At 44.9% G+C, this 57,671-nt stretch carries 51 protein-coding genes and 2 pseudogenes (2 of these 53 running past the window's edge); 20 read left to right on the top strand and 33 right to left on the bottom strand.

Going from position 1 to position 57,671, the window contains the following annotated elements:
- The 3 genes in view from RJD38_RS15945 to RJD38_RS15935 are tightly spaced (at most 13 nt apart) and all read right to left on the bottom strand, a layout consistent with a single transcriptional unit that may run on beyond the window.
- Window positions 1-1,034, bottom strand: partial view of a diguanylate cyclase domain-containing protein gene (locus tag RJD38_RS15945; protein ID WP_065546550.1) — the 5' portion only. It extends 910 nt beyond the left edge of the window; only the first 1,034 of its 1,944 coding nucleotides appear in the window; it begins with the start codon at window positions 1,032-1,034; its stop codon lies beyond the left edge, outside the window.
- Between the two features lie 2 nt (window positions 1,035-1,036).
- Window positions 1,037-1,570, bottom strand: a complete 534-nt coding sequence (locus RJD38_RS15940; RefSeq protein WP_005599787.1) for a YfiR family protein — start codon at window positions 1,568-1,570, stop codon at window positions 1,037-1,039.
- 13 nt (window positions 1,571-1,583) lie between these two features.
- Entirely contained in the window at window positions 1,584-2,885 is a 1,302-nt protein-coding gene (locus tag RJD38_RS15935) for a TonB-dependent receptor plug domain-containing protein (protein ID WP_231893175.1), read from the bottom strand.
- A gap of 205 nt (window positions 2,886-3,090) precedes the next feature.
- Here RJD38_RS15935 and RJD38_RS15930 point away from each other — a divergent pair, with 205 nt between their 5' ends.
- Window positions 3,091-4,299 carry an IS4 family transposase gene (locus RJD38_RS15930; RefSeq protein ID WP_032073033.1) on the top strand — a complete coding sequence of 403 codons (1,209 nt, stop codon included), beginning with the start codon at window positions 3,091-3,093 and terminating at the stop codon, window positions 4,297-4,299.
- An 8-nt stretch (window positions 4,300-4,307) separates the two neighbouring features.
- Here the strand turns inward: RJD38_RS15930 and RJD38_RS15925 are convergent.
- Together RJD38_RS15925 and RJD38_RS15920 are read right to left on the bottom strand one after the other, a co-directional pair.
- Window positions 4,308-5,057: pseudogene (locus RJD38_RS15925) on the bottom strand (TonB-dependent receptor plug domain-containing protein); the annotation flags it as partial.
- Between the two features lie 182 nt (window positions 5,058-5,239).
- Window positions 5,240-6,109 (bottom strand): AraC family transcriptional regulator, encoded by an 870-nt coding sequence (locus RJD38_RS15920; protein ID WP_065546833.1) that lies wholly within the window; start codon window positions 6,107-6,109, stop codon window positions 5,240-5,242.
- Window positions 6,110-6,306: 197 nt separating this feature from the next.
- On the opposite strand from RJD38_RS15920, the gene RJD38_RS15915 reads away from it, so the two are divergent.
- Complete coding sequence (locus RJD38_RS15915) at window positions 6,307-7,458, top strand: PLP-dependent aminotransferase family protein (protein WP_065546549.1); 1,152 nt, start codon at window positions 6,307-6,309, stop codon at window positions 7,456-7,458.
- Between the two features lie 69 nt (window positions 7,459-7,527).
- Here the strand turns inward: RJD38_RS15915 and RJD38_RS15910 are convergent, their stop codons facing one another.
- The 7 genes from RJD38_RS15910 to RJD38_RS15880 all read right to left on the bottom strand — a co-directional run bounded on the left by RJD38_RS15910 (window position 7,528) and on the right by RJD38_RS15880 (window position 13,653).
- On the bottom strand, window positions 7,528-8,091 hold the full coding sequence (locus tag RJD38_RS15910; RefSeq protein WP_005599795.1) for a cytochrome b/b6 domain-containing protein: 564 nt from the start codon (window positions 8,089-8,091) through the stop codon (window positions 7,528-7,530).
- 245 nt (window positions 8,092-8,336) lie between these two features.
- Window positions 8,337-8,999 carry an HAD family hydrolase gene (locus tag RJD38_RS15905; RefSeq protein ID WP_065546548.1) on the bottom strand — a complete coding sequence of 221 codons (663 nt, stop codon included), beginning with the start codon at window positions 8,997-8,999 and terminating at the stop codon, window positions 8,337-8,339.
- A gap of 2 nt (window positions 9,000-9,001) precedes the next feature.
- Entirely contained in the window at window positions 9,002-10,021 is a 1,020-nt protein-coding gene (locus tag RJD38_RS15900) for an ABC transporter ATP-binding protein (protein WP_009385528.1), read from the bottom strand.
- Complete coding sequence (locus RJD38_RS15895; protein WP_065546547.1) at window positions 10,021-10,806, bottom strand: ABC transporter permease; 786 nt, start codon at window positions 10,804-10,806, stop codon at window positions 10,021-10,023. Before RJD38_RS15895 ends, RJD38_RS15900 begins: the two co-directional genes overlap by 1 nt.
- Window positions 10,793-11,704 (bottom strand): ABC transporter permease, encoded by a 912-nt coding sequence (locus RJD38_RS15890; protein ID WP_065546546.1) that lies wholly within the window; start codon window positions 11,702-11,704, stop codon window positions 10,793-10,795. The genes RJD38_RS15895 and RJD38_RS15890 overlap by 14 nt, the downstream gene beginning before the upstream one ends.
- Window positions 11,701-12,525, bottom strand: coding sequence for an alkaline phosphatase family protein (locus tag RJD38_RS15885; protein ID WP_065546545.1), 825 nt, complete (start codon window positions 12,523-12,525; stop codon window positions 11,701-11,703). The genes RJD38_RS15890 and RJD38_RS15885 overlap by 4 nt, the downstream gene beginning before the upstream one ends.
- 51 nt (window positions 12,526-12,576) lie before the next feature.
- Entirely contained in the window at window positions 12,577-13,653 is a 1,077-nt protein-coding gene (locus tag RJD38_RS15880; RefSeq protein WP_065546544.1) for an ABC transporter substrate-binding protein, read from the bottom strand.
- A 237-nt stretch (window positions 13,654-13,890) separates the two neighbouring features.
- On the opposite strand from RJD38_RS15880, the gene RJD38_RS15875 reads away from it, so the two are divergent.
- Window positions 13,891-14,607 carry a UTRA domain-containing protein gene (locus RJD38_RS15875; protein WP_065546543.1) on the top strand — a complete coding sequence of 239 codons (717 nt, stop codon included), beginning with the start codon at window positions 13,891-13,893 and terminating at the stop codon, window positions 14,605-14,607.
- A 172-nt stretch (window positions 14,608-14,779) separates the two neighbouring features.
- Window positions 14,780-15,199: a DUF3010 family protein gene (locus RJD38_RS15870; protein WP_005599812.1), complete on the top strand. Its 420-nt coding sequence runs from the start codon at window positions 14,780-14,782 to the stop codon at window positions 15,197-15,199.
- Window positions 15,200-15,322: 123 nt separating this feature from the next.
- Here the strand turns inward: RJD38_RS15870 and RJD38_RS15865 are convergent, their stop codons facing one another.
- From RJD38_RS15865 to RJD38_RS15855, 3 genes are all read right to left on the bottom strand, one after another.
- Window positions 15,323-15,601: a hypothetical protein gene (locus tag RJD38_RS15865; protein ID WP_005599814.1), complete on the bottom strand. Its 279-nt coding sequence runs from the start codon at window positions 15,599-15,601 to the stop codon at window positions 15,323-15,325.
- Window position 15,602: 1 nt separating this feature from the next.
- Window positions 15,603-17,027: a reductive dehalogenase gene (locus tag RJD38_RS15860; RefSeq protein ID WP_005599817.1), complete on the bottom strand. Its 1,425-nt coding sequence runs from the start codon at window positions 17,025-17,027 to the stop codon at window positions 15,603-15,605.
- Window positions 17,028-17,097: 70 nt separating this feature from the next.
- Window positions 17,098-18,015 carry a LysR family transcriptional regulator gene (locus tag RJD38_RS15855; protein ID WP_065546542.1) on the bottom strand — a complete coding sequence of 306 codons (918 nt, stop codon included), beginning with the start codon at window positions 18,013-18,015 and terminating at the stop codon, window positions 17,098-17,100.
- Between the two features lie 234 nt (window positions 18,016-18,249).
- On the opposite strand from RJD38_RS15855, the gene RJD38_RS15850 reads away from it, so the two are divergent.
- The 3 genes from RJD38_RS15850 to RJD38_RS15840 all read left to right on the top strand — a co-directional run bounded on the left by RJD38_RS15850 (window position 18,250) and on the right by RJD38_RS15840 (window position 20,734).
- Window positions 18,250-19,512, top strand: coding sequence for an FMN-binding protein (locus RJD38_RS15850; RefSeq protein ID WP_231893174.1), 1,263 nt, complete (start codon window positions 18,250-18,252; stop codon window positions 19,510-19,512).
- On the top strand, window positions 19,512-19,691 hold the full coding sequence (locus RJD38_RS15845; protein WP_065546541.1) for a hypothetical protein: 180 nt from the start codon (window positions 19,512-19,514) through the stop codon (window positions 19,689-19,691). The genes RJD38_RS15850 and RJD38_RS15845 overlap by 1 nt, the downstream gene beginning before the upstream one ends.
- Window positions 19,692-19,975: 284 nt before the next feature.
- Window positions 19,976-20,734, top strand: coding sequence for a phospholipase A (locus RJD38_RS15840; RefSeq protein WP_065546540.1), 759 nt, complete (start codon window positions 19,976-19,978; stop codon window positions 20,732-20,734).
- A 103-nt stretch (window positions 20,735-20,837) separates the two neighbouring features.
- Here RJD38_RS15840 and RJD38_RS15835 read toward each other — a convergent pair whose 3' ends face one another.
- A complete protein-coding gene (locus RJD38_RS15835) occupies window positions 20,838-22,328 on the bottom strand; it encodes an MDR family MFS transporter (RefSeq protein ID WP_231893217.1) in 1,491 nt (496 codons plus the stop codon).
- Between the two features lie 52 nt (window positions 22,329-22,380).
- Window positions 22,381-23,418, bottom strand: coding sequence for an HlyD family secretion protein (locus tag RJD38_RS15830; protein ID WP_005599829.1), 1,038 nt, complete (start codon window positions 23,416-23,418; stop codon window positions 22,381-22,383).
- 1,035 nt (window positions 23,419-24,453) lie between these two features.
- Between RJD38_RS15830 and RJD38_RS15825 the strand changes: the two genes are divergently transcribed.
- The gene (locus RJD38_RS15825) at window positions 24,454-25,380 is read left to right on the top strand and encodes a DMT family transporter (protein ID WP_065546539.1); all 927 of its coding nucleotides are present in this window, start codon (window positions 24,454-24,456) and stop codon (window positions 25,378-25,380) included.
- A gap of 86 nt (window positions 25,381-25,466) precedes the next feature.
- Here RJD38_RS15825 and RJD38_RS15820 read toward each other — a convergent pair whose 3' ends face one another.
- From RJD38_RS15820 to RJD38_RS15785, 8 genes are all read right to left on the bottom strand, one after another.
- Window positions 25,467-26,336 carry a helix-turn-helix transcriptional regulator gene (locus RJD38_RS15820; protein WP_065546538.1) on the bottom strand — a complete coding sequence of 290 codons (870 nt, stop codon included), beginning with the start codon at window positions 26,334-26,336 and terminating at the stop codon, window positions 25,467-25,469.
- Window positions 26,337-26,426: 90 nt separating this feature from the next.
- Window positions 26,427-26,645 carry a hypothetical protein gene (locus RJD38_RS15815; RefSeq protein ID WP_005599837.1) on the bottom strand — a complete coding sequence of 73 codons (219 nt, stop codon included), beginning with the start codon at window positions 26,643-26,645 and terminating at the stop codon, window positions 26,427-26,429.
- A gap of 2 nt (window positions 26,646-26,647) precedes the next feature.
- Window positions 26,648-27,895 (bottom strand): 4Fe-4S binding protein, encoded by a 1,248-nt coding sequence (locus RJD38_RS15810; protein WP_231893173.1) that lies wholly within the window; start codon window positions 27,893-27,895, stop codon window positions 26,648-26,650.
- Between the two features lie 75 nt (window positions 27,896-27,970).
- A complete protein-coding gene (locus tag RJD38_RS15805) occupies window positions 27,971-28,282 on the bottom strand; it encodes a hypothetical protein (protein WP_005599841.1) in 312 nt (103 codons plus the stop codon).
- Window positions 28,282-29,796, bottom strand: coding sequence for a 4Fe-4S dicluster domain-containing protein (locus tag RJD38_RS15800; RefSeq protein WP_009385514.1), 1,515 nt, complete (start codon window positions 29,794-29,796; stop codon window positions 28,282-28,284). The genes RJD38_RS15805 and RJD38_RS15800 overlap by 1 nt, the downstream gene beginning before the upstream one ends.
- Before the next feature lie 19 nt (window positions 29,797-29,815).
- A complete protein-coding gene (locus tag RJD38_RS15795; RefSeq protein WP_065431410.1) occupies window positions 29,816-30,922 on the bottom strand; it encodes a tetratricopeptide repeat protein in 1,107 nt (368 codons plus the stop codon).
- Window positions 30,923-31,175: 253 nt separating this feature from the next.
- Complete coding sequence (locus tag RJD38_RS15790) at window positions 31,176-32,051, bottom strand: AraC family transcriptional regulator (protein ID WP_065546536.1); 876 nt, start codon at window positions 32,049-32,051, stop codon at window positions 31,176-31,178.
- A gap of 66 nt (window positions 32,052-32,117) precedes the next feature.
- Window positions 32,118-32,711, bottom strand: a complete 594-nt coding sequence (locus tag RJD38_RS15785; RefSeq protein WP_005599865.1) for a LysE family translocator — start codon at window positions 32,709-32,711, stop codon at window positions 32,118-32,120.
- A 324-nt stretch (window positions 32,712-33,035) separates the two neighbouring features.
- On the opposite strand from RJD38_RS15785, the gene RJD38_RS15780 reads away from it, so the two are divergent.
- The 7 genes from RJD38_RS15780 to RJD38_RS15750 all read left to right on the top strand — a co-directional run bounded on the left by RJD38_RS15780 (window position 33,036) and on the right by RJD38_RS15750 (window position 40,918).
- Window positions 33,036-34,640 (top strand): ABC-F family ATPase, encoded by a 1,605-nt coding sequence (locus tag RJD38_RS15780; protein WP_083163799.1) that lies wholly within the window; start codon window positions 33,036-33,038, stop codon window positions 34,638-34,640.
- A 155-nt stretch (window positions 34,641-34,795) separates the two neighbouring features.
- Window positions 34,796-35,224, top strand: a complete 429-nt coding sequence (locus RJD38_RS15775) for a VF530 family DNA-binding protein (RefSeq protein WP_038219336.1) — start codon at window positions 34,796-34,798, stop codon at window positions 35,222-35,224.
- A 394-nt stretch (window positions 35,225-35,618) separates the two neighbouring features.
- Window positions 35,619-36,845, top strand: a complete 1,227-nt coding sequence (gltS, locus tag RJD38_RS15770; protein WP_065546535.1) for a sodium/glutamate symporter — start codon at window positions 35,619-35,621, stop codon at window positions 36,843-36,845.
- Between the two features lie 345 nt (window positions 36,846-37,190).
- Window positions 37,191-38,927, top strand: a complete 1,737-nt coding sequence (locus RJD38_RS15765) for a diguanylate cyclase (protein ID WP_065546534.1) — start codon at window positions 37,191-37,193, stop codon at window positions 38,925-38,927.
- Window positions 38,928-39,101: 174 nt separating this feature from the next.
- Complete coding sequence (locus RJD38_RS15760) at window positions 39,102-39,473, top strand: DUF2750 domain-containing protein (RefSeq protein WP_005599875.1); 372 nt, start codon at window positions 39,102-39,104, stop codon at window positions 39,471-39,473.
- Window positions 39,474-39,782: 309 nt separating this feature from the next.
- Window positions 39,783-40,307 carry an RNA methyltransferase gene (locus tag RJD38_RS15755; RefSeq protein ID WP_005599877.1) on the top strand — a complete coding sequence of 175 codons (525 nt, stop codon included), beginning with the start codon at window positions 39,783-39,785 and terminating at the stop codon, window positions 40,305-40,307.
- A 236-nt stretch (window positions 40,308-40,543) separates the two neighbouring features.
- Window positions 40,544-40,918 (top strand): hypothetical protein, encoded by a 375-nt coding sequence (locus RJD38_RS15750; protein ID WP_005599879.1) that lies wholly within the window; start codon window positions 40,544-40,546, stop codon window positions 40,916-40,918.
- Window positions 40,919-41,106: 188 nt separating this feature from the next.
- Here the strand turns inward: RJD38_RS15750 and RJD38_RS15745 are convergent, their stop codons facing one another.
- The 3 genes from RJD38_RS15745 to speG form a co-directional block, all read right to left on the bottom strand.
- On the bottom strand, window positions 41,107-43,104 hold the full coding sequence (locus RJD38_RS15745; protein ID WP_065546533.1) for a leucine-rich repeat domain-containing protein: 1,998 nt from the start codon (window positions 43,102-43,104) through the stop codon (window positions 41,107-41,109).
- 160 nt (window positions 43,105-43,264) lie between these two features.
- The gene (locus RJD38_RS15740; RefSeq protein ID WP_065546532.1) at window positions 43,265-43,933 is read right to left on the bottom strand and encodes a hypothetical protein; all 669 of its coding nucleotides are present in this window, start codon (window positions 43,931-43,933) and stop codon (window positions 43,265-43,267) included.
- A 249-nt stretch (window positions 43,934-44,182) separates the two neighbouring features.
- On the bottom strand, window positions 44,183-44,710 hold the full coding sequence (gene speG, locus RJD38_RS15735; protein WP_005599882.1) for a spermidine N1-acetyltransferase: 528 nt from the start codon (window positions 44,708-44,710) through the stop codon (window positions 44,183-44,185).
- 263 nt (window positions 44,711-44,973) lie between these two features.
- Between speG and RJD38_RS15730 the strand changes: the two genes are divergently transcribed.
- The gene (locus tag RJD38_RS15730; RefSeq protein WP_065546531.1) at window positions 44,974-46,410 is read left to right on the top strand and encodes a coniferyl aldehyde dehydrogenase; all 1,437 of its coding nucleotides are present in this window, start codon (window positions 44,974-44,976) and stop codon (window positions 46,408-46,410) included.
- A 92-nt stretch (window positions 46,411-46,502) separates the two neighbouring features.
- Here RJD38_RS15730 and secF read toward each other — a convergent pair whose 3' ends face one another.
- The 5 genes from secF to RJD38_RS15705 form a co-directional block, all read right to left on the bottom strand.
- Complete coding sequence (gene secF, locus RJD38_RS15725; protein WP_005599884.1) at window positions 46,503-47,399, bottom strand: protein translocase subunit SecF; 897 nt, start codon at window positions 47,397-47,399, stop codon at window positions 46,503-46,505.
- A gap of 2 nt (window positions 47,400-47,401) precedes the next feature.
- Window positions 47,402-49,216 carry a protein translocase subunit SecD gene (gene secD / locus RJD38_RS15720; RefSeq protein ID WP_065546530.1) on the bottom strand — a complete coding sequence of 605 codons (1,815 nt, stop codon included), beginning with the start codon at window positions 49,214-49,216 and terminating at the stop codon, window positions 47,402-47,404.
- Window positions 49,217-49,424: 208 nt separating this feature from the next.
- The gene (locus RJD38_RS15715; protein WP_005599887.1) at window positions 49,425-49,880 is read right to left on the bottom strand and encodes a hypothetical protein; all 456 of its coding nucleotides are present in this window, start codon (window positions 49,878-49,880) and stop codon (window positions 49,425-49,427) included.
- A 368-nt stretch (window positions 49,881-50,248) separates the two neighbouring features.
- Window positions 50,249-52,096, bottom strand: a complete 1,848-nt coding sequence (locus RJD38_RS15710) for a M3 family metallopeptidase (protein WP_065546529.1) — start codon at window positions 52,094-52,096, stop codon at window positions 50,249-50,251.
- Between the two features lie 283 nt (window positions 52,097-52,379).
- On the bottom strand, window positions 52,380-53,267 hold the full coding sequence (locus tag RJD38_RS15705) for a PA4780 family RIO1-like protein kinase (protein ID WP_005599889.1): 888 nt from the start codon (window positions 53,265-53,267) through the stop codon (window positions 52,380-52,382).
- Window positions 53,268-53,874: 607 nt separating this feature from the next.
- Here RJD38_RS15705 and RJD38_RS15700 point away from each other — a divergent pair.
- The 4 genes and pseudogenes from RJD38_RS15700 to RJD38_RS15685 form a co-directional block, all read left to right on the top strand.
- Window positions 53,875-54,300, top strand: a pseudogene (locus tag RJD38_RS15700) (alpha-amylase family glycosyl hydrolase); the annotation flags it as partial.
- Window positions 54,301-54,407: 107 nt separating this feature from the next.
- Window positions 54,408-55,616, top strand: a complete 1,209-nt coding sequence (locus RJD38_RS15695; protein ID WP_032073033.1) for an IS4 family transposase — start codon at window positions 54,408-54,410, stop codon at window positions 55,614-55,616.
- On the top strand, window positions 55,597-56,799 hold the full coding sequence (locus tag RJD38_RS15690; protein WP_367971658.1) for an alpha-amylase family glycosyl hydrolase: 1,203 nt from the start codon (window positions 55,597-55,599) through the stop codon (window positions 56,797-56,799). The genes RJD38_RS15695 and RJD38_RS15690 overlap by 20 nt, the downstream gene beginning before the upstream one ends.
- Window positions 56,799-57,671: the 5' portion of an MFS transporter gene (locus RJD38_RS15685; RefSeq protein WP_005599891.1), read on the top strand. 459 nt of this gene lie beyond the right edge of the window; the window shows 873 of its 1,332 coding nt (coding positions 1-873); it begins with the start codon at window positions 56,799-56,801; its stop codon lies beyond the right edge, outside the window. Before RJD38_RS15690 ends, RJD38_RS15685 begins: the two co-directional genes overlap by 1 nt.

The raw sequence follows: 57,671 nt of genomic DNA, 5'->3' as shown, positions 1-57,671 counted from the left end.
AGCAATACGTGCTTATTTTCGTCCATCGGATGGCAACTAACCTGGTAGTGACGTTGAGTTTGAATTGCCCGCATTTCGATGGCATGCAGTGGCTGTTGATTGTCGATAGCCGCTAATACTTCTTCAATGGCGCTGCGTGGCTCAAAATAACGCTCCAACACACAACGAGTATTATTGACATGCTCGATGTATTTTAGCTCTTTTGCGGCTGCAGGATTGTGATAAGTGATGGTGTTCCCCGGAGAAACCACCATGATGCCACGTTTCATGACATCAAGTGCACGATAGATGTAGCGGTTTTTTTGCTCAACGCTATCCAGTGCTGAATGCAATTGGAATTCACGCTCGCGCAGGCTGCTGACCATTTCGTTAAAACAAGTCGTGAGTTTGCCCAGTTCATCGTCATGCAGCACCGGAAGCTCTTTTTTCAGCACCCCATCGCGGGTCATTTTTTCCATTGAATGGTGTAAAGCACTCAGCGGCGTGATGATTAAACGATGCAGTGACCGGGCAAATAACCATGCCAAAACGGATAAAGAGAATGTAATGATCAGCAATGAGGTCCACAGTTTGTTTGCCATTGCCTTGAGGTACTCGAGCGATACCCAAACTTTTAGTGTACCTAGCTGCTCTCCGCCTAACGAGATTGGTGTCGTGTGCACTTCAAACTCTTTGCTTTGGCATTGCACAACCCCATTGTTCCACGCACAGCCACGAGGTATGCGTTGAATGTCGATAAATCCTTGGTGCTCACTGTTAAGAACTTGAGCGGCGATGATATCGGGATCAAAGGTCAGGTTGTTCAGTTGCTCTTGTGCAGATAAAGAGTCATCAAAGGTCAGCGCCGCTGGCAAGGTATTTGCCACCGCTTGGGTGAGCACGCTGATACGATGATCGAGATTCACTTTTTGCGAACTGACGTTAAATTGAATGGCGAGCGCACCGATGCCGCCAATAATAAAGGTCACCATTAACCATGTTGGTAAGATCATTTTGTAGCGTAGCGGGAGACCTGCCATTAATGTCGTAATCATGGTTATGCCTCGCTCGCTAAGATGGCGACACTGAGTAACTGTGCGCGCAACTTGATCTGGCTAGGCTCAATATTTTCACGAGAAATCATTGGTTTGATGCGATTGTTTACTTTCACAAATGCAATCATGCCACCACATTGAATAAAGGCTTTATTGGTACCGACCAAAAGTGCGTGTGGGTAATCAAGTTTGAGTTGAGCGACGGCTTGCTCATCCGCTTTATCGACATAGAGTATGTGACAAATCGAGCTGTCAGAGTGCTCACCAATATTATCGTAAGTTGCTAACTCTGGTTTGCTCAACACGATATCTTGTAGGCGCAGGGCGACATCTGATTCTTCGGTTACGCAAAACTCCAATGGCCGACTCGGCACGCCAGTTTCTTGCCAATCAGACAGCAGCGCAAAGCGGTACAGATAGACCGCCATCAGATCTTCATCGCTGTATTTAGCACTAGCACTAGTGGTGAACAACAGCAGCCCCAACATCAAGCTGGTGCAACTGCTGCTCATATAGCGGAAAAAACGTTGCATCATAGGCTTAGATTACTCATATCTCTTGTGCAACGGCCCATTCGACCGTTACCCAATATTGTGTGCCGTTTTGGAATGGCCCCATACTTTCAGCAAACTCAACGTCTTGATCGGCGCCGACCCCTTCAACAGTGGCGGTGATTCTTGGTGAGTATTGGTTGTACTTCCAGCTTAGAGATAAATCAAGATTCACGACTTCCGGCCATGCGTAGCGTTCGTCATCGGTATAGTCTTGATGTAACTGTGATTCACCGACATATTGCAGCGTCGCATTGGCCCACCATTGTTCATTAATATCCCACATAATTTGGGCATTAATGAAGTGGTTCGGTTCGTTTTCTAAACTGCGTTTTGGCGAGTTACTTGATTTACAAATCGATCCCGAGCAGTGGCCAATAATTCGTTTGTATGTGTAGTTAGTGTTGATTTGCAGTTGCTCAGTTGGCTGCCATTTTATCGCCAGTTCGCCACCATAGGTTTCACTCCATAGTGGGTCTACATATTGAGATTGATAAGTTTCAATGACGGTCCCCACCGTTCCTGAAGATGATCCTCCGGGAATGACGACTTGTGTCGGTGGCAATCCAATACGAGCACGAATATGGTCATGCTGGCTATAATAACCACTGAGGCTTATTTGTAATTGGTTTTCATCCCAAAAGCGATAACCGAGTTCCCAAGTTTCGACAGTTTCTACTCGTAGATTTTCATTGCCTAAATCTGATGATGAATAGTAATAATCGTAGCGATTGCCATCACTAAACAGAGCATCTTCGATTAAAGTATTACGTCTGAACGTCGTTTCACGCTCTAAGCGTGATGGCGTAATAATAGCCTTTCCCCAACCCGCCCATAAGCGTTGTTGATCGGAAAGAGCATAACTGAAACGCACTTGTGGCTGAGCATGAACCTCATCAGTAATATTGTTGTATTGCCAACGGTTGCCTAGCGTGAAGGTGGCCTCGTCAGAGACGGGAATGGCCCAGTTACTATAGATACCATAGCTTTGATTGAAAAATTCAGGCTCATCGGTGATTCGCAGGTATGGCATGGTATAGAAATCAATTGCATCATAGGTGCCAAGTTCTTCGTTAATTAAGCGAATATTACCACCTAATGTTAACTGCGTACCCCAAAGGTCATCCCATACCATACGGCTATCAATATCGGCACGGAAAAAGTTAGCATTACGATGGGTGCTGTCGTTAGCACTGTAGGTTAGCCAGATGTCATTTTCTAATCGTTGATCGGCAGACATTTCATAAATATGTTGGACCCCGGCAAAATACTCTTCCATCGTCATTTCTGTTTCATACATGTGAATACCAGAATTGTTTGGAACAAAAATGTGTGGATTGTAGTTAGCCCATAAATAATCTTCGCGCGAACGAATACCGCCCGCTTGAATACTTAACGCTGAGGAATCCCCTAATGATTTTGATAAAAATCATAAATTTAAGGTAGATGCACATCTTGTCATGTGATCAAATGGTTCTGAGAAAAATCAATAACCAGACAACAAGATGTGCGAACTCGATATTTTACACGACTCTCTTTACCAATTCTGCCCTGAATTGCACTTAAAACGACTCAACAGTTTAACGCTGGCTTGCCACGCATTACTTGAATGTAAAACGCTCACTCTTACCGAACTTGGTCGTAACCTGCCAACGAAAGCCAGAACAAAACATAACATCAAACGAATCGACAGATTGTTAGGTAATCGTCACTTGCACAAAGAGCGACTCGCTGTATACCGTTGGCATGCCAGCTTTATCTGTTCAGGTAATTCGATGCCCATTGTTCTTGTTGACTGGTCTGATATTCGTGAGCAAAAACGGCTTATGGTATTGCGGGCTTCGGTGGCACTACATGGTCGTTCTATTACTCTTTATGAGAAAGCCTTTCCGCTTTCAGAGCAATGTTCAAAGAAGGCTCATGACCAATTTCTAGCCGACCTTGCAAGCATTCTACCGAGTAACACTACACCGCTCATTGTCAGTGATGCTGGCTTTAAAGTGCCATGGTATAAATCCGTTGAAAAGCTAGGTTGGTACTGGTTAAGTCGAGTCAGAGGGAAAGTGCAATATGCAGATTTAGGTGCGGAAAACTGGCAACCTATCAGCAACTTACATAGCATATCCTCAAGTCGCTCAAAGACTTTAGGCTATAAGAGGTTGACTAAGAGCAACCCAATTTCATGTCAAATTGCACTGTATAAATCACGTCCTAAAGGCCGAAAAAATCAGCGTTCGACACGGACTAATTGTCATCATCCGTCACCTAAAATCTACTCCGCTTCGACAAAAGAACCATGGGTTTTAGCGACTAACTTGCCCGTTGAAATCCGAACACCAAAGCAACTTGTTAGGCTCTACTCGAAGCGTATGCAAATTGAAGAAACCTTCCGAGACTTGAAAAGCCCAGCCTACGGTTTAGGCCTCCGTCATAGCCGAACTAGCAGCTCAGAGCGCTTTGATATCATGCTGCTAATCGCCCTAATGCTTCAACTGACATTTTGGCTTGCTGGAGTTCATGGTCAGAAACAAGGTTGGGATAAGCACTTCCAAGCTAACACTGTCAAAAATCGAAATGTACTCTCAACAGTGCGCTTAGGGATGGAAGTTTTGCGGCATTCTGGCTACACAATAACGAGGGAAGACTTGCTCGCGGCTGCAACCCTGCTTGCTCAAAATCTATTCAAACATGGTTGTGCTTTGGGGAAATTATGAGGGGATCCCTCAGTACTTAACGTCTGTGAAAGCTTTTGATAATCGTAGCGACCACCGAAGCGTTCGGTATAAACGGTAAAATGGTTGTTTGGTTGAACTCGCTCTTCATCACTAGTCCAAGGTGGATGTTCAACAAACTCAAAATAACCACTGAGGTGTGCGTAGTCACTCACCTGTCCAGCGTGGCGCATTTGGTACTCACTGTAACCCCAGTTGCCGGTTTTTACGGTCAGTTGTGCCTCTAGTGCATTTTCGGCATCAAGTGTAATAATGTTAATTACCCCTGCTGCCGCATTTCCACCCCATGTCGTCCCTACTGGGCCAAGAACAATTTCAATTTGCTCAATATTGTCAATGCTGACTGGAATAAGGTCCCAGTCTACGCCTGAAAACATTGGGTTAAAGACGCTGCGGCCATCAACCATAACTAACATGGTATTACTCATGACTTTATTATTACCACGAGCACTAATGCCCCAGTCATAGTTTGAGTATTTGGCGATATGCAACCCGGGCGCTAAGCCGAGAGCATCGGCGACAGAGCGCGCACCCGAGCGATTAATTTCTTTGGCGGTAATCACATAAACCGCAGCTGGCGTATCCGCTAGGCTTTGTGAGGTGCGAGTGGCTGAGGTGACTTTTGTTTCCGCTAGGGAAGTCAGTGACATGTTAAGCAGGTCATCAAGCGAATCAACGGCGAATGCTGGAAGAGTACATAACAATGACGCGAGTAGGGGCGTTATTTTTATTATATGCATGGTAAACGTTTGCCTAGCAGCGGTTTTTTTATAGTTCTAGCTATTAACCGCATGGGGTAGGGTTATATTTTGGGGGAATGTATCACTAAATGAGAATTTATGCAGTGATATAGGATACTAATTGCTTTAAATATAATGATGGTTTCGATTGAATTCATTTATCGCGTTTTTAATGTCTGTTATTAAAAGAAACCAATCGGCAAAAAAAAGTCTAACTCGAAGTGTTCGCTATCGTTGAGAAAGTGATTTTGATGGTAGTGCACATAGGCGGGTGTAGAGTGCAATTTAAACCCTGAATTAGGCAGCCACTTTTCGAGGATCAGGCTGATCTGCGGCAGTAGTTCGCCATAGTTTCCTTCCAACCTAAAGACGGCATGTAAGCCTCCGGGTATCACCATTTGATTGACTACGCCGCGAACTGCGACGGGTTTGTCGATCGTCATGCAGGCCACATAACGTGATTGGTTGAGTTCGACCCAGGCTGGATTGGAATGATGCAAGCCAAATTGTTCGGTTACTTTGCGCCCCTCTGAGTTTGCCCATGCGTTGAGAATCAGCCATGCCTGCCGAATGGAGCGGTTATAACCGACGTGTCTAACATAGGCGACATTTCGTGAGGGTACGTTAAGGATTTTGGCTTGCGGTATCGGACGCTGAGCAATGAGGCGATAGCCGGCGGCGATTTCTGGATCTTTTAAATAGGGTTTCGCTGAAGTTTGAAAATCGTGCTGTCGCCATTGTCCGGGTGCCATATGAAAGGTGGTTTTAAATGCACGGCTAAATGATGAAAGCGAACTAAAGCCACATTTGTTTGCAATATCAATCACAGGTGATTTGGTGTCGAACATCAACTGGTTTGCAGCATATTCCATCCGTGTGCGGCGAATATATTGATGTAGTGATTCTCCCACGACTTGTTTGAAGATACGGTGAAAATGTTGTTCGGAGTAGGCCGCGATTTTGGCTAACTCTCGGCCGGCCAATTCTTGACTAATATCTTGATGGATATAAAAAAGAACATCATTGATTCGAGATACGTGCTGCTGGTTCACCGTTAAAATTCGCATAAATGGACATAACAGAGAGCATAAATGGACAAATCAATTCGCGCAACACGCAGTACTATCAATAAACACAACAAATTGTACATCACTTCGCAAAATAGGTTTTTAAACCATGGAAGTGGGTACTTTGACCAAGTACAGAGATGACTTGGCAACGATAAAAAACAAAAACAGACAGGGACTCCATGGAAATTGCGCGCGCGTTACAACAAGTAAAATCGTCTTATATTCGGGAAATCCTCGCGGCTGCGTGTGATAAAAATGTCATTTCGTTGGCGGGTGGTTTACCGGACGAATCGACGTTCCCTATTGATCTTATGAAGCCGATGTTAAATAGCCTGGCCACTATGCCAGAGGTCTTCCAATACGGCTCGACCGCCGGTTATACGCCGTTGCTCAGTTTCTTGCGCGATTACTATCAATTGCCCGATTCTCATCAAGTGATGGTGACGACAGGTTCCCAGCAAGGTTTGGATCTGATTGCGCGTGCTTATATCGATCCAGGTGATACTGTGATAATGGAAGCGCCAAGTTATCTTGGTGCAATGCAAGTATTCGGTTTAGTTCAGGCTAATTTAGTGACGATTTCTCAAACCGAGTTAGGCCCAAATCTTACAGAGCTAGAACGAAGCTTTGTTGAGTATAAGCCAAAGATGTTCTATGCCGTACCGGACTTTCATAATCCAACCGGTGTCTGCTGGACGTTAGAGACTCGCCAGAAAGTGGCACAATTATGTCAACAGCATGAAGTGACGTTTATTGAAGATGCTCCCTATCGTGAATTGCGCTTTGAAGGGCAAGCACTACCGATGGTGTCAGAGTTTTGTCCGCAGCACTCTATCGTACTGCGTTCGTTCTCAAAAATTGCCTCTCCGGGTCTGCGTATTGGTGTTGTGAGCGGCAAGCAAAGCTTCATTGAGCCTCTGATTAAAATTAAACAAGGCGCCGATCTCCACTCTAGTGTGCCGATGCAAGCGCTGCTGCTTGGTTTATTGCAACATGATGACTTCCCAGCGCATATTGAATCGATTCGCTCGTTATATAAAGCACGTTATGAAACGCTTTATAGTGAGCTTAAGCAGCAGTTACCAACATCATGTGAGATTAACGCGGTTGATGGTGGGATGTTCATTTGGGTTTCGCTTCCACAATGTGACACTTTTGAGTTGGCAAAGCAGTTACTCGCAACGGGGGTTGCTGTGGTGCCAAGCCCAGTATTTTACCCTGAGGCAGAAAGTGCTCCTGCGGCGTTGCGTCTAAACTTCACTAACGCAAATCAACAAGAGCTTATCGAAGCGGTAACTCGCTTAGCGCAGGGCTTAAAATCGTTCTTATAGAAGACGAAGCATCACGTTTGAATTATAAAAAAGGGGCGTTTAATGCCCCTTAACTACATCTGTCGATATTTATCCTTTATTACGCCACCAGTGAATATAGTGCAGTAGTGCCATACCACCATGTGCGTAGAAGTAAGTTTCGATTAAACCAACGCTGGTTTTGTGTATTTCGAGAAGTTGTGGTGCGGTGCCTGAGTTACTGGCGACGAGATACCATATCGCCCCCGTCACTAATGCGAGCACTAAAGCAAGTAGACCTAAACCTTCAACGGTCGCCGCTAAACCTGCTGGTTGTGATTCGGGTAGGCGTAACGTGCTAATGACTTTTATGTCTATTTTAATTTGGTTGAGATTACCAGATAACCAAGGGTACATATCGGCAATGGTACGGCGTTTAATGACTCGGTAGACAAACACCAATGTGATAGGCAGTAAGCAAAGTCCACCATAAGCGTGCAACTTAGCTGTGAGGTTGATGCTTCCCCACAGTGTATCCCCATGAACATGCATGAAATTAGAGGTAATGATCTGCACTAAAACCCAAATAAGAATTAAAGCGTGCAGCACTTTTTCTGATTTTGGTAGAGCAGCGAATAGCTCATCCACTCCTTCCTTTACACGTGATAATGCCATAATGCGATCTTCTATGCTGACTTATAATTTTATGAATAAAGACAGTATAGCGGCTGTCTTATTTTACTGAGTCTACGCCGTTCATTAGAGTGCGCTATGTTTTTACCTACAACATAAGTGCTCATTTTTGATAGTGGTGAAATAGAGGATAGATAGAGTTAGAAAGTTAAAATCACAAGTCTTTGGGGCTTTACTTTGTCGATAATACAAGAGCAAAGCCCTAGAAGCCTATTGACGAAGACGTGCTATCTCTCCCACTTGAGGATCTGCCAATTAGGTTGGTTGGCATGCTCGCGCAAACGTGGGCATGGATTGACTAGATAGGTGAAATCGGCGTACTGACACAATGGCAGGTCATTAATCGAATCACTATAGAAGTGAATCGGAGAAAATCGCTGCTGTTGGGCGAGTCGCCATGCTTCAAGGCGAGTGACTTTGCCTTCACGATAGCTTGGTACGCCGAGAATATCACTGCTGTAACAGCCGTTATTTTGGAAAAGATCAATGCCTAATGCATGGGGAATCCCGATCCGCTTTACGACGGCTTCGACCAAAAAAGTGACGCTGGCAGAGATCACCAACATATCGCAGCCATCATGGGCGAGTTGCTCGATAAGTTGTGTTGCTTGTGGGTATAGCCTAGGTAGAATGTCGCGAACAACACACTCGTCGGCGAGCTCATGAACCTGTTCAGTAGGTATATCAGCCAGTGGTGCCATGGAAAACTGCAGGTAGTCTTCCATATCCATTTCACCAGCGGCGTAGAGTGCCATTAAACGACGATCTTCACTCAGAAAATCCGGCTGTGTTGCGATGCCTTTTTCCACTAAGAACGCATTCCAAATCATGGCGCAATCACCATCGATAAGCGTGTCGTCCATATCAAATACATAGAGGGGGTTCGACATCGTTATGCTCTCACTGGCTGAATTTCGTTGAGGTTAAATAGGAGTTCAAGTTGGCTGCCGTTGGCGAGCAGTCGCTCTGATGAACGGTTTAATAAATCGACGGTTAATTCACACTGGTCAACGTCTACTTGATAGCGAATTACATTGCCAAGTAGCTGATGATTTTTAATCGTGGCGGTTTGAGGAGCAGAAATATGGCTGCCATAGTGGCGACCTTGCTCTTTGACGTAAATAGACTCAGGGCGAATGGCCACTTTCCATCCAGTATCGATATTAAATAGTCGCTTGGCGTTATGCGCTTCCACGAGATTGTAATGGCCCATAAAGCCGGCAACGAACTCATTAGCTGGTTGAGTGTAAATCTCCTCAGGTGTACCAGCTTGAACGATCTCACCTTTATTCATTAAGAAGATTCGGTCTGACATGATCATCGCTTCTTCCTGATCATGGGTGACAAAAATGGTGGTCAAATTCATCTCTTTTTGAATGTCGCGGATCTGCTGACGTAAGTGCTTACGTATCTTGGCGTCAAGGGCAGATAAAGGTTCGTCTAGCAGCAGGATACGAGGCTTGACCACTAAGGCTCGCGCCAGTGCGACACGTTGTCTTTGCCCACCAGAAAGCTCGTGCGGGTATTGTTTTTCTTTGCCCTTTAGATCAACAAGCTCAATGACTTTGGCCACTTCACGCTGGATCTCATCATTGGATAGTTTCTTCATTTTGAGGCCAAAGGCGATGTTGCCCTCGACGGTCATGTTGGGAAACAGCGCATAAGATTGAAATACCATGCCAATACCACGTTGTTGCGGTGTTTGATGGGTGATCTCTTCACCGTTGACCCAAATTTCACCGCCGTCGACAGGGTTGAGCCCAGCAAGGCTGCGCAGTAGAGTGGATTTACCACAGCCACTGGGGCCGAGTAAGGTAATGAATTCGCCTTGTTCGATTGTGAATTGAATGTTTTCGAACACGGTATTGTCACCAAAGCGTTTGGTCAGGTTGTTTGCGGTTACGTAGCTCATTATTTGGCTCCTTGGCTGAAACGGCTTGCTAGCCAAGTTAGTAAAAATATAAATAGGAAGTAGGTCATGACCAGTGCAGAGGTAAAGTGCCCACTGGTTTGACGCATATTAAATAAGTAGATTTGTAGTGTTTCATAACGTGTGCCCACCAGAATATTGGCAAACACGAACTCGCCTAATAGGAATGAGAAAGAGAGAAACAGTGACGCCATTAACCCTTTCTTTAAGTTAGGCAGAATAATTAATAAGAAAGCTTTACTGGTGCTTGCGCCAAGCAGGTGAGCGGCATCCATCAAATCATGCAAATTGATCGCTTCAAAACTGTTGGCTAAAGCGCGATACATAAAAGGTAAGGCGATGGTGAAATAAGTGCCGATTAAGATCCAAGGCGTACCAATTAAAGTGATTTCACTGTCGGCATAAAGCTGCAATAGACCAACCGATGAGACCACTGGCGGCACAGCAAACGGCAGCAAGATAAGGATGTTCATTACCTTGTCGAGTTTTGGAAAGTAATAGAACACCACAAAAATTGCCGGCAACACCAGCACCACACTCAAGGCGAGTGATGCAATGCAGATGAACAATGAACGGCCAAAAGCGTGTAAAAAATGCGGGTCGGTAAGTAGCTTAATATACCAATCTAAACTAAAACCATCAGGCAGAATGGTGGCGCCCCAACTCGAAGAAAGCGAATAAATGAGGGTCGCAAGAATGGGTACCAACATGATGCCAACGATGGAATACACCACGGTTTGATGAAAACGAAGATTAACGTTTTGCATGAGACTTCTTCCCTGCGTAACTCTTTGAGATGAGCCATTGGTTGATGACGGTAATAAAGGCCAGCATAGCCATCAGCACCACAGAAATAGCAGCGGCTAAGTTAGGCTCAAGGAAGAGATCACCCGAGACAAGACTGGCAATGCGAATCGTAATCACGTTGTAGTTGCCAGAGGTGAGTGCATAGACACTGGCATAGGCACCAATGGCATTGGCGATCAAAATAATGAAGGTGCCAAGCAGCGCTGGTGAAAGCACGGGTAAAGCGATTTTGCTCCAGTATTGCCAAGTTTTAGCCCCTAATAATGAGGCCGCCGCTTGCCAGTCATCGCTCAATGCATCAAAAGCAGGGTAGAGCAATAAAACTGCCAGTGGGATTTGGAAATAGACGTAAATGATCAGCAATCCCCATTGACCATAAAGGTCGAAATTACCCAATAAGCCATGCTGTTTTAGCAGTAAAGTAATCGCTCCATTGGTGCCTAAAATAATGATAAAAGCGAATGCCAAAGGAACACCGGAAAAGTTACTGCTCATGTTGGTAAAGGCGATCACCCCATCGCGAATTTTGCTATCGACACGGCGTAGGGATGCAACCAATAAAGTTGCGATCACTAAGCCGAATAGGCTCGACCATACGGCGAGCCAAAGACTGTTGCCAAACGCTTGCAGCATAAAGGCAGAATCAAGCACCTCGATGTAGTTCTCTAACGAAAACGCCTCTTCATAAATAAAGCTATTGATGAAAACCCACGCCATTGGCGCGAGTTGAAACAGGTAGAAGAACAAAGCAAAGGGGACGAGCCACAGAACGGGTTTGAAGCCTTTCAGTCGATTGAGTGCTGAATGTGGCCTAGATTGATAGGCGGTACTTGATTGTGAAATGACAGTGGTACTCATAACGCCAGTAACTCCGGAGTGTAGGGTTTGTTGTGTTCGAGATTAAGCAGTTGGCAAATCAAGCCACAAATCTCGGTTTGTTTCACTTCGATTGGTTTTTGAGTATCAGCGCTGTGATGCGAAAACTGGTTGCCGATGACAAACATCGGTACTTCGCGCTCTTCAGGCAAAATGCCACCATGGGATAAATCGTTGTTCATGCCATGATCACTGGTGACGATCACTTGATAATCAGCAGCTAACCAGCCATCGATATAGTGAGACAAAATGATGTCTGCGTGACGAGCACTGTTGCGATACTGACGCGAATCCACGCCATATTTGTGGCCTAAATCATCGATGTTCATTGGGTGAACCAACAAAAAATCCGGCTGGTGGGTTAGGCGTAAATGCTCGGCATCCAAAAAGAGCGCTTCATCAGGGTAATGATCCCAGTGATAGAAGCAACCATGTTGAATGTTGAGTGATTCATCATGGGTGAAGCGGTCACGTACCGCGTCATAAGGCGCACGATTATAGAGCTCGCTGACCCAGTGATAAGCCGCCGCTGCGGTGGTTTTACCCTGTTGTTTAGCCAGACTAAATATCGATTGATGATTGGATAAGCGCACAATGTGATTGTTGACAATGCCGCTATCGACCGGGCGAACCCCAGTCAGAATGCACTCGTATAAAGGTCGCGACATCGACGGTAATTCACACTGGATGGAATAAAGTGTCGCACGTTGTTGTTCTAGTAGACCATTGAGGTAGCCCATGCAATCACGGGCTACTGGGTAGTTGAGGCCATCTAGAACAATAAGGATAACCTTGTTGCTCATTACAGTTTCTCTATGAGTTCTAAAATAGAAGTTTTAGACATTGATTGCGGACTATTGTTGGTGAATCAACACACTCTCTTGCCATTGACGCGGCAGTTTGCGCGACGATTTTTCCCATGCAGAGAAATCACTAACCGGGTGAACATTGCTGTACTGGTCATTGGCCAGCAGCTTGTCTTGAATTGCTTTTGGCAGGGTAATGCTGGTACGAATAGGGCGTGCGTAACCGTCAGCGAGGTTGATTTGACCTTGATCGCTGAAGATATATTCGCGAGTAAGTTTGGCTGCGTTAGGGTTTTTAGCGTATTTATTGATGATGGTGGTATAGCCTGAAATGACCGAACCATCTTGCGGAATCGTAACGGTAAAGCGTTCACGATCAATTTTGTCGCGGTAATTTAGCGCGTTGAAATCCCACATAATGGCCACTTCAACTTCGCCTTTTTCAAGCGTAGCCATGTTTGGATCGGTAAATGACAAACGGCCCTGTTTGGCGAGCTCGGCAAAGAATTTGATCGCGGGCTTCAAGTTGGATTCGTCGCCACCATTGGCAAAGGCTGCGGCGAGAATGGCATTATTGGCTTGAGCAGCAACACCGACATCACCGACAGTTACCTTGTAATCACCCGTTAATAGGTCGCTCCAGTTTTTCGGTGGGTTATCGACCAATGTATTGTTGGCAATAAATGAAATTGTCCCGGTATACGCTAGTGCCCAGTGGCCATCTTTGTCTTTAGCCCAGTCAGGGATATCATTCCATGTGGTTGGCTTGTAAGGTTGAGTGACCCCTTTTTTGACCGCAACGCGAGCAAAAGCAAAGCCGATGTCACCGATATCTGCCGTGGCATTTTTCTTCTCCGCTTCAAACTTGGCGATTTCCTGCGCTGAACTCATATCAGTATCTTGGTGTTTTAAACCGTAGTTCGCATTGATATCTGCCCATGTTCCTTGCCAGTTTGCCCAACTATCAGGCATGCCGACGCTGTAAACCGCCCCTTCTTTTTGCGCCGCTTTAACCAGTGTTTCTAAATTGGCATCATCCGTTGATGTCGCGAGAGCCGGTACAGAAAGTGTCGCCGCTGCCAGAGTGGCAGATACAAAAGTGGAACGACTTAACAAAGTTTTCATAGTCTCTATCCTCTTGGACTAGGTCAGTAAGTTCGTTTTGTATGCTATGGGCGTAATGTGACGGTTTGGCGCAACTTATTTGACAGTTTTGATGCTTTTCGATGGCAGTTATATTTCACTTTGAGCGAGGTTACTGATGACAACTCTGTTTTCAATCAGCCTGTTAGCTGTCATATTTTTGTGATAAACCCACTTTATGTTGTGTAGCCATCATTGATGAAGAAGATCAGCAAGGTAATGCATTTACAAACACAACTAGGCAAAATTAAAACCAGCTTGAGTGACCAAATACATTCAGGATTGATGGTGAAAGGGCAAAAGTTGCCATCTGAAAGGGCATTGAGCGGTTTGTATTCAACCACTCGCATTACAATCAAAGATGCGCTGGTGGCTTTGGAAACGGAAGGGCTGATTTATCGCGAAGAGCGACGAGGTTGGTACGTCTCTCCGCCGAGAATTTGTTATAACCCACTTTCGCGAACCCACTTTCATCAGATGATCCGTGATCAACAACGAATCGCGGCAACCAAGGTGATCAATGCCCGCAAAGAAAGCGCGCAAGGGGAGTATGCTCAGGCACTCAAGCTACCAGATATGACGTCAGTGTATGTGATTGAGCGGTTGCGATATATTGATGGAAGGGCGGTGTTGTTTGTTGAAAATGTACTGAAAAGTGCATTGTTTGCAGACATATTAGATGAAAATCTGGCAACGTCGCTGACGCAGCTTTATCGCAATAAATATGGTTATGAAACCAAACGATCCCATTTTGATGTCATATCAACCTCGGCGCCACGCCATGTTGCCAAAGCGCTCAATCTTGCTGAAGGGCAATCGGTGCTGAAGATATGTCGTATTAACTACAAACAAGATGGTCAGTTAATGGATGGTGAATTTGAATATTGGCGACCTGATGCGGTGTTAATTCAAATTGATAGTGAAGCGATGAGTTAATGCTAAACCGTTGATAGCACGCTATTGATATGAGATTACTGATACGCAACTATTGTTCTCGCTTCACGTAGGCTCTACAGCAATGAGTTTTTTCCTTTTAACGCCTTTAACCTAAAGACATCGTCAGCAAACTTGCTTACACTTAGGGGCTAACTAAAAGATAGGTGAAAACATGAAAATTTGTGCTGTTGAGCTACGTAGCAACGAAGCGATTATCTGCTTGTTGAGTAAAAGTAATAGCATGATGGATATCCCTGATTGTCGAACTCAAAAGTTCATCATCAAGGATTCTTTGGATAACAAAGAGATGCGTGACTTCCAATTCGCATTCAAAAAACTGCTTGATGATTACCAAGTAGACCGTGTGGTTATCCGTACTCGCGAAACTCGCGGTAAATTTGCCGGTAGCGCAATCGGCTTTAAGCTAGAGTCTGCGATCCAGCTTATCGACGGCCTTGACGTTCAGTTCATGAGCTCAGTTGATATCAAGCAAGCGCTTAAGCGCACTGCGCCAATGGTAGATTTCCGTGATACGGGCCTACGTCAGTTTCAAGAAGCGGCGTTTATTACTGCTTACGCACACTTGAGCTAATCGTTCCGATTTAGTACAACCTTTGCGTTAAAAAAGAAAACGAAGCCATTCGATCAAATCGAGGCTTCGTTTTTTATTATGCTTTCAACCGTGAGAGTTATTTATTTTTATCGAGGTTAAAAGCTAGCCAAGCTTATTAGGCGCGATTAAGCGCTTCCAGGTAAGGTTGAGCAAGATAATGGCTGGTAAGCCAAAGCAAACCAACCCCATTGCCCCAGATTGTGCTTCATCTTCGGCAAATGAAGCCCAAGACCAACCGATACAAATCCATAAAATACCAAAGGCAGCGGCAAGGGCGAGATTACTCACCCATGTTAAACGATAGCGTTTGTTTATATGAAGATAGCCCCACAACGCCCCAGTGGTGAGCATTCCCATCAAGTACCACATTAAGCCGATCATGTTACTTCTCCTTATCCGACAGCCAGAATTTATCGACCGCTTTGTCCACTTCCATATTGCCGTAGCCAAACAGAATATCCGCCTCGGTCATCAGCTTATGCACAAAGCCAGTGGTCACCGTGTTAGAAGCATCAATTAGGCGATGGTGCCAGAAATCAGGTTTGTTCCATGGGCAGGCCTTGATACAGATTACGCAGCCAATGCCATTGTCGCCCCAGTATTTAAAACACTTCTTGGCATCGTTATAGAATTTTTTGACCCCTTTTTGTCCGTGCCATGAAATCTCAATGCGCTCACTGCCTGGATAAGTAGGAGCCATTGAAGGCTTATCATCCATGCTTATCGCGCCTGACGGACACTGCTCTGCACAACGCTTACAGTTTTCACAAAACTCCATAATACCGAATGAGCGTGGCTTGTCGTATTCAACAAAGTCGAAGTCGGTGTAGATCTTGGCTGTACGGACACGGCTACCAAAGTTCGGAACGATTAAAGTGCCGTTGCGTGCGCCTTCACCAAGCCCTGCCGCCACACTATAAGCCACGTTGTTGCCTAAATCGTTACCAGAAGCGACGGCTTGATAGCCAAGGCGACGAATAAAGTCCGCCAACTGGCCAGCAACCAATGACATTTCGGTGTATTCATTGTTAACCGATGCAGCTGAAACCGCAGAAGGTGCAGTACGGATCGCTTCATAATCCATCTCAAACGCCAGCACAATCACGGTTTTCGGTTTGAAAGGGAAGTCGTCTTCCCAGGTGTAGGTAGTGCTTGTGATTGGGTCATAAATAGGTGAGTAATTCCAGCGTTCATCGTTGTGGGTAATCCCTACGCGATCTGCGCCAAACATGCACGCGGCACGTTTGATATGTTGGCTGGCATCAGCTGGAGATTCAAACTGCCATTGCTCGGTAGCGAGATTTAGCTGTTCCCAAGTATGTTCACCTGTCTTTGGTGCACCAAATTTACTTAATGGAGCCAGATAGCGATCTAATGGGCCAACGGCTGCGTGGCATAGTGCCCAGTCAATTTGGCGGTAGCCTGGAGTGTTGTTATCCCATGCGGCCGGGTTTGGTTGAGCGTGCGCTTTGAGCGACTGCATGATGTTGGTAAAAGTGAAGTCAGGGATACCGAGTTCTTCAGCAAAAGCAAGGTTGCGCTCTGGAAACTGCTGTTGCAACTCTTGTGAGATTGCATAGCTGAATACTGAGTTTCGCTGATCGAAAGGAGTCAGGACAGTGTCATCAATTTCAACCGGGAAACTGTCGTGTGGTACGCCTTTAACACGATAATTGATAAATGCGGCGGCACCACCTGTGGCCGCAAGAGCGGTCGCCGCTGCACCCATTTTGAATAGGTTGCGGCGATTGGGGTTTTCCAACGTAGAAGTCTCTTTCTCAGCCGCTGGATTAGGTTGTTTTTCCATGATCGTTCCAAGTCGATAATACTGGAAACGATAATAGACATCCTTGCTAAGGGTATGCAGATCGGTGCTGCTATAACCCTATCCAGAAATCAAATAGATCATGTTTTTGTTCAACATATTGCGTCAGCATATCGAGAAATACACGGACCCTTTTCGGCATGTGATGACGTGAGTGATACATCACGTAATAAGGTTGTTCAAAAGAATATTTGCCATCAAATAGACAGATTAATTTACCTTCCCGTACTAACGTGTTGGTCAAACTCTGTGGTGTATAGCAGATGCCATGGCCTTTGGCTGCCAGTTGCATCGTGGAACGAATGGATTCAGAGATAAAGGTGCCATCCACTTCGACACAATGCACATCATTACCTTCGTTATAGTGCCAGCAAGAAGGATCAACTAGGCGCGAATCAAAGCGCAAGCAGTTATGGTGAACAAGATCGAGTGGGTGATTGGGGATTCCATGAGCGGCTAAATAGTCTGGAGAGGCATAAAAACGACGGCTGAAAGTATACAAACGACGCGCGACCATTCCACTGTTTTTCGGTGGTTGAATATAGAAAAACAGATCGGCGTCATTGGTTTGTTCAATTTGGGTTGGTGAGAGCGTTTTGATATGAATGCGAATTTTTGGGAAGGTGCGCATAAAGTCATCAAAGAACTCTTTCGACAATACTTCACAAAAAAAGCCCGGCATACATAAGTGAATTTCGCCGCTTGGCTCAGATTGAAAATCAGTCAGATTGTCTTGAGCGTGGCGGAACTCTTCCACAATCGCTTTACTGTGCTTATAGAACTGGTGGCCTTGTTGTGTGAGAAAAATCTGGCGGCTGGTACGCTCGAATAGTCGTGACTGTAGCGTATCCTCTATCTGTTTTATTTTTCGGCTAACGGTTGATTGGGGCAGGTCTAAATTGTTTGCGGCTTCGGTGAAGCTGAGCTGATCAGCCACTTCAACAAATAATGCCAGATCATCGATTTTCATAATCTCTCCTAGTGCTCGGAGATTATCGTTAGCCCAACGGTAAAATCTATCTCGTGATCATCAAAGATTGAACTAGAGCATGCTATTTCTTTGACTTGTTATCGGCTTGTAGAGAGAGAGGTTTAGTGATTGATCACTATAGCAATATTGCTATACGGGTAACCATTCTTAGGCATAAGAGCGGCGAAAGAAAGGTGGCACAATGGAATTACGTCTCTCTTTTTAGTTGTCGACATGAAAACAAGGAAGCCATCTTCGGTCAAATATCTTACATTATGGCAGCGCTGTGTAACGCCGCTGATCAAGCCTTTTGCTATCCTTTTATTGCTGGTTGCATGGTGGGTTGGGTATAGCCAGCAAGTGGGAATAAACCATGTGCTTGCGCGCTATTTAAACGTAGTCACAGTGACCAAGAACGATGGTCAGGAACACCAATTTACCTATTCAGGAGTAACGGGAAGCGTCACGACTTATGCTGCTTCGGCGAATGGTTATGGCGGTCCTTTGGTGATGGCTTTTGAGATTGATAACAACCAGCGCATTCGTAATGCCATCTTGGTAGATCACATTGATACCGCAGGTTATGTGGTCAATGTACTGAATCAGCGCTTTCTCGATCGCATCAATGGCAAAACTATTAGTGATACGCTGCGCAATGGTTTCGATATTGATGGTGTGAGTGGGGCTACGTTGACCGTTGAGGGTATGACCGAAGCGGTTCGTAAAGCAGCACACGAAGCGGCACTTCAGCGTGGGTTGTCACCGAAAGTTGAAGCTACGCCGTGGCGTTTTCAGTGGACGGATGCGCTGCTTACTTTATTGGTATTGATGGTGTTGTTTGAACGCCAAATGCCTGCCACATTACGTAAGTATCATATTATGTTTGTTGGAGCTTTATCGGTAGTGGTGATTGGTTTTTGGGCCAACATGGCACTGTCGATCGCTTCAGTATCGAGTTTAATCTTGGGCTATTGGCCCGATCCACGACAAAATCTTTCTCTGTATATTTTATTGTTGAGTGTGCTGATTGGCATTATATGGCTAGGAAAAAACCTTTACTGCAGTCAGTTATGCCCATTCCACCATATTCAGCGTTGGTTGCATAAGTTGGGCAAAAACAACATTGGGCTATCGTATTGGATTAATAATCACGCGATTATGGTGGTAAACGTGCTGTTGTGGTCAGCATTGATGCTTATTTTTATTACGCGCAATCCTGCAGTAGCATCATATGAGCCATTCTCCATGCTATTTTCACTCGATGGCGTCGGCGTGCAGTGGTACCTCTTACCATTGGCTCTATTTGGTAGCTTTTTTATTAAAGATTATTGGTGCCGCTTATTTTGTCCCTTGGGGCGAGGGCTGAATCTGCTGGTTGAGAAACGTCAGCAAACACGTCAATGGTGGCGCAGTCGCGCTAAGCGAAAAGTGATTAAAGTTCAGTCGGCAAAGTCACAAGTTACACTTCAGCAGTCTAATATCGAGAGGGATAAGTGATGTCACAGCAGTCCATTCGAGACAAAGTCGAGCAGCAGAAACATCATTCATGTCGCTTCGATCGCACGCCGAAAACTCCGACTACGAAAGCCATGAGTATTATCGCTAATGCGGGGTATGGGTTAACGTTGCTAGTGATCGTATTGTTCATGTTGAGTGATGTTGTCTTTACGCTGTAGCGATCCACAATTCCACTGTGAAAAATGAGGCTCGCGCGCCTCATTTTTTATCGGGTCAGCCTTAAAATAATGTAATCAGGCAAGTCAGAGGCTGCCACAGTGGCAAGCTAGATGACTGACAATCAACAAATAATGGCCGATTCGTCGGACTTTTCTATACTCCTACTAGCTATACTCCTACTAATAGCAACTTACCTTTGTTGGAGGTCGCGATTTACCTGCCGTGAGTCGTGTTAATGAAAAGGATTATTATGTTGAGGTCACAATTGGGTGAGGGACTAGGGATGAAAACGACATTGATGCTGTTGTTAGTGTCGTTACCTCTTTCAGTCACACAGGCTGAGGAGCGTCGCTTTTCAGCGCATAGAGATAATTACATATTGCCATTTTATCACGAGAGCAAGGTCAACCAGCGTCGCTATGAACCGCTCAATCCCAATGGGCATGCCGCGAAAGATACCTTCGTTCAATTTCAATTGAGTGTGAAATACAAACTATTGGCGTGGGATGATCACGGTGTTTTTATCGGCTATACGCAGCGCTCAAACTGGGAAGCGTATGACGATTCTGCTTATTTTCGTGATGATCAGTACAACCCAGAGCTGTTTTACCGACTCAATCATGATGCTTGGCAACTGTCGTTTGGCTTTGAACATCAGTCAAATGGCGCGGGTGGTGATTATGAAGTGAGTTGGAATCGCGCTTATGTCGATGCGAAATGGCGGTTTGAACAGGGATTCTTGCGTATAAAGCCCTGGGTTGATATTGGTAATAACGACTATAACCCAGACATCGTTGATTTTTTGGGCTATGGCGAAATGGAGTTAGGTTGGCAACCGTTAGATTCCCATGAAGTTAAACTGACCGTCGCCAATCTATTGACCAAAGATTGGCAGAAAGGGGCTTACCGCGTGTCGTGGAGTTTTCCGCTCTATCAGGGCTTAAATGGTTATTTAAAGGCTGAAACGGGCTATGGTCTTACCATCTCCAATTACAATTTTGATGAGAGTGCATTAGGGGCAGGATTTGCTTTTAATTTCTAACAATACTCTCCCTTTCTGATATGAAATTATCTGAGATAAAAATAGGAGCCCAAATGGACTCCTATTTTTATTTTCAACGTACAGTCTTTAATCCGTGGTCCATCTAGCTATCCATTTTAGGTTTAGGTTTAAACAGCGCCAGTAAGGGGATCAAACAGATATAGGAAAACAGTAAGAAGCCAAAGGTATAAACAAACGCCATTAAGGTCGATTGTTGGTGCAGTAAGTTTTGAATCTGCGCCAAAAACGATGGGTCGGTAATCGTTGTCCCTTGAGCGTGGGCGGCTTGCTGTAGAGCTGGATTCATTGGTGATAATGAACCACCGAGCTCATTCCACTCTTTTTGTTGAATGCGAGAGAAGTAAGTATTCACGATCGAGATGCCAAATGAACCGCCGATCGTACGGCATAGGTTAAAGATCACCGCACCGCCTATCGTATCTTTGGGAGCCAAAGTGGCGTAAGCCAGTTGGCTTAATGGCGCAAAGACTAACCCCATGCCAGCACCTTGGATGATACTTGGCAGTAAGATCCAGTAGATGTTGATCTCGAGCGAGTATAACGTCATCAAATAGGTGCCTATCGCATTGAGTGATAAGCCGATGACAATCAATAAGCGTGCGTCAATTCTGTCCATGTAACGGGCCAGAGCCAGCAATACAATGGCGGAGGTTAAGCCGCGGGGCGCCATCATGAAGCCCGTGGTTTCAACGGGATAATTGAGCAGTTGCTCCAGCATCATCGGTTGCAGCTGAGTAATACCAAACATGCCCATCGAAAACCCAGCCATCACGATGCACGACATGGCCAAGTTACGGTCACGCAATAGCCATACCGGTGCGATATCGCCTTTGGTGATTAGCGAGCGGCTAACAAAGAATATGATAGCGAAGGCGCTAATAATGGCGGCAAGCAGAATCTCGTTAGATTGGAACCAAGACTCTTCATTACCTCGGTCTAGGACCATTTGCAGCAAACCGATACCAATGGTCATGGCAATGACGAGAGGCCAGTCAATTTTACTGTCGCCACGCCCATCCAGTTTTACGAAGAAATACAGCAGCGCGAGGCAAATAGCACCAATTGGCATATTGACGTAAAAAATCCAACGCCAATCCATATTTTCGGTAATGATGCCGCCTAAGGTTGGGCCAAGGATTGGGCCAAGTAAAACCCCAACACTGAACAGTGCCATCGCTTTACCACGTTGATTTTTTGGATAGATCTGCACCATGATCGATTGTGATAGCGGGATCACTGAGGCGCCAAAAGCGCCCTGCATAATACGGAAAGTAACCATCTCAGCGATGCTATCGGCTTGGCCACATAACGCAGACGTAATGATAAAGCCACTGACTGAAATCAATAGTAAACGACGTATACCGAACTTCAGCGCCAGAAAACTGGCCAGTGGAATAAAGATCGCTTCCGCCATCGAGTAAGAGGTCAGGACCCAAGTGACTTGATCTGAGGTTACGCCAAGTGCGCCCATCATATGCGGTAGGGCAACGTTGGCGATCGTCATGTCCAGCAGTACCATAATGGCAGACAGCATCACCGCCAAGGTTACTAGCTTACGAGTGCCTTCACTCATTACATTGGCTTCTTCATCCTCTGAAGAAGCCGTGTGGGCTAGTTCCGCCATACTATTGCTCTTGTTGGCTTGTTTGAGTGTGTACAGTATCGATGGTTACATCTGCACTCGCCCCTACGCGCAATGGAAAATCTGGATGCTCAGTTTCATTGGTTAGGTGAATCAAGATCGGGAAGCGCTGTGGAATTTTTACCCAGTTACCGGTGGCATTTTCTGGTGGTAGTAGTGAGAAGGCTGACCCACTGGCTGGCGAAATAGCTTTTACAGTACCGTGGTATTTTGCGTCAGGGTAGAGATCGAGTTCAATCGTCGCTGGCATATCAGTCGTAATACGCTCTAGCTGAGTCTCTTTGAAATTAGCTTGAACCCAGAAAGTATTGTCTTCAATTAAAGGAACCAAAGCTTGGCCAGGTGAGACAACACTGCCTGCATGGGCGCTTAATTTGCCCAAATGACCACTTTTTGGAGCAAAGATATTGGTGTACGAAAGAGAAAGCGTTGCTTGGCTTAATGCGGCAGCGGCTTTTTTGACCTCAGGAGCGGCTGTGCCCTGTGCGCCTTGCGCCTTCACTAGTTGTGACATACTGGCACGAGCGGCAATCACATTCTCTTCTGCACTTGAAAGCTTGGCTTTAGCATCATCGAGTTGTTGCGCTGGAAGCAATTGTTTTTTGACTAGGTTATCGATGCGTCGGTAGGTTGACTGAGCATCGGCGAGTAGGGCAACAGTGCTTTTGACATTGGCACTCGCTGCAAGAATCGCATCATCAGTAGCGGCATTACTTTGAATCGCCATTTCATAAGCGGCACGCGCTTCATCTAGTTTGGCTTGAAAAGGCGCTGGGTCGATTTGGTAAAGCAAATCCCCTTGACTAACTTTTTGGTAATTTGAAACATTTACATTAAGTACTTTGCCGCTAACTTGAGGCGCAACGTAAATGATATTGGCGTGAACATAAGCATCATCGGTACTTGGATAGTTTTTCTGATGCTCGACATAAAAATAGGCCACGGCAGCAAGAAGCGCAGCACCAATGAGGGTGATAATAAGGTTGCGGATGAAATGGGACGGTGCAGTATTTTCACTCATTATTTTAAACCAACTAAGTTAGTTGCCCTGTTCGGGGCGTTTGAGAATCACGCAGAAGTGCGCAGTTACAATTACTTACACAAATACTAGACCTAGTTCTCAGACCTAACAACGACTTGAGGAAAAAAATTATTAATACACTGGTGCATTTGCTTTACAGGTGTAAAGCAAAAGAAGGGTGTCGCTTCACTAATTATAGCGTGGGGGGATAGGACTGACGTGGCTGTAGTTTATAGAGTGTGTCCGGGAGTTATAGAGTTTGTCAGCCGAGCTGATGGAAACCGCTCGATAATATAAATGGTGAAAATTCGATCATGACATCATCATGATTTTGAAGGGTAAAAGAGTGTAAAGTGCCAATTTTGTTATTGCTAATTGTATTATTTATCGCTATTTTCGCGATAAATCTAAACTTCCTTCTGGCGAGACACAGTGGTGTTAAGTAAAAAACTAACCACAATCTGCTTACTGATGATGACTCTAATGGTAGCCATACTATTGAGCTTTTCTGTGCGCGCGGATGTTTCTCCTGTGCCGTTTTTCATTGCTAATATTGATGTTCAAACGAGTGAATCTGGTTATCTTAGTGATGATCTGTTCGCGGTTTTCTTAGCGGATGAAATCGGATGTTGCGATCCCGGCGGGAGCTGTAGAGATAAGCAATGCTGCTCGCATGGCCCTACCTGCGGTAGTTGTCTGGTTGGGAATTTATTCTCTTCTTATGCCGCTCCTTATCGCTCACTTGTTGACGTTCCTCGGATAAATTTCTATTTAAGTGCTGATCTGCACTCTCTTTATCGTCCTCCGATAGCGTAATTCCAATCTCGTAGCATTTCGCTACTGCTTCTTTTTTGCACGAATTAACCGTGCGTATTTGCCATGCATGTAAATAAGCCGACTTATTTGCATCACTTAGTGATTGGAATAATACAATGAATTTTACATTGATCGCTCAAGTGTTGTGCGCACAAGCACAGCCTTCATACGTTGCTTGCTTTGACGCTACTGCTGTTTTATTGGTTACAGGGGGACGTGATGATGCTTAAACGTTTACCTATGCTGTTGTTCATTTCTGTATGTTTAATTTGGGGAACGACTTGGCTTGCGATGGAAGTCGCAGTGAAAACCATTCCGCCAATATTCGCGACTGGGCTTCGTTTTGTCATTGCCGCACCATTATTGATCCTGTTAGCCAAATGGTTTAACCAGCCATTATTGTTCCCTAAAGAAAAAAGGGCTTGGATGCCGGTTGTGGCGATTTTTTATTTCGCGGTGCCGTTTACCTTGATGATTTTTGGCGAGCAGTATATCTCTTCAGGATTAGCATCAATTATCTTCGCTAATATGCCGATTGCCGTGATGATCACATCTAGTCTATTTCTTGGTCTTAGGCTGCGTAAAGTACAAATCATGGGGTTGTTGATTGCAGTGAGTAGCCTCATCTTAATTTTGATCAATGAGATGAGTTTAGGTGGCAGTGATTATCTGCTGGGCTTTTTGGCCTTAGGTGGTGCTGTGGCCGCTCATGCGGTGATGTATGTGTTGGTTGAGAAATACTGCAAAGGGATTGCCGTGCTGACTTACAATGCTTTACCGAGTTTTGTCGCATCCATCTGTCTCTTTGCGACGTCATTGGTTGTAGAACAACCGGATATTACGGCGTTTTCTTCAGACTCTTTGGCGGCAGTGCTCTATCTGGGCTTGTTTGCGAGTGTCGGTGGGATTGTCGCTTATTTCAAATTGGGGCAAGTTTCGACTCCATTTACCGCGTCAATTTGTTTCCTCTTCTTCCCTTTGATTGCATTGAGTTTATCGACTTGGTTTGCGGGTAACGCTATTTCAATGTTCTCTATGGCGCTGATGCTTCCTTTGCTCGGTGGTATTTTTGTCACCAAAGTTGAGCCATCCTCGTGGAAAAAGTGGAATGTGGTGCGGCATACATTGATTCGCACCACCCATTGATAGAGGGATAATTGAAATCGCAAGACGCTTAACACGTCTTGCGATTTTATTGTCATTGCCACGATCATTACGATAAGTGGGGGAAACTAGTTTTGTCTCAAGCCCATGCGGCACAGCTGACGAAAGTCTTTTGGACTTACATCGGTATGACGTTTGAAAAATTTGGTCATATTGGTGGCTTCGTTAAATCCCAGTTGCTCGGCGATATCTGCGATGGAATATTGACTAAAGGCCAGTTGACGTTTGGCTTCAATTAACACACGTTCGTCCAGCAGTTCCTTGGCACTAATTCCGGCATTATCCTTAGCCAATTTATCAAGTTGTTTGACGCTTTTCCCCATCGCAAGGGCAATCTCGGCCACGGAAGGGCGTTGACGAAAGTGCTCATCGATATAGTGTTTTAATCGGTAGAAATCACTCGCACCCAGCTGCACCTGTTTGGCATTAGCCTTATAGATAGGCACGATGGTTTTTAGCAATACGCTACGTAGTAAGCTGCGGATGATTTCTGCGCGAAATTCAGAATCAGAATAAAACTCCTGCACCATGACTCGAAACAAAGCGTCAATATCATCAGTGATATTGTGGATGCAATTGATCTGTACTAAAGCTGCAATGATCGAATCAAAATAAGGGTCATGGCCGCTTTCAGCTAAAAAGGTACAATTAAACGGCATCACAAAGCCATCGACTGTACGATTTTTGGCAAAGGCATGGATCTGGTTTTTGCCTAATGTCAGTAATGTGCCTGCTCGTACTTGATGAAATTGATGGTCGATATAGTGCTGACCTTCGCCTTCGGTAATGTAGATTAGAGCACTAAAATTGAGTCGATGATGACGTGATACCTCTTCAATGCCGCGTTCAGCATAAAGCTGTGAGATACGAAAAAGATAAGGGTTGGTTAAATCAGACTCGGAGCGCATGCGCTCAAGTGGAATACATTTACTGTTCATAGTTAGCGAAAAAGGAGCTTACACAAGGTGAAGCTCCAATCTTATTATTACGTTTATTTTGTTTATCGCATGGCTAGCCAATCAATATGGCTAATAGCTTTCTTGCGCCATATCTTCGGCCATCTGCTGATAATCGATTTTGGCCTTACTCTCTACTACTACAGGTGCTTTTTCTGCCTGCTTGGTCACAGTATGCAGTAATTGCTGAGTCGTTTGCTCATTACTCAAACTGATGAAGCTAGTCGAAAGTTGCAAAATAATCACCACTGAAGCCAAACAGTAAAATGCCATAGAGATATGTTGTCTCATTGTTATTCCTTCTCTTGTTTAGCGGTTTCGTTTTTAGCCCCAACTCTTTGCTTTCTTGGCGCGGTTTGGCGAGCTTTCTTACCTTTTTGGTTACGTACTTGCTTGAACCAGTTTTTGTTAAAGACCAAGAAATCAGTCATGGCGTTGATCGGGCAAAGACTTTGGCACCAAGGGCGACGAACGACCAAAGACGTTAAAATGATCATCACCGTCAATACAAATAGGTACATGCCACCAATCATGCCAAAGGCAATACCAAATGGTTCGTAAACGAAAGCCGCTGGACTGCGGAAATATGCCCCGAGACATAACGTGATCAGCAGCAATGCGCGTGGAAACCAAATAAAGAACTGGTGACGTATTGGTGATGATTTTGCGTTCCCCACTTTGGCTAGGCATTGTTGTACTGCGCCAAATGGACATAGGCTTTGGCAGTAGACATTACGGTTGTAGTAGAAGATGTAGATAATGCTAAGTACCAACAAAATAAACGGCGTGTAGTTCGCGACCCCAGAGATCCACGAACCATAAATCAAGCCACCCATGGTTGAAGCCGAGTAAAGTGATGCGGAGTGAAAGCCAAACAGTAGAGTGGATGCAGCTAACAAGGCAACATTCATTTTTACCTTATGCTCTGAGCGTGTGCGGTTTACCCACACGGCAATCGCAAAGAAGATCAGAGCCGCGGCATCTAACCACTTAAAATAGCTCCACGGCGAAGCTTGTTCAGATAAGCGGTAACCAAACATGGCTTGGCGGACGGGATCGGCTGCTTGATCGAGTGCTTGTGTATAAGCATCAGACGTCAAGGTTGCACCGGTAATTGCATCAACATTAAGCGAGGTTTTGATGTTTTTTCCCAATAGCGCTTCGGGTAGTTTTTCTTCCACCACTTTATCAAAGTAGGACGAGGTTTCCTTTGATGAGAGCAGGGAGATGGTTTCAACGGCACCTGAAGCGGTAAATACTGCACCAATCGTCAGTTCGCCACCATAGCCGATGCCAGAGCCAAAGCTGATCCATTTGGCATTATCTTCACCTTCTTCGCCAACTAACTTGTATAGATTCGGCGAGATTTCAATCCGTTGATCTTGCGATGAAGTAACGTGTTCAAAAAATTGCGTTTGAGAGTTATTCGGACGTAAACCGCCTAAATACCAAGCAACAATCAGCAGTAATATCGATAAGACGCTGAGGATCTTCTCGATGTTTTTATTTCGATTTGGAGTTTTTGGTTTTTTTATTGCCATACAGAAATAGACAAGCCACAAAATTTGATTCTGTGGCTTGCTCCTTAACATTGTACTAAATCATGATGGGTGAGATCAGTGTGCGGTTTTCGGTTTTAGAGCAATCAACACACGCAATAGAATTGCGCCGCCAATGATAAGCCCAGTACCTGCAAAGCCAAGGAAGTACCAGCCTGCGAAACCTTCGTTTTCACCCAGTAGAGTGAATGCTCCCGCGACAGTCAGGACGATAGAAGCCCACCAACCGCCAACGAGTGCCCATTTCCACCAGTTCATACCGAGCTTAAATTGCTTCGCCCATTGATTTGCACCAGCAAACACTAAAACTTGTAGTGCACCAAACGCCATCCAAAATAGTGGATCAAGTACCGTTGATTGTGGAAACATTAGAAGCCCTCCCAGTTGCCATCGTATTCCCAAGTTTTCTCAACCTTGAGGTAGTTTTCGCTGCGCATCCATTCTGGTGGTTGGTGGTAACCAGCAAAGCGGCCGCCATTCCAATCACCGTGGTACGCTTCGGCCTCTGGGTAGTAGAAGAAGTTGTGTTGCATCGCCAATAGTGTTTTACGTGTAATACCGGTTGGATCGCGCGGGTCAGTTTCCTTCACCAAGGCGTGAATCCAGTTGTTCTTACGAGTGTAAGGACACACAGCAATACATACGCGACAACCCATTGCGGTTTCGGTTGGGCCTTGACGCCACATTGTCCAGCAACTGTCTTGGTTGAAGTCGAACTTGCGGTAGCCACGGACAATGGCATCCGGTTTATCGGCCTTACTGATTGAACCGCTTGGGCAAGAGTCAGCACAGATCTTACACTCTTCACAGAAGTGCTTAACCTTCGTATCGATTGGCTTATCGGCTTCAAGATCCAGTTCAGTGATGACCGCCGCAAGACGGATGTTTGGCCCTAGCTCCGGCGTTAATAGAATACCGTTACGTGCCGCTTCACCCATACCCGCTTGGATAGCCAGTGGTGGCACAACGATTTCATAGTCAGAACCTGGCCACTGTGGACGCGCCGCGTAACCCAGTTCACCAAGGAATGCCGCCATCAAACCTGAGGCATTCTTCGCACGGAAGTAACCATCGTAAGAGGTGGAATAACCGATCGCAGCGTACATAGGATCCCAGTTCATTGGGGTACCAAAGATGATCACGTTCTTCCAGTGTTTTGGTACTGATTCGTCCCAATCAGGCATCCCACGCATGGTATTTTTGAACATGAAGTTAGGATCCATTTTGGTGATGCCAACAATGCTCATACCAAATTTGAATGCCATCTTTTTAATCAGTTCAGACGCGTGTTTTGGTGATTTAAACTCTTGCTTAGTGCGCTTAACCCACTGGAAATCCACTTCGTCAGGGTGACCATCAGGCTTCGGAGGGAAGTTACTCATGTTGCCGCGCATGTAAGCCGCAGAGTAGGCCCAACCAAGTGCAAAGCGTGAGCGGTGTTGTTCAAAGTTCTGCGTGTGTTCAGCTTTCTCTTCAAACGATTGACGCATGTCGGCCCAACGCTCAGGGTAGCGTGAGTAGTATTCACGTACTCTTTCATTTGGGATTTCACGCCAATCAGCAGTAGGAACCCAGCCGTTTTTCATCTCTGCACCCAACACGCGAGTGCGGTGGAATAAGAAATCGCTCCATTCAGGGCGTGTCAACTCACCCGCAACTTCCATCGTAGGTGCAACATCGACACGGAACGGTTCACGATCAAAGTACATATCGTGGCCTGATTCGGTACGACCCCAGCCGACGTTTGCATCAGGATCTCGACCCAATACAAAGCCAGCGCCAGCCGCTGCACCAATTGTCGCTGTTGCGGCGGCTGCGCCACCTAGCTTCAAAAAGTCGCGGCGAGAGGTGTCTGCAACACCTGATTCAACTTGCTCTTTCACATTAACTCCAGACTTATAATTATATTTCGACCACATCAAGGCTCAACGCTTTGTTAATAGTGTTGAGCTGATCTCGATAGGTAATTTTGTAGTGTGCTGCCAGCTTATTAAGCTCAACCATCACCAATTGAGCATCGGCCCATTTTTCAGTGTGGAAGTAGCACAGGAAGAGGTGTTCTAAGCACCATTCGTCATGTGGTTCAAAGATCAGTAATTGACGAATATCTTGTTCAAGTTCGACATAAAGACGTAAATCCGCTTTAACGCGAGCACGAATGCTGACCACGTCGTAGCTTTCCGGTTTCAATAGCAGATAGTGATCCAGCGCTTCGAGTGCTTCTTCTAAGCGACCATTTTGGTGTGCGGTGATCCCGGCCAAGCGCACCAGTTCAATCGAAGAAATATCGTTGTTGAGTGCGGTTGTGATCCACTGATCCGCTTTATCATTTTGGCCAAGGGCAAGGTATGAGCTCACGGCTGTGATGTAAGTAGAGACTAACGATTGATCACAAGCAAAAGCTTGTTCGGCATACTTGGCTGCCAGCTCAAATTTACTGTCTTGATAATGCAGGCCAGCCAAATTTTGGTAGCCGCCGACAAAGTTTTCATCAATTTCAATACTGCGTTGAAACTGCTCTGCGGCCAAATCACTGTTACCTTGGTAAAGATGATTAAAACCCAGGTGGCAATGAACCATTGGCTTGTTTTCATTTAGTGCGATGGACTCTTGCAACATCGCTTTTGCCATCTCGTAATCACCTAACTGTTGGTAAACAAGGCCACATTTGCTTTTGAATTCATGTTCAGGGAGTAGCGACTTGTAAAGGTTGGTGACGATCATGGCGAGCTGACACATTTGTGCTGCCATTAAAGTTTCAAACAGAAATTGCAGTTGGGCTTCGGTAATGGAAAGCGGTTCAAATAGCTCACTCATTACCAGAGTGAAACTTTCATGCTCTAACCAATCAAGTTGGTTTTTATCTTGCTCACGGCCTGCTTGGGCAAATTGGGCACTTAAAAACATCAAACGATCATTGAGCTTTGGCTCAACGTCTTGTTGTGATGGTAGTAAAGGGAGTTGGCTTTGTAGATATTGATAGAGTTCTAGCCATTTAGTGCTGATCATGCAAAACGTCCTACTTAAATTTCAGCGCTAATATTGAGTATTCTGTTAATGGGCAAAAGGTCGTTTTTAACCCTAAAGTGGTAGTATTCTTCCCTTTGCTCGCAAACATGATTTTGATCAAATCTACTCTTAGCCAAAATGTGAACAAAAAGATAAAGGTAGGGAGGATGGGTAGTAACTAAGTATATTGGCTGTTAAGGAAGAATTTATGTCGATGTCATTAGGCTGCAATCATTAGCCAATTGTGCGAGCGCTACTTGATGGCGCTAGGTGCTAAGTTTACAAAATGCGATTGGTAGAATTTCGGTGTGACCGCAAGCTTTCTTTTAAATTGGCGCTGAAAGTGTGCTTGATCGGAAAATCCGAGCTGCAAAGCTACATCAGAGATAGGTTGGCCAGATTTAAGCATCTGTTTCGCACGCTTAATTTTCTCATCCATCAAATAAGCGTGGGGAGGAAGACCAAACTGGTTTTTAAATGCCCGTACTAATTGATAGCGGCTAATTCCGACAGTATCGGCTAATGACTGCAAATGATGATTGTGACTGACTTGGTCAAGTAACTTGTCGCGCACATGAGCAAGACAAGGTTGAGCCTGCGAGGAATGGTGAGCACTTTGAGTGGAGCAGTTTATCTGTTCGCCTTGTTCAATAAAGCACTCGGCGACAAATTCAAACAACAAAACTTCAGCTTGCAGACGGCTTACGTTTTGCGCGAGAGCATCAAATAGCAAGTTAAACCGCCGCTGTAATGATTCACTTCGTTCTAAATCGCGAGCAAAGCGTGTATAGCTTGAGGTGCGATTGTGCAGCACATCTTGTTGCACTTCGCCCATTTTGATCGTGTCGACAAACAACATCCGATAAGACCATGCTCCGTGACCGGAAGTGCTGGTTTCAGGATTGCAAGAATGCACATCAAACGGATTAATGGTGACGAGATCGCCTTGGCTAATGCGGTAGTGCTTGTCGCGATTGTGGTAGTCTGCAATACCGCTATCGATAATGCCAAAAGAGAACTCATCATGGGAATGGGCTTGATAACAGGCCGAGCTTTGATTGGCTGTTCTTAACTCAATCCAAGGCAACAATGTACTTTGTGTAAAACTGACACTGTCATCTTTTTTCATCTTTCGTCACGATCCTTGAATGATAGCCATTGTGATAGGCTTTTTATAAAGTTGGCTTTGGCGGCATTATATCCATATTGCCCCAACCGAGAGAGCCAACAGCACCGCCATTATGCGATTAAACAATACAAATCGTTGGGCGTTATTGAGATATTTGGCCAGTACACGGCCAATCACAGCCCAAATGCCCACCCCGATCAGGCATAAAACAAGCGATACCGCGGTGAATAGTAGCAATGAAAAATACTCATTCTCTTGCCCTATAACATAAAGGCTGACGCCAGACATGGCAACTAACCACGCTTTGGGATTAAGGATCTGTGTGAGCGATCCCGTCCAAAAGCCCGATTTTTTTTCTTTAGATGACTCAAGTGAGGCGACGGGAGCGGTAAAAATTCTGTAGGCCAAATACAAAATAAACACACTTCCGCTAAATTGCATCACCGTGGTGAGTTTAGGGATGAGTGCGGCAACGGTTTGCATCATACCACCGGTTAAAAAAACCACCATCGCGTAGGCGACAGATGCACCGGTGACAAATCTAGCGGCGGCGCGTTTGCCATGGTTGATGGCTGTGCTGGTGGCGAGGAGGTTTACCGGGCCGGGTGTCGTTGAACCAACAAAAGCAAAAACGACCATGGCGAAAACGAGACTATTCATTGTGCAATCCTTTCTGTACGACCCACAATATAGCGTGAAGTAAAATTGGTGTATTGAACGATATTGCAGCACCAGCATTTAGATTAAGCGCTTTGGTGGTGATTTTATCGGTTAAGGTCTGTTTTTGCTATCTATCATCCGCCAAGGATGGCCATTTATGCGCTTTTTTTTGTGAAAATTACACTCAATATTAACGTGACCTATATCACCTTATGAATGAATCAGCTAGAATAGCGGCCACATCCAATATGACCTTTTTTAACAGTATCTCGAAAGTGAATTAAGAGCTTGTTATTAAAAGAAATTTACTTCGAGGGCACTGCTATCATAAGTACAAATAATATCACCATGCAATTTGGTGCCGAGCCACTGTTTGAAAACATTTCAGCTAAGTTCGGTAATGGTAACCGTTACGGCCTAATTGGTGCGAACGGCTGTGGTAAGTCAACATTCATGAAAATCTTGAGCGGTGCGCTAACACCAAGTTCAGGTAATGTTTCGATTACTCCAGGGCTTAAACTGGGCGTATTGAGCCAAGATCAGTTTGCTTTTGAACAACACAATGTTATCGATGTTGTGATCATGGGCGACCGTAAACTGTGGGAAGTGAAGCAAGAGCGTGAGCGTATCTATTCATTGCCGGAGATGAGTGAAGAAGACGGCATGAAAGTGGCAGAGCTTGAAAGCGAGTTTGCCGAAATGGATGGTTATACCGCAGAAAGCCGCGCGGGTGATATTTTGCTACAAGCAGGTATTGAGGAAGAGTTTCATTTTGGCCTGATGCAGCAAGTGGCACCGGGTTGGAAACTACGTGTGCTATTGGCACAGGCGCTGTTCGCCAACCCTGATATTTTGCTACTCGACGAACCAACCAACAACTTGGATATTCATACCATCAACTGGTTGGCGGAAGAGTTGAACCAACGTAAGTGTACGATGATCATCATCTCGCACGACCGTCACTTCCTAAACTCTGTGTGTACACACATGGCGGATATCGATTACGGTGAGCTACGCATTTACCCTGGTAACTATGAGTACTTCCTTGAAGCTTCGGGTTTGATTCGCGAGCAACTATTGGCCTCGAATGCAAAGAAAACGGCAGAAATTAACGAACTACAAGATTTCGTGAACCGTTTTGGTGCCAATGCTTCTAAAGCGAAGCAAGCAAGCTCACGTGCTAAGAAAATGGATAAGATCCAATTAGACGAAGTGAAATCAAGTAGCCGTGTTAGCCCGTCGATCGACTTTGGTGAAGGTAAAAAACTGCACCGTTTAGCACTTGAATTGCAAGACCTTGGCCACGCTTTTGGTGACGAACTGTTGTTTGAAAAAGGCAACTTATTGCTTGAAGCGGGCACGCGTTTAGCGGTTATCGGTGAAAACGGCGTGGGTAAAACCACTTTACTACGCTGTCTAGTGAGAGAACTAGAGCAGACACAAGGCGTAGTGAAATGGTCAGAAAATGCCTCGATCGGTTACTGCCCGCAAGACAGCACTGCAGATTTTGATAACGATCTGACCATTTTTGAGTGGATCTCGCAATGGCGTACAGTGAAACACAATGACTTGATGGTGCGTGGTATTTTAGGTCGTCTGTTGTTTACGGCGGATGATGCCAATAAAAAAGCCAAAAACTGTTCAGGTGGTGAGAAGAACCGCCTACTATTTGGTAAACTGATGATGCAAGATATCAATGTACTGGTAATGGATGAGCCAACCAACCACATGGATATGGAAGCGATTGAAGCACTGAATAGCGCATTAAAGGTTTATACTGGCACGTTGATTTTTGTCAGTCACGACCGTGAGTTTGTTTCATCACTGGCGACGTCTATTATTGACGTGAAAGAGAAAAAATTGGTGAGCTTCCAAGGTACGTTTGATGAGTACATGGCACATCAGAAAAAAGTTCTTAACGCCGCGTAATCTAGCGCACTAAGCCTTAGAATGGCGAATAACCGTAATTCAAATCGATGTAGGTTATTCGCTGTAATGAATTAATTTATACCCTTAGAAAGGTATGGTGGGGCGCTGAAAGCGCGCCATTGATAATAAAGGAGCCGTTCATGAGCCATGAATTTATGACCGACGAAGAACGCATCGAACTACAGCAGAATAACCCACTGCACGGCCTTAAATTAGAAGACATGCTGCAGCAGCTTGTTGATCATTACGGCTGGGTCATTCTTGATACGGCAATGCGTATGAACTGCTTCAACACGAAACCAAGTATTGCTAGCAGTGTTAAATACCTGAAAAAGACCGAGTGGGCGCGTGAGCGTGTAGAGAACTTTTATCTATACCGCTTTAAACGCATGCCAAAAGCATCGGAATACGAATACAACTTACCACCGCGTTCACGTACTTTCCCACATGGTTTAGAGCCACGTGAACCAATGGAACTGACGGTTGAATCGATTTTAGCCTCTCAAGCAAAAGCGGCTTCTGCGCATAAAGAACGCGCATCCAGACAGCGTGCAGATCGTTCGCGTTTCCATCATCGTCGATAGTTAACGAGTTCGTTTTATACCGAAAGCCAAACACGATTGTTTGGCTTTTTTATTGTTCTCCATTCATTCTTCCTCTGCCCCATTTTCTCTTCGACCATCCAGATTATTTTCATGACTCAATCATGGCATTGACGTACTTTTCTCACTAGGTGATTTTGTTGAATTTGACTAAATTCAATAGGATATTTACTAATTACGAACGGCGTTCCATTTAATCATTCTTATCAGGAAAGAATAATTAACGCTTAATTCACATTTAATTCTTAATTAATGAGAATTGAGTTGGTCTGCAACCTAGTAATGTAACCTATCAACAGGCAACCTGATTCGCGAGCCATAGCTCACACAATGAAGCGGTAACTCAAGGAATGAGAAAAAGGAATAAAGAGGTTGTATGAATCAGGTTATATCTGTCGGTCCACAGGAGTCATTTTTAGTCGCGATTTTCGTGCTATTTTTAGGCCAGTTTATTAACGCAAAATTACCGACCTTAAAGAAATTCAACATCCCTGAACCCATCGTAGGTGGCTTGATTGTCGCGTGTGCGATCACCACGCTGCATTTCCAAGGTATCGATCTGGTTTTTGACTTGCCATTACAAAACACATTCATGTTGATGTTTTTTGCTACGGTCGGTTTAGCGGCGAATTACACTCAGTTAGTTAAAGGTGGCGCGAAGGTCTTTCTTTTCCTTGCGGTCGCATCGGTTTACATTCTTATCCAAAATGCTGTAGGCGTTTCTTTGGCGAGTATGCTGGGCTTAGATCCACTTATGGGTCTTATTGCCGGTTCCATTACGTTATCCGGTGGTCATGGCACAGGTGCGGCATGGTCGCAAACCTTCCAAGATGTTTATGGCTTAGATAATGTGCTCGAGATTGCGATGGCATCAGCCACATTTGGTCTGGTGATGGGGGGCATTATTGGTAGCCCGGTTGCTCAACGCTTGATTGAAAAGCGCAAGTTAGAGTCAGATTACGGCCACACCAACCAAACGCACCAAGAGTTTCCTGAATTGGTCACTTACAACGAGCATGAGGAAGATCGTGTCACGGCGAAGAAGGTGGTTGAGAGCTTAGCCCTGATCTTGTTCTGTGTGACTGGGGCTGGCTATGTAGAAGAGTGGGTAAGCTCATTTGGTATCAAATGGTTAATGATCCCAGATTTTGTTTACGCATTGTTCATTGGTGTGGTGATCACCAACATTCTTGAAGTGACTAAAGCTCGTAAATTGGATTTAGAGACCGTTGATATTCTTGGCACGGTATCATTGTCCCTATTTCTAGCGATGGCATTGATGAGTCTAAAACTATGGAATATCTTTGATCTAGCGATTCCATTCCTGATTATTTTAGGCGTGCAGTCAATGATTTTGGCGGTCTTTGCTTACCACGTAACGTTCCGTGTAATGGGCAGCAACTACGATGCAGCGGTGATTGCGAGTGGTCATTGTGGTTTTGGACTGGGTGCGACGCCAACCGCTGTGATGAATATGGGCTCAATCGTGAGTCGTCATGGTCCGTCGCCACAAGCGTTTATGGTGGTGCCGATTGTGGGCGCATTCTTTATCGACATCGTCAACTTAATGATCCTGCAAGGCTGTATCGCGTTTATCCACTAATGTTACGCGGCTTTGGCCGAGAGTGGATGATAGATAGCGACGCGACATCATCGCGAGAATATACACCACGTAAAAACCAGTCAGTTTTCTGACTGGCTTTTTTATATCTCTATATCTGATAAGGAGATGAGTACCACATTGATTTGGCATTTCTTCGCCGTTGTTAGTGCGTAATTGAACCCAGTGCACATAAATGAATATTGAGCGCTATCCTGATCAGCTCCATTCGATTTTAAGACTAAACTTATGGGTGAGCTGTGTCGGCTAACCTATTCAATTTACGGTTTTTATTGACTGACATTCGCCTAAATATTTCACGATTCCCACGTTGTTTATGGAGAAACAATGAAGAAGTCATTTAGTCAGTTCCAATATTTCCCCATTATCGCCCTTGCCATTTCGATGGTGGTTGGCGGCTATCTTTACAATCGCACCTTAGATGAGTGGCTGACTAAAATTGTCAGTGGCTATATGTTTGGTCTTATCGAAGATGTCTCGTTTGAAATGCAACGCTCACAACTGGACTTGTATGACATGGAAGCGGCAGAGATTGACCAATTCCTCAGCGAGATCCCGCAAGCGAATTTTGGCCGTCGCTTTACCATCGTCCACAGCTCTGGAAAAGTCTTGGGTGATTCCCAACTGACTGAGCATGAAGTCTCATTACTTGATGACCACAGCAATCGTGGTGAAATCATTTCCGCGCTTTCGGGTGACCCGGGTATCGCTAAACGCTATAGCCCAACACTCAACCAAGAACTGCTGTATGTAGCGAAGAAACTTGAGATGATGGATGACGAACATGGCCACGACACAACCTATGTGTTGCGGCTAGCGATGCCGATGACGACGCTTTATGCCATGGCGATCGATCTGGAACTGATTGTATTTGCGCTGCTGGGTTGTTCGCTTATCGTGTTGATCTCGTCGTTGTGGTACAGCAACCGCAAAATCTTCTATGTGGTGAATAAGGAAAGAGATAAGCAAGAAGAGCGGATTCGAAAAAGCACCCAAGAAATCGAGTTGTTGCATCGGTTGGCGAATATGCTGGCTGCTTGTAATACTATCAGTGAAGCGCAGAGTGTGGTTGCTGACATCATTCCGCGTATCTTAGGCAACATAAATGGTTGCGTGTCGATTATGCGTGAGTCGCGTAACCAGCTTGAAGTGAAGCTTGATTGGGGGGGCGAGTGGCCGGCCAATAAAGTGTACGCGCCTTCAGATTGCTGGGCGCTGCGTAAAGGTAAGCATCATCTGTCTCAAGATGAGCATCACAACTTGCCTTGTACTCATATGGACCACTGTGAAACGAGTGGCCTCACCTTATGTGTGCCGTTAACGGCACATGGCAATACCGTGGGGATGTTCCATTTATATTTCGATTCGCAAGTTGAGGCGATTAATGAGGAAACCAAGCAACTTGCTTTCACTATTGCCGAACATCTTGGCCTTGCATTAGCCAACTTAAGTTTACAAGAGAAGTTACGTTCACAAGCATTAAGTGATCCACTGACGGGACTATATAATCGCCGTTTCTTTGAAGAAGCGATAGAGAGTGAGTGGGTGAAGTCAGGTCAAACTCAAACACCGCTTTCCTTACTGATGCTCGATTTGGATCATTTTAAGCGCTTCAATGACAATTTCGGTCATGACGCGGGCGACTATGTACTTAAAGAAGTGTCGAATCTGCTCAAGCGTACCATTGGTGAAGAGCACGTCGCCTGCCGATTAGGCGGGGAGGAGCTTGCGGTGCTTAGCCCTAATTGTAATATTGAACAATCGATGTTGCTGGCCAATTCGATTGTTCAAGCCGTGCGAGAGTTACATCTTGATATGAAAGGCCTATCGTTAGGTCAGTTAGGCGTCTCTATTGGGGTCACCACCTATCCAGATTTGAATGCTTCAACCCAAGATTTGGTCAAAGCCGCCGATACTGCGCTCTATCAAGCCAAAGATAATGGACGTAGCCAAGCGATTCACACCAATCAGCCCCATAAGGACACCAAGCGTGTTGAGCCAGAGCCAGAGGCAGAACAAGAATCGGAGTGCGAGGAACCAAATTCGTTGGTGCCATCAACCTAATCTTGTTGATCTTCAATCTGCCACAGAATGCTATTGGTTCGTGGCTTCGTGAGAAGTATTGTATTCGTTTTGGTGATTCTATTTCAGTGCGCGCGTTTTATTCTCTATTAGCCAGTACATCCGAGTAGAAAAGCAGGATATACTGGCGAGGTATCTATGATTAAAAGGCTACCTATGAGTGATTCATCTGCTGTAACTGTACCACGTGACCCAATGGCACGTTTCGATGCGTTTTTTAAAGCGATTGTTGAAAGCAAAAAAATCTGGCTATTGATTGATGAGCACGGCAGTGTGCTGCTGAACACGGATGATGAAGAGTGTGTGCCAGTATGGCCATCAGAAGAGCACGCGTTGCAATGGGCAACCGATGAGTGGGAAGGCTTTACGGCAGAGCCAATCTCTTTAGCGAAATGGAAAAGCCGCTGGACTCGTGGTCTAGAACAAGATGATCTTTCTCTTGTGGTATTCCCTGACGCGGAAGGCGAAGGCTTAGTGCTTTACCCTGATGAGTTTGAATTTGAAATGATCAAGCGTGAGCGTCGCTAATCTAACGCGGTTCTATCTGATCTAAGCTGGCGCATAAACGCTAGCCTAAGTTGACGTTGGCAGTGCTCAAGTATCATGAGCATTGCCAATAACCTGATCACCCACCTCTCTTCAGAGGCTCACATCATTCAGCCATGATCGCTGATTAATCTCGTCACCTCTGCTGTTTTCTTCGCTAACCCTTCTCCTTGCACTCAGGATTGCTGCGCGTCTATTAACGATGTTTTTTTGAATCTAGGCCTGCATTTGCTAGAATGCCGCCCTTCGTAGGCTACGGTGCCTGACAATGTAAGATCAGAGACGCATAACATGAATAACACTCACACCATCATTGGATTAATCAACCCGAAAAGCCCTGAAAACGTCGGCGCAGTAATGAGAGCGGCTGGCTGTTATCAAGCGAATGCGGTGACCTATACGGGTGAACGCTACGATCGTGCGGTGAAGTTTGCGACTGATACCAAGAGTATGATTCAGAGTATTCCATTGACGGGGGCTGATTGTGTGCTTGATGGTTTAGCGGAAGATGTAAAGATTGTCTGTGTTGAGTTAGCAGAAGGCGCGACGCCACTGCCGTATTTTCAGCATCCAGACAAAGCGATTTATGTTTTTGGGCCTGAAGATGGCTCGATTCCTCAACAGGTTGCCGATAGAGCGGATCATGTCGTTTATGTACCAACGATTGGCTGTATGAATCTTGCAGCTTCGGTGAATGTACTGCTTTATGATCGTTTGGCTAAGTCAGAAAACATGATTCAAGGTGATGAGCTGATCCGCAGCAGCCGAGATAATAAAAATAAGCTTGTGATTAAATCGACCAGTGATGTCGCGTAAGCGATTGACATCAAAAGATGTATTGAGACTCCTGTTGCTGTATTCAACCGCTGTAATTTTGTCCAATCGTTTTGACAAAGGTGGGCATTAGGCTTGAAATGAGGCAAGCTGTAGCAATATGGTGCGGTTAATTCTCCATTCATTGCCGCATATAAAAGTTAAAGTTGATGCCGAGGCATACGCGAGCGCGTAAACTTAAGCTTATAATAGAATCAGTTAGAGCAGGAGAATCAGTAATGACTCATAAAACAAAAACAATGGAAGTCCCTGTCGCGATTGCCGACAGGGTGCAAGCGCTGATTGATGCTCATGAAGCTAAAGAGAAGTTCAACTCTGAACGTAAAGCGGTAGTAAACAACTTATTGGCGATGGATAAACTGAGTTGTGAAATGGCGGTGTACAGTTTCCCACAGAGCGAGCTGCTTGATACGCTGCGCTTTGTTTATGAACTGTCGGGTACTAACAGCCGTTTTGTGAAAAATATTCTTACTCAATCGAGAGAGAACCCGAATAAGGTTCTTTCTGATGCACAGCGTTCATCAGCGAAAAGTCTACTATTTAACCTGATCAATGAGCCTTCGGTTGTGTCTGCGATGAAAGAGATCGAATAATTAGACCGGTAATATGAGTGATCGCTTTGGTTTGCCTTCTATCCTCATAAATTGAACACAAATAAAAACGCAGAGTCTCAATCAGAGCTCTGCGTTTTTGTTTTTATCTCAGCGAACTGATTTAAATGACTCTTATCTTTCGCGTGCTCATAAGCGGGTCTGGTTATTGTGATCGTGTCAGTGCTGCATCAACGGTAGATGACATCCTCAGGATAGCCATAGTAGTCACCTTCTTCGTCGCTTGATTCTGACGCAAAAGCCGCGTAGTCCACCTGAGTATCACGGTTATAAGCGATCACTTTGATGGCTTCATTATTCCAAAACGCATACTCTTCAATCCTTGTCACGGAGGCTGGGATCTCTAATTCAAGCAGCTTATTGTCGGTAAAGGCTGCATGGCCGATTAATTTGAGCGAATCAGGCAAGGTCACCTTAGTTAACTTGCTTCTGCGAAAGGCATCGGAGCCGATAGCCTCAACCGTGACACCATTAAACTGATTCGGAATTACAATCTCGGTATAACGGGCAAAGTACTCCAAAATAGTGCCCGTTTCTGCCTCAAAATTAACGTCTTTCAGGGTTAACGTATGAGGCGAGGTAAGTTGATGCTGAGAAAATGGCGTCGCATCGAGTAAGTGTTCTGGAAAAGCGTTAGGGGCAATCGAAACCGTCGGGCTGTGTATTGCGATACTGGTTAATGGGTTGAAGTCAAAGGCATCTTTAGCGATAACTTGCACTGATGGTGGAATGGATACATGAGTTAGGGCGTTTTCGGCTAAGGCCCGCTCGCCAATAAAGGTGAGAGAATCAGGCAAAGTGATACTGGCGATCTGATTGACGGAAAAAGCGTAGTCGTGGATTTCTCGTAATGAGTCAGAGAGTGTCACCTTGGTGAGTTCATTATCGAAGAAGGCAAAACGACCAATGCTGGTGACAGAGTCTGGCACGACCAATTCGTCTAGGTTGTTACCATCAAAAGCATGTTCACCAATGCGCTCGAGTGACTGAGATAGCGTCATTTTTTCAAGTTCATTATCATTGAAGGCATATTCGCCAATTTGAGTGACGGAGTCTGGAATTGTTATTTTCGTCAACTGGTTTTCTTCGAACGCCATTTCTCCAATCGTGACTAAATTATTTGACAGAGTCACACTGGTTAAGGCGTTTTCAGCAAAAGCCCGATACTCAATCGAAGTGACGGAGTCAGGGATGGTGACATGTGCCAGCGAATTTTCAATAAAGGCACTATTACCAATGGTGACAATGCCTTCAGGTAAGATCACGCTGGTTAAGCCATTTTCAGCGAAGGCGCGATAGCCGATCTCTTTCACTGAGTTGGGAATATCGACATGAGTGATTTGATTATTAGCAAAGGCGTCACGTTCGATGGATTCTACTTGATGAGGAATCTCTATTTCACTGAGCGCATTATGTTCAAAGGCGCCGTTGCCAATCAAGGTTAATGAGTGAGGTAGCACTACTCGTGTTAAGTGGCAGTGGCGAAAGGCGCAATACTCAATCTCGGTTACGCGCATACCATCAAAATTGTCTGGAATAATGATGTTGGTGTAACTGGAATAGTATTGGAGGATTCGGCCTGTCTCTGGATTAAAATCGACGTCGATTGACGTGAGGGTATGCTCCTGCTCTAAAGCAGATGCAGAAAAAGGGGTTGATTCCAGTAGATCACCATCAAATGCATTGTGACCAATCGTTAGTATCGAGTCAGGTAGCGAAATCGCGCTGAGTTGGTTGTCGGCAAAAGCGCCTTTATTGATGCGAATCACCGAATTTGGAATCGCCACATCAGTCAATTGATTATTAGAGAAAGCTCTCTCTCCAATCGAGGTGACGGAATTTGGAATAGTGACCTGACCAAGCTCATTCCCCATGAACACACCATCTTCAATAGTGCTTAGAGCGTTAGGCAACGTTACACTGGTCAGTTCATTATTGAGAAACGCATATTCACCGATATAAGTGATTGAATCGGCGATAGTGACATGGGTTAAGTCACAGCGGCTAAACGCTTCTTCATCAATGGCGACGACGGGAATATGATTGAATGTTTCAGGAATAATAATCTCGGTGTAGCTTGCCGTGTATTCGGTAATCATTCCCGAGCTTTGGTCAAATTCAACGTCTGCTAATGTCAGAGTATGAGCTTGGCGGTTGGAATTATTCATGACTTCCTCTTGATTCTGGAAAAAGGCTCAGGCGTATTTGCTCGATCCTGACGATAATATTCAGTGACTTTGTATACAAACGAGGTAAGCAGCATGCCAAGAAGCTATTGATTTGGCCATGCTACTTTAAAGTGTTACACATCCTGTTTGGTGGGGGCCATTAAACAAACAGCGCTTTTACTTGTTTGTAGAGAAACGCCCATCGGCTTAGTACGCTCGAGTCCATTGAGACATAGTAACCATGATCGCCAACCTCAATGTAATCGACGCTGCCATCATAGACAAACCATGCGTTGCCACTCGGATATTCGACAGATTTATAAGTAAATCGATCAAATCTCAACCTTTCTTCAAGATATCCGAGTTCACTCTTAAAATGACACGACACAGTCGAAGAGAGCTTTGTGCCATCGATCAGTTCTTGAATCTTGATCTTAACGTCTCGGGTTTGAAAACGTTCACCATAGCTGTAAGCGATGTCGAGTGAATTATATTGTCCTCTATAGCTGATTCCATCCATCTCTTCTCTGTTTGGGTTTTCCAGAGCTAACGCATACTCAAAATCATCGAAGATCTGCGTTTTATTGTTGATGTAGTCGATTTTGCCGTTAGGGTAGGTTTTTGCTGCGAGTGCCGAGCAGATATGTTCAAGCTTTGCGTTAATCATGCTGTCTTTACCGACCAGTACCAGAGAGGTAAACGGGGTAATAATGATAATGGCTAAGGCGATTAGGATTGGGTTGTGCCAGAATCGCTTTTGTTTTTTAGGTGGTACGTTGGAGTGTTTTTTTTCTTTTTTAGCCGAATTTTTGCGTTTATTTTTAGCCATAACGATACAACAAATAGCCTTATTTTTTATATAAGAGAAATACTTGCTCACTGAAGAGGAGTGAACCATGAAAATAGAAGGCCGTACTTTAACTCCTCTATTCAATAATTTATGTGGTGCTGATTGTATTTTGTGGTTTTACAGCCTACATATCTTGGATAATTTCCCTCAGGCTTAAATAGAAAAGGGCTTCTCTGTGAGAAGCCCTTTGCATCAATTGCCGTATATATCTGTGATATCAGTAATGTGCTATTGCTTATTGCGATTCGCTAGGTAGTTATCTTGAAGAATATACATGCGCTTGATATCGCAGTATTCGCCGTTAACGAAGATTTCTTTGACTAAATGCCCTTCCTCAACAAAGCCGCTTTTTTCATACAGATGAATCGCCTTCTCGTTGTTGACGGCCACATGCAAATACACTTTGTGCAGGTTTAAAATAGTAAAAGCGTAATTCAACGCTTTATTGATCAAACCGCGAGCATAGCCGCAACCTTGATAGTTTGGCGCAATAATGATTTGGAATTCAGCGTTGCGGTGAATGGAGTTAATTTCAACTAACTCGACAAGGCCAATGGCTTGATTCTCCGAGTTTTCCGCGATAAAACGGCGTTCATTACTGTCGTGAATGTGTTTACGGTAGAGGTCTTCCAGCTCGTAGTACGATTCATACGGTTCTTCAAACCAATATGACATGATTGAACGGTTGTTGTTTAGCTGGTGAATAAAGCGAAGGTCTGTTTGCTCGAGAGCACGTAATCGGATTTCATTATCCATGTTACTTTCCATTAACAAGTAAATATAGTAGTAACAGCACAGTCTTTAGTGTCTTATGCTGATGGCGAGAACATATCACTATAATTTGGAGTGGGGAACCACTATTTAGCACATTTTTAGATAATGTTACTGCTGATGTTATTCGGTATGGGGGTGTCTACTACCCAGAGAAGTGGGTTACAAGGAGGCTATCGAACAGCCGTGATTTCTGAGTTAAAACTGGCTATTCTTAAGTCGATGAATCGTAAGAGTGTATTAAGGTTATGGAGAAGATCGTCGATCTAAATCGTTGGCAAAAAGCGCATGTAAAATCTCAGGAAGAATTACAGGTGTTATTTGAAGAGTTAAGTGGGAATTTTCAAGCACAGCCATACCCAGAACTGTCGCATCGTTTGCAGATCTTAATGCAGCTTAAGCAGGCATTAATTGAGCATCAAGCCGATCTGATTCGTGCGCTGGATGAGGATTATGGTTACCGTAGCGAATTTGATAGTACGATTTGCGATTTACTTCCGGCGATTGAACATATCCATTACACCTGTAAAAATTTGCGTAAGTGGGCTAAACCATCAAAACGTCGCTCGGGCTTATTATTAGCCCCTTCTCGTATTAAAGTTATCTATCAACCTCTAGGTGTTGTGGGGGTTATCGTTCCTTGGAATTTCCCAATTTTTCTTAGTATTGCGCCAGTCGTTACTGCATTAGCTGCGGGTAATCGAGTGATGGTGAAACTCAGTGAGCATACCCCGAATACAAATCAGATCTTGAGCAAGATTCTCGCCCACCTTGATGGCTATGTTTGCGCGGTGGAAGGAGAGGTTGAGATAGCGCAGTATTTTTCTCAATTGCCTTTTGACCATTTACTCTTTACTGGCTCAACTCAAGTTGGCCGTATGGTGGCAGAGCAAGCGGCGAAAAACCTAACCCCAGTCATACTCGAATTGGGTGGAAAATCACCGGTTATTATTGCGCCGGATGCTGATATTGATAAAGCGGTGGCGGCCATATTAATGGGCAAATCACTCAATGCTGGACAGATCTGTGTTGCCCCAGATTATGTTTTGCTGCCAGAAGATCAGCAACAAGCCTTTATAGAAAGTTACTTTCGCCAATATCGCCAAGCATACCTTAATCAGAATCATCAGTTGGCGATGACACGCATCATCAATCAAGCGCAGTTTGAGCGTTTAATCCGTTATATCGAAGATGCCAAACTAAAAGGCGGCAAGGTTTACACTATCGAAGATGTGCCTCTCGGTGAGCGTGAGATGCTGCCACATCTGATCACCACTCTCAGTGATGATATGTTGGTGACCGAGGAAGAGATTTTTGGCCCTATTTTACCGATTATCGGTTATCACCATGTTGACCAAGCAATCGAATATATCGAAAATCGCCCACGGCCATTAGCGCTCTATTTAATGAGTAACGATAAAACGTTAATTGAACAGGTTAGCCACCAGACACACAGCGGTGGTCTGTGTATCAATGATACCTTATTGCACGTTTCAGCACATGATGCGCCGTTTGGTGGGATAGGGGCTTCCGGTATGGGGCATTATCACGGTGTGGAAGGGTTTCGCAGTTTGTCGAAAGCGAAGACAGTCTTGACGACGCCAAGTTGGTTACCGCGTGCTCGCTGGATTATTCAGCACCGGAAGTGGATGAAGAAAGTCATGGCAGCGATGTTCATCAAGTAAAAAAAATCAGACCCTGAGGGTCTGATTTGATTATTGCACTTTATATTATACCGATTAACGACTATCTAAGTTATCACGCTTTACCCTAGGGGTTATGGCGCTTCAGAGATAGGCTCTGGCGCGTAATGCTGAGGGCCTAGATGAGTCAGTTCAGGAATGATGGTTGCGATGGTCATGGTTGACCATGTGCCCGCCACAATGCCGATGAACATGGTGATAGAGAAGCCGAATAGTGGCTCTCCGCCCAATAACCACAGTGACGCAACCGAAATCAGCGTGGTACCAGATGTAATTAAGGTACGTGACAGTGTATTTAAGATCGCTTGGTTGTTTAACTCTGCGATTGGTAATTTCACATTCGCTCTTAGTAGTTCACGAATACGGTCAGAGATGATGATTGAGTCATTGAGTGAGTAACCCAACACTGCTAACAGCGCCGCTAGTACCGTAAGGTTGAATTCCATTCCAGTCAGTGAGAAGAAACCGAGCAGAATAAACACATCGTGCATCAGCGCAAGTAGAGCCCCCGATGCTAAGCGCCATTCAAAGCGGAAGCTTAGATAGGCGAGGATCACCATCAAGGTAATCATTACCGCTAGGCCGCCTTGTTCTGCCAGCTCTTGTCCCACTTGTGGGCCAACTAAGCTGACGTTAATCATTTCCACATTGTCTGAGAAGCTTGCCAACAATTGTCTAATTTCAGGTTGTTGTTGAATATCTTCTGTGGCGGCGTAACGCAGCATCCACTGGCCATCATCACCCGTTGAAACAACCGATACTGGCTGGTGTAACGCAGCTTCAAGATTGGTTTGGATTTGCGCTGCGGTTAAGGTGTTATCTAAACGCACTTCGCTGATCATACCGCCAGTAAAATCGAGACCGAAATTCAGGCCTTTAGTTGCCAAAGAAAAAATCGATACGATGATCAGCAGGCAAGAAATCAAGCTGCCAGCGTGACGCCATTTGGTTAGTGTTTTATTGGTAATCATAATTAAATTCTCACTCCGCGACGTGAATCTTTACCCCAAATTAAATTGATCATCGCGCGAGACGCGAAAATGCCGGTGAACATGCTGGTTAACAAACCTAAGCCAAGCGTTAAGGCAAAGCCTTGAATTGGGCCATTACCAATCATGTAGAGCGTAGCGGCTGAAATCAGCGTCGTGATGTTGGAGTCAAGGATGGTGGCAAACGCGCTGCTAAAACCAAGATCAATGGATTGAGCAAGGCTGCGACCTTCACGAAGTTTTTCTTTAATTCGTTCAAAAATAAGTACGTTGGTATCTACCGCCATACCAATGGTTAATACCAAACCTGCGATACCCGGTAGTGTTAATACCGCACCAGGTAAGAGGGCAATGAGGCCAAGTAGCATCACCATGTTGATCAGCAAAGCACCGTTTGCCACCCAACCCAGTTTACGGTACCAAACTGCCATAAATAACAGAGTGAGCCCCATACCAAGCGCAAGAGCGGCAAAACCATTTTGGATGTTTTCAGCGCCTAAAGATGGGCCGATAGTTCGTTCTTCAACGATGGTGACTGGCGCGGTTAGCGAACCTGCACGCAGTAATAGCGCGAGATCTTGTGCATCATTGAGCTGGCCAACACCGGTAATTCTAAAACGGTTACCCAGCTGAGATTGGATGGTTGCAACGCTGATAATGGTGTTTGATTGCTCAACGTTGCCATTGGCATCACGGCTGTATTCACTGTAACCCGTCGCCATTGGTTTACCGATGTGCTTACCTGAGAAGTCAGACATCATTTTACCGCCCGCTGAATCGAGGCTGATGTTAACTTCCGGCATACCCATCTCGCCCATTCCTGCACGTGCGTCGACGATGTGTTCACCGGTTAGGACTGGTTTACGAGTCACATGTACTGGGCGACCATCTTTATCCATGATCATTTCAGTGCCAGCCATACGCTCTGGCTTCACTTCATAGAACGCAAGACTAGCAGTCGCCCCGATAACGTTTTTCGCTGCCGCTGGATCTTGTACACCCGGTAGTTCGATACGAATACGATGTTCACCTTGGCGTTGTACTGCCGCTTCAGTGATACCAAGCTCTTCGATACGGCTACGCATGGTTTGCAAGTTCTGTTGCACGGTTAGACTGGTTAGCGTCTGTTTTTCAGAATCCGCTAGTGCCATCGTCAAACCGTTATCACCTTCACCTTTCACCACCCATTGAGGGAATTGTTGGTTGATGTATTTACGCAGGGTGGCAACTGACTCTTCATTCGGTGCTTTTATGCTGATATCGGCATCGCGATCGGCTTCGACGCGAACACCACGAATGCGTTCTTCACGAGCGTAATCTTTAATAGAATCTTGCGCTTGCTCAGCATGAGAGCGGAAGACTTCTTTCATATCCACATCAAGTAAGAATTGCACGCCACCGCGTAGATCTAGGCCAAGTTTAATCGGCTTGAAGCCCATGTAGAGTAACCAAGTGGGTGCGGCTGGTACCATGGCCAGTGTGACGATATCTTCTTTTGGCGCAAAGTCAGCCAAGATGTTTTTGGCTTTGTTTTGGTCGTTCGCGTGTTCAAGTACAACTGTGGTTTCGTTGTCTTGTTGGCTGATACGCTTCACTGCAATATTGTGAGCATCAAGTTGTTGCTGCGCTGTCACAACAGAAATTGGTGCTGCTTTGTGATTCATGATCACGGCGGCGTTTTCACCAAACCAAGAGGGTAAGGCGCTGAACAACATGATGATGACCGTTGTGATTAGCACAACGTATTTCCATGCTGAGTAGTGGTTCAGCACAGTTCGGGAAGTTTTCTTTTTATGCATAACATTTTTCTCTTCGGCAAGGCCGATAGGAGTGAAAAAGTGTCGCACCTAGTATGATAAGAGATGAATCGTCATCGATCGCAGTCGCTTATAGCGTTTTTTGTGCAGTTTGCTCGAAATTTACCGAACATAACCACGGCGCTAAAACAGTGCGCGCGAAACAAGAGGTGTGACAAATTGAACCCAAAAAAGGGCAAGAGAGAAAAAGTTAAGCGTCGGCTTGGCTTATAAACCGATAGAGGAGGTTGGATTCTTTCCAGCCAGCAATACGATGTGACGTTGCAGGTGGGTGCAGTGTCCAGTCATGCCATTGGTCGAGCGCGAAATAAACGCTCCAGCGCAATGTTTGTGCATGAGTATCACTAAATTCGAATACAAGCTCATAGCTAGGTTCTGCTTCGTGCAGGCGCTCTGGGATAAATGAGCCATTGCGTAAAATAGAAGCAAGACTAGGAGAGAGTGATTTAGCTGGCGCACGATGCTCAATATGCAGTTTGTGAACTGGGCTTGAGGTAGCGTGATGCTCGGCGCTATCGTGGTGAATGATAACTTGAATCGGTTGGGTCAATAGCGGTTTGGTGATTGGCGCATTGGCGTCACCAGCGGCTAATGCTGCGCTAGCTGAAAAACAGGCGAGCAGCAAGCTAAGCATAACGCTCAACATCCGACACCGTTTAATCCACTGCTCACGCATACAATAACTCACACTATGATTCGCGCTCATCATAAGCCTGAGTTTCAAAATCGACAAGCGGTGAATGCGCTAAATGGGTAAAATATTCTCAATATATTGTTGAATAAAGCTGATGGTAACCTCAAGTGTTATTAGTTAACATTTTGATATTTAAGGAAGTAATGCCTTTCTGCTATGAGTTGTGTAAACGCAGGTTAGTGGCGGCTTTATTTCATCTACTGGGTATTATCTGACGGAAATACTTTGCTGAATCTTGCATAAAACTGACGTTATAAACAAAAACCGCCCTAAGGCGGTCTTAATCATGAGTGTTGCATTAAAGCGGTTTTACTCTCATCTTAGCAGCCGTAATGATGTTTGATGTATTGCTCAAATTGCTGACACATCATTTCACTCGACTGTTGATTGCTGGCTAAGGTTTGCGCGCCATCAATCACGGTAATTTTCGCATTGAGATCCGCTGGAACGCCTTGAGGTCGGGGACTGGCGTGTGCCATTTTTTGTTGCTGAACCTGCCAAGCTTCTTCCGCGGATAAGTTACAAACATCCGCCAGATACTTAGCATTGAAGCCTTCGCCGGTTAGGCTTTCAATGGTCTCATTGTGCGTGAGGCTGTTGCCTGGACGCCAGTAATGTTGATTAAGTAATGGCCCAATAGCAGGATTGTCAGTGAGATAACCGTACTCTGCTAGTAAGTATGCGCGAGTTTGATAGACTGCCATGTGTGCCAGCAAATAGCCTTGATAAGAGCAGGCGGATTCATCCGACAACAAATGAGGGATCGCCAACAGTGGTCGAGGACTGCATGCTAAACCCAGAATGCGCTGCTCTGTTTCGCGAGCAAGTGTTGTAATGTTCTCGGCGGTTAACTCATCGTCACTTAACTGATATAACGCACGTTCAAAATAGGGCACAACCAAAATAGAGCGTTCTTCATACGCTTTAAAAGGCTGGCGGCTTTTCGTCATGGCTTCAATCACAGAGTCGGGTACGACTTCCCCTTGATGGTTAAAGGCGTAACGTTTTAGCCAATCTGCGTCGTTTAACAAGCTATCGCAGAACATTGATTGTGTTTCGGCGTACGCCATTGACGTTGGGGCGAATTCAATTGAGAAACAAGGCGCGTTTTGCTTCATATTAGCAAAGTGTGCTGCATGACCTCCTTCATGGAATAAGGTATTAATCCCGCTGTAGCCGCTGCCAACTTGGTCTGGTTTTGCATTGCTGGTGAAGTTAACTTTCGCCGCAATCCATGCGCCTTGGTCGTAAAATGAGGGCACAGGGCCATGGCAAAAACCGTTTTGATACTTTCCTTTACGGTCGAGTAAATCTAGCGTTAGTTCAGCGCCCGAGTAATCAATATTCAAACGACCGAACGAGTCGACCCAACGGCGAAGCGATTGAGAGAAAGGCACATAAGGATCGAGATCGCGCATTGCATCACCGGAATAGGCGTAGACGAAGTTATGTCCCAGCAGTGCTTGGCGGCCTTTTTGTTCGCTTAGTGCTTGTAGGGCATCAAGGTTGCTCTGGCGGGTGCGCTGTTCAAAATCATCCAAAATGACAAACAGTTCATCACTGCTCATATGTTCCGTTTTTCGAACAGAATAATCGAAGTAGTTGGCAAAACCTTGTGCGCGCGCAAACTGGTTACGACGCTTAACCAAATCAATAAAGCCGTTTTGCAGCAGCCATTGTTCTAACTCAATAAAAGCTGAATGAGCGGATTGACGTACTGCTTCGTTATTACTGGTGCGTACAGCCGCGGCAAGCACCGGTAGAGATCCTTCGACTTGCTCGCCATTGTCATTGATGTAATGCATCACGTGCGCTTGTTTTGCTTTAAACAACTCAGCTTCGAATTGGATTAAATCTGCTTGTTGTTGTGCGGTTTGTGGCTCTTCAATCGCATGTGATTCAAATACCGCTAGCCAACCCGTCAGACCATGGGTGGTGGTGGATCGTTCATCAGCATTTTCGATGTTTTGCGCGAGCTCAAGTTGCTGTTTTACTTGCTTGAGGTTGTCAGCGCTGCTGAGAAATTGGCTCCATTGCGTCTGCGCTTTGGCCGCTGCGGGGTGATCGTCGCTTAGCCCCATGTAGGTATCCCAAAACCAGTCCTCTTTGGTGCGATGGATGATCAAATAGCGTGCATTGAGATCGTTGAGAAATTGTGTGGCAGTCATATCAATCCTTGTTGTTGTCGCCCTGAAAACCGTGAAGCAAGATGAAATGGGGGCATCCCAGAGCCGTGATGTAGGTAACGCCGAGTTATTTGATAACATGCAGAGGGGCTAATGAGCAAATATTGTCTTAGCAGTGTAGGATGAAAGCGGAAGGTTCAAAGACGGAAAGTAACGTGTGTTTACGGTGTACTTTAAGTCAGTGTGCGACTTTTTGTGCTTGCAGTGATGAGGGGCGTATTGTGAGGCGAAATTGTCGCTAAATTTACTCTAGCGACAATGTCATTTAGTCTTCTGCCCAGTTAAATTTGCTTTCATCAATGCCATCTTTGGCTTCTTTGATGCGTTCGCGTCGGTAGCGCTCTTCATCACGCGCGGCATCAATTTCTTGCATGATGGTGGCGAGATCGGCCACGGTATCGACTTCGGTAAATTGACCGGTTAATTCAGTTTCAGGTGTTAAATCACCTTTCTCGAATATAGCCCACATTTCTTTGGCATATTCGGTGGTTTTTAGTTCTGGTGCAAACTGGCTGTAATAGTCGCGAATATTGTTGATATCACGGGTTAACATCCATTCTGCATTATTATTCGCTGCCGCATCGACCGCTTGTGGTAGGTCGATAATCACCGGGCCCTGTTCATCAACCAGTACGTTAAATTCAGATAAGTCACCGTGGATCAAACCCGCACAAAGCATTTTGACCACATAGCCCATCATGGTTTTATGGTCTCGGAGTGCTTGCTCGGCAGATAGCTCGACATCGTTCAGACGTGGGGCAACATAGCCTTCCTCGTCGGTGACTAGCTCCATTAGTAAGACGCCATCAAAACAGCCATAAGGCACAGGGACACGTACACCGGCAGCGGCCAGCTTGTATAAAGCATCCACTTCCGCACTTTGCCACATCTTCTCTTGCTGTTCGCGACCAAAGCCTGAGCCTTTTTCCATCGCACGAGCGCGACGGCTATTACGGACTTTGCGGCCTTCTCGGTAGGCCACGGCTTTTTTAAAGCTGCGCTGAGTTGCTTCCTTATAAACCTTGGCACAGCGGATCGTCTCACCGCAGCGTACTATATACACTGAGGCTTCTTTGCCACTCATTAACTGGCTGGTCACTTCATCGACCAAACCATCGTCAACTAGGGGCTGTATTCGTTTCGGTATTTTCATGGCGTCGTTATACCCTAGTTCGCTCATGGATGTAATACAAAGCTGATGAATGGATGAAATATCTAGCAAATTTTGTTCAAAACGACATCTGAAGCGTCACCAAAATTCACAAAAGATCACTTTGAATTGCACAATCAAGTAAAAACGTGCAGTGAAAGTTAGCGTAATCGTTGATAAATGCAGAGAAGTTGAAAAATGAGCCTTAGCGGCGATGGTTCTGCATTCAGGGTGCTCAGAGCGAATGTTTGTAACCCTATGGCTAACATAAATATAGATGCGATTTTTGTCATGCGGGGAGAAAATAGATATCAACTTATTACTTACTGTCGATCTTTCTACTTTTACTGCATAGGAAATAGTCAAGGTTCAGGTTTAATAAGCGTGATCATGTCGTTGGTTAATCTTATGCGCAATATTTGTGATGTAAGATCAAGTTCCTTACTAATTATTTACTCAGTAACATTGGTGTGATTTAGTTAACATTCAAAAATGGAAAAATCGCTAATCCTATACGTCTAAATCGAGACAAGTCATTCGATTATCACTCATCCTTGAGGCAAATCTAAGATTATCGCTCGTTCTTTAAATATTTATTTGGAGTTCGTGTATGCATCCGTGGGTTAAGCAATCTGTTGTTTATCAAATCTACCCTCGTAGTTTTAATGATTCTAATTCTGATGGAATAGGTGACTTACAAGGAATTATTTGTAAGTTAGACTATTTATTAGAACTTGGCATCAATACCATCTGGTTAAGTCCTATTTATGAATCACCTTGCGATGATAATGGTTACGATATTAGTAACTATCAAAGCATATTGAAAGACTTTGGCACCATGGAGGATTTTGACCAACTCCTTGCAGAATGTCATCGTCGTGATATTAAATTGGTTATGGATTTAGTTATAAATCATTGCTCTGATGAGCATAATTGGTTTATTGAATCTAAGAAGTCCCGTGATAATCCATATTCAGATTATTTTCATTGGGTTGATGAACCTAATAATTGGAAGTCAGTCTTTGGTGGTTCAGCACTGAGGAATCCCCTAATGATTTTGATAAAAATCATAAATTTAAGGTAGATGCACATCTTGTCATGTGATCAAATGGTTCTGAGAAAAATCAATAACCAGACAACAAGATGTGCGAACTCGATATTTTACACGACTCTCTTTACCAATTCTGCCCTGAATTGCACTTAAAACGACTCAACAGTTTAACGCTGGCTTGCCACGCATTACTTGAATGTAAAACGCTCACTCTTACCGAACTTGGTCGTAACCTGCCAACGAAAGCCAGAACAAAACATAACATCAAACGAATCGACAGATTGTTAGGTAATCGTCACTTGCACAAAGAGCGACTCGCTGTATACCGTTGGCATGCCAGCTTTATCTGTTCAGGTAATTCGATGCCCATTGTTCTTGTTGACTGGTCTGATATTCGTGAGCAAAAACGGCTTATGGTATTGCGGGCTTCGGTGGCACTACATGGTCGTTCTATTACTCTTTATGAGAAAGCCTTTCCGCTTTCAGAGCAATGTTCAAAGAAGGCTCATGACCAATTTCTAGCCGACCTTGCAAGCATTCTACCGAGTAACACTACACCGCTCATTGTCAGTGATGCTGGCTTTAAAGTGCCATGGTATAAATCCGTTGAAAAGCTAGGTTGGTACTGGTTAAGTCGAGTCAGAGGGAAAGTGCAATATGCAGATTTAGGTGCGGAAAACTGGCAACCTATCAGCAACTTACATAGCATATCCTCAAGTCGCTCAAAGACTTTAGGCTATAAGAGGTTGACTAAGAGCAACCCAATTTCATGTCAAATTGCACTGTATAAATCACGTCCTAAAGGCCGAAAAAATCAGCGTTCGACACGGACTAATTGTCATCATCCGTCACCTAAAATCTACTCCGCTTCGACAAAAGAACCATGGGTTTTAGCGACTAACTTGCCCGTTGAAATCCGAACACCAAAGCAACTTGTTAGGCTCTACTCGAAGCGTATGCAAATTGAAGAAACCTTCCGAGACTTGAAAAGCCCAGCCTACGGTTTAGGCCTCCGTCATAGCCGAACTAGCAGCTCAGAGCGCTTTGATATCATGCTGCTAATCGCCCTAATGCTTCAACTGACATTTTGGCTTGCTGGAGTTCATGGTCAGAAACAAGGTTGGGATAAGCACTTCCAAGCTAACACTGTCAAAAATCGAAATGTACTCTCAACAGTGCGCTTAGGGATGGAAGTTTTGCGGCATTCTGGCTACACAATAACGAGGGAAGACTTGCTCGCGGCTGCAACCCTGCTTGCTCAAAATCTATTCAAACATGGTTGTGCTTTGGGGAAATTATGAGGGGATCCCTCAGGGTTCAGCATGGGAATGGAGCGAAGAGCGTCAACAATACTATTTGCATATCTTTAGCAAAAAACAGCCGGATCTTAATTGGTCGAATAAGGCATTGCGTGATGATATTAATGCCATGATCAAGTGGTGGTTGGATAAGGGTGTTGATGGTTTCAGAGTTGACGCTATTTCCTTCTTAGAAAAACCACAGGATTTCGCTGCTCTCCCTGATCAAGATGTGTTTGCCACGTTGCCGTGTAATAACGAGAAGATTGGCCATGAATACATCCGTTCATTTATGGAGCAAATTCATCAAAGGGGCGCGTTTTCTGTAGGAGAGATCAACGCAGTCGATACCGCAGAAGTGCTTCGCTATACCTTACCTGAAAGGGGCGAGTTTCAAATGAGTATCGTCTTTGTGCCACCGGAAGTTGAGGTGTTTCACAGCGATTTGATTGGCTACTACAAGCAGCAAATCGAAAGACGAATTCAATTACAAGAACAGGGTGTTTGGGACGCGGTATTCCTTTCAAATCACGATAAGCCACGCCAAGTTTCCCTTTTTGGTGATGATGGTGAGTATTGGCAGCAATCAGCGAAAGCCCTTGCCGTATTAAACCTAACGCAATATGGCACGCCATTTTTATATCAAGGTGAAGAAATTGGCATGACCAATTGCTATTTCGACACTATCGAAAAATACAATGATATTGACACGGTTAACAAATATAACGAACTTATCGCGAAAGGACATACTAACTGCGAAGCGCTAGCAACAGTTAAGTTAGCCAGTCGAGATAATGCTCGAACACCAATGCAATGGACTAATGAACAATATGCTGGTTTTAGTCATGTTCAACCATGGTTAGATGTAAATAATAATAAAGGTGAAATAAACGTAGCAGAACAACAAGGCAATTCATCCTCAATATTGAATTTCTATCGCAACCTATTGGCATTAAGAAAAGAGTCAAGCTGTTTGAAGTTTGGTCAAACTACGTTATTACCTTCTCATGACAAGGTGATTATGTTTGAGCGAAGTAATGAAAGCGAAAAATTCATTGTGGTAATAAATTTGAGTAATGAGTCTCACGCAGTGAATTATGACTTTAGTCTTTTCGAAAATATATTAGGTCAAGATATTACAGATTCAATTGAACCATTTGGTTATTCAATTTATCGAGGTGTGTAATGGCAGTTTCACTTAAAGAAAAAGTGGGTTATGGGGTTGGTGATTTAGCGTGTAATATTATATTTCAAACCGTAATGGCCTATTTGATGTTCTACTATACCGATATCGTATTTATCGATGCTGCGACAGTCGGTGTGATATTTTTAGTTGCTCGTATTATCGATGCCGTATCAGATCCTGTTATGGGTATGATCGTCGATAGAACGAATACTAAATATGGTCGTTTCAAGCCTTACTTACTATTTGGTTCTGTTGTCTTAGGTATCTCGGCTTTTGCTTGTTTTACGATTCCTGCCGACATGACCATGAATGGTAAAATCGCTTATGCAGCGGTTACCTATATCATGCTTAGCTTGGCGTATACGTTGGTGAATATACCGTATTCAGCACTGACCTCTGCAATGTCGAATGATCCCGAAGAAAGAACTAAGATCACTGCAGTTCGCGTCATGTTCGCCGTGATTTCTGGGCTTGTTGTTGCTCAAATTGGCGGATTGGTTGAGTTCTTCGGTGAAGGTGACAAGTTGTTGGGCTACCGCTATGCAATCGGCTTCGCAGCCCTACTTTCTACGGTACTGCTTTGGGTTACATTTGCGACAACCAAAGAGCGTCATGTCGTGGTCAGTGAGAAAGCGAACCATACTGTGAAAGAAGGATTGGCGGCCATTGCTCAGAATAGACCTCTAATTGTGCTTTCTATTGTGTTCTTGCTGATTTTGACCGCTGGATTTATCTCGTTCTCGGTCAATATCTATTTCTTAGAGCATGCGATGCAGCGCCCTGATTTGATTGGTGCGTCGATTATGGTCGGTACCGTAACGACCTTCTTGGGGACGTTTATTGTTCCTCATACGACAAAACGCTTTGGCAAA

The organism is Vibrio scophthalmi, from assembly GCF_040869025.1.
GTDB classification, from domain to species: Bacteria; Pseudomonadota; Gammaproteobacteria; order Enterobacterales; family Vibrionaceae; genus Vibrio; species Vibrio scophthalmi.
Note: the sequence above shows the minus strand (reverse complement) of the source record. Positions and strands in the feature narration are given on the sequence as shown.

Bases quoted from the DNA above. Each gene is read 5' to 3' on its own strand.
- RJD38_RS15940 (WP_005599787.1), bottom strand. From the start codon at position 1,570: ATGATGCAACGTTTTTTCCGCTATATGAGCAGCAGTTGCACCAGCTTG.
- RJD38_RS15935 (WP_231893175.1), bottom strand. From the start codon at position 2,885: ATGTATGAAACAGAAATGACGATGGAAGAGTATTTTGCCGGGGTCCAA.
- RJD38_RS15930 (WP_032073033.1), top strand. From the start codon at position 3,091: ATGTGCGAACTCGATATTTTACACGACTCTCTTTACCAATTCTGCCCT.
- RJD38_RS15915 (WP_065546549.1), top strand. From the start codon at position 6,307: ATGGAAATTGCGCGCGCGTTACAACAAGTAAAATCGTCTTATATTCGG.
- RJD38_RS15910 (WP_005599795.1), bottom strand. From the start codon at position 8,091: ATGGCATTATCACGTGTAAAGGAAGGAGTGGATGAGCTATTCGCTGCT.
- RJD38_RS15905 (WP_065546548.1), bottom strand. From the start codon at position 8,999: ATGTCGAACCCCCTCTATGTATTTGATATGGACGACACGCTTATCGAT.
- RJD38_RS15900 (WP_009385528.1), bottom strand. From the start codon at position 10,021: ATGAGCTACGTAACCGCAAACAACCTGACCAAACGCTTTGGTGACAAT.
- RJD38_RS15895 (WP_065546547.1), bottom strand. From the start codon at position 10,806: ATGCAAAACGTTAATCTTCGTTTTCATCAAACCGTGGTGTATTCCATC.
- RJD38_RS15890 (WP_065546546.1), bottom strand. From the start codon at position 11,704: ATGAGTACCACTGTCATTTCACAATCAAGTACCGCCTATCAATCTAGG.
- RJD38_RS15885 (WP_065546545.1), bottom strand. From the start codon at position 12,525: ATGAGCAACAAGGTTATCCTTATTGTTCTAGATGGCCTCAACTACCCA.
- RJD38_RS15880 (WP_065546544.1), bottom strand. From the start codon at position 13,653: ATGAAAACTTTGTTAAGTCGTTCCACTTTTGTATCTGCCACTCTGGCA.
- RJD38_RS15875 (WP_065546543.1), top strand. From the start codon at position 13,891: ATGCATTTACAAACACAACTAGGCAAAATTAAAACCAGCTTGAGTGAC.
- RJD38_RS15870 (WP_005599812.1), top strand. From the start codon at position 14,780: ATGAAAATTTGTGCTGTTGAGCTACGTAGCAACGAAGCGATTATCTGC.
- RJD38_RS15865 (WP_005599814.1), bottom strand. From the start codon at position 15,601: ATGATCGGCTTAATGTGGTACTTGATGGGAATGCTCACCACTGGGGCG.
- RJD38_RS15860 (WP_005599817.1), bottom strand. From the start codon at position 17,027: ATGGAAAAACAACCTAATCCAGCGGCTGAGAAAGAGACTTCTACGTTG.
- RJD38_RS15855 (WP_065546542.1), bottom strand. From the start codon at position 18,015: ATGAAAATCGATGATCTGGCATTATTTGTTGAAGTGGCTGATCAGCTC.
- RJD38_RS15850 (WP_231893174.1), top strand. From the start codon at position 18,250: ATGAAAACAAGGAAGCCATCTTCGGTCAAATATCTTACATTATGGCAG.
- RJD38_RS15845 (WP_065546541.1), top strand. From the start codon at position 19,512: ATGTCACAGCAGTCCATTCGAGACAAAGTCGAGCAGCAGAAACATCAT.
- RJD38_RS15840 (WP_065546540.1), top strand. From the start codon at position 19,976: ATGAAAACGACATTGATGCTGTTGTTAGTGTCGTTACCTCTTTCAGTC.
- RJD38_RS15835 (WP_231893217.1), bottom strand. From the start codon at position 22,328: ATGAGTGAAGGCACTCGTAAGCTAGTAACCTTGGCGGTGATGCTGTCT.
- RJD38_RS15830 (WP_005599829.1), bottom strand. From the start codon at position 23,418: ATGAGTGAAAATACTGCACCGTCCCATTTCATCCGCAACCTTATTATC.
- RJD38_RS15825 (WP_065546539.1), top strand. From the start codon at position 24,454: ATGATGCTTAAACGTTTACCTATGCTGTTGTTCATTTCTGTATGTTTA.
- RJD38_RS15820 (WP_065546538.1), bottom strand. From the start codon at position 26,336: ATGAACAGTAAATGTATTCCACTTGAGCGCATGCGCTCCGAGTCTGAT.
- RJD38_RS15815 (WP_005599837.1), bottom strand. From the start codon at position 26,645: ATGAGACAACATATCTCTATGGCATTTTACTGTTTGGCTTCAGTGGTG.
- RJD38_RS15810 (WP_231893173.1), bottom strand. From the start codon at position 27,895: ATGGCAATAAAAAAACCAAAAACTCCAAATCGAAATAAAAACATCGAG.
- RJD38_RS15805 (WP_005599841.1), bottom strand. From the start codon at position 28,282: ATGTTTCCACAATCAACGGTACTTGATCCACTATTTTGGATGGCGTTT.
- RJD38_RS15795 (WP_065431410.1), bottom strand. From the start codon at position 30,922: ATGATCAGCACTAAATGGCTAGAACTCTATCAATATCTACAAAGCCAA.
- RJD38_RS15790 (WP_065546536.1), bottom strand. From the start codon at position 32,051: ATGAAAAAAGATGACAGTGTCAGTTTTACACAAAGTACATTGTTGCCT.
- RJD38_RS15785 (WP_005599865.1), bottom strand. From the start codon at position 32,711: ATGAATAGTCTCGTTTTCGCCATGGTCGTTTTTGCTTTTGTTGGTTCA.
- RJD38_RS15775 (WP_038219336.1), top strand. From the start codon at position 34,796: ATGACCGACGAAGAACGCATCGAACTACAGCAGAATAACCCACTGCAC.
- gltS (WP_065546535.1), top strand. From the start codon at position 35,619: ATGAATCAGGTTATATCTGTCGGTCCACAGGAGTCATTTTTAGTCGCG.
- RJD38_RS15765 (WP_065546534.1), top strand. From the start codon at position 37,191: ATGAAGAAGTCATTTAGTCAGTTCCAATATTTCCCCATTATCGCCCTT.
- RJD38_RS15760 (WP_005599875.1), top strand. From the start codon at position 39,102: ATGAGTGATTCATCTGCTGTAACTGTACCACGTGACCCAATGGCACGT.
- RJD38_RS15755 (WP_005599877.1), top strand. From the start codon at position 39,783: ATGAATAACACTCACACCATCATTGGATTAATCAACCCGAAAAGCCCT.
- RJD38_RS15750 (WP_005599879.1), top strand. From the start codon at position 40,544: ATGACTCATAAAACAAAAACAATGGAAGTCCCTGTCGCGATTGCCGAC.
- RJD38_RS15745 (WP_065546533.1), bottom strand. From the start codon at position 43,104: ATGAATAATTCCAACCGCCAAGCTCATACTCTGACATTAGCAGACGTT.
- RJD38_RS15740 (WP_065546532.1), bottom strand. From the start codon at position 43,933: ATGGCTAAAAATAAACGCAAAAATTCGGCTAAAAAAGAAAAAAAACAC.
- speG (WP_005599882.1), bottom strand. From the start codon at position 44,710: ATGGATAATGAAATCCGATTACGTGCTCTCGAGCAAACAGACCTTCGC.
- RJD38_RS15730 (WP_065546531.1), top strand. From the start codon at position 44,974: ATGGAGAAGATCGTCGATCTAAATCGTTGGCAAAAAGCGCATGTAAAA.
- secF (WP_005599884.1), bottom strand. From the start codon at position 47,399: ATGATTACCAATAAAACACTAACCAAATGGCGTCACGCTGGCAGCTTG.
- secD (WP_065546530.1), bottom strand. From the start codon at position 49,216: ATGCATAAAAAGAAAACTTCCCGAACTGTGCTGAACCACTACTCAGCA.
- RJD38_RS15715 (WP_005599887.1), bottom strand. From the start codon at position 49,880: ATGTTGAGCGTTATGCTTAGCTTGCTGCTCGCCTGTTTTTCAGCTAGC.
- RJD38_RS15710 (WP_065546529.1), bottom strand. From the start codon at position 52,096: ATGACTGCCACACAATTTCTCAACGATCTCAATGCACGCTATTTGATC.
- RJD38_RS15705 (WP_005599889.1), bottom strand. From the start codon at position 53,267: ATGAAAATACCGAAACGAATACAGCCCCTAGTTGACGATGGTTTGGTC.
- RJD38_RS15695 (WP_032073033.1), top strand. From the start codon at position 54,408: ATGTGCGAACTCGATATTTTACACGACTCTCTTTACCAATTCTGCCCT.